The sequence below is a fragment of the Paralimibaculum aggregatum genome (assembly GCF_030270585.1).
Lineage (GTDB): Bacteria > Pseudomonadota > Alphaproteobacteria > Rhodobacterales > Rhodobacteraceae > Thermohalobaculum > Thermohalobaculum aggregatum.
Genome location: NZ_BSYI01000042.1, coordinates 1 through 49,587, shown reverse-complemented (window position 1 = coordinate 49,587; position 49,587 = coordinate 1). Strand labels below are relative to the sequence as shown.

Annotated in this window: 49 protein-coding genes; 17 read left to right on the top strand and 32 right to left on the bottom strand. The window is 72.9% G+C overall.

From position 1 onward, the window contains the following. From QSJ97_RS19875 to rnr, 6 genes are all read left to right on the top strand, one after another. Nucleotides 1–696: hypothetical protein (locus QSJ97_RS19875; protein ID WP_285673889.1), on the top strand; the 696-nt coding region annotated here is incomplete at its 5' end. Next, nucleotides 693–1,979: a dihydroorotase gene (gene pyrC / locus QSJ97_RS19870; RefSeq protein ID WP_285673887.1), complete on the top strand. Its 1,287-nt coding sequence runs from the start codon at nucleotides 693–695 to the stop codon at nucleotides 1,977–1,979. The genes QSJ97_RS19875 and pyrC, both read left to right, overlap by 4 nt. A 12-nt stretch (nucleotides 1,980–1,991) precedes the next feature. Beyond that, the gene (gene plsY / locus QSJ97_RS19865; RefSeq protein WP_352231125.1) at nucleotides 1,992–2,612 is read left to right on the top strand and encodes a glycerol-3-phosphate 1-O-acyltransferase PlsY; all 621 of its coding nucleotides are present in this window, start codon (nucleotides 1,992–1,994) and stop codon (nucleotides 2,610–2,612) included. 52 nt (nucleotides 2,613–2,664) lie between these two features. After that, entirely contained in the window at nucleotides 2,665–3,873 is a 1,209-nt protein-coding gene (gene dprA / locus QSJ97_RS19860; protein WP_285673885.1) for a DNA-processing protein DprA, read from the top strand. Between the two features lie 87 nt (nucleotides 3,874–3,960). Beyond that, nucleotides 3,961–6,693 (top strand): type I DNA topoisomerase, encoded by a 2,733-nt coding sequence (gene topA / locus QSJ97_RS19855; protein ID WP_285673881.1) that lies wholly within the window; start codon nucleotides 3,961–3,963, stop codon nucleotides 6,691–6,693. 339 nt (nucleotides 6,694–7,032) lie between these two features. After that, nucleotides 7,033–9,279 (top strand): ribonuclease R, encoded by a 2,247-nt coding sequence (rnr, locus tag QSJ97_RS19850; RefSeq protein ID WP_285673879.1) that lies wholly within the window; start codon nucleotides 7,033–7,035, stop codon nucleotides 9,277–9,279. An 88-nt stretch (nucleotides 9,280–9,367) separates the two neighbouring features. Here rnr and QSJ97_RS19845 read toward each other — a convergent pair whose 3' ends face one another. Beyond that, entirely contained in the window at nucleotides 9,368–10,198 is an 831-nt protein-coding gene (locus QSJ97_RS19845) for a hypothetical protein (RefSeq protein WP_285673878.1), read from the bottom strand. 195 nt (nucleotides 10,199–10,393) lie between these two features. Further along, on the bottom strand, nucleotides 10,394–10,738 hold the full coding sequence (locus tag QSJ97_RS19840) for a DUF2794 domain-containing protein (protein WP_285673877.1): 345 nt from the start codon (nucleotides 10,736–10,738) through the stop codon (nucleotides 10,394–10,396). 118 nt (nucleotides 10,739–10,856) lie between these two features. On the opposite strand from QSJ97_RS19840, the gene QSJ97_RS19835 reads away from it, so the two are divergent. Then, nucleotides 10,857–12,437 (top strand): gamma-glutamyltransferase family protein, encoded by a 1,581-nt coding sequence (locus tag QSJ97_RS19835; RefSeq protein WP_285673874.1) that lies wholly within the window; start codon nucleotides 10,857–10,859, stop codon nucleotides 12,435–12,437. A gap of 51 nt (nucleotides 12,438–12,488) precedes the next feature. Here the strand turns inward: QSJ97_RS19835 and hspQ are convergent, their stop codons facing one another. Further along, the gene (gene hspQ, locus QSJ97_RS19830; protein ID WP_285673873.1) at nucleotides 12,489–12,818 is read right to left on the bottom strand and encodes a heat shock protein HspQ; all 330 of its coding nucleotides are present in this window, start codon (nucleotides 12,816–12,818) and stop codon (nucleotides 12,489–12,491) included. Between the two features lie 206 nt (nucleotides 12,819–13,024). Here hspQ and QSJ97_RS19825 point away from each other — a divergent pair, with 206 nt between their 5' ends. Next, nucleotides 13,025–13,621: a transglycosylase SLT domain-containing protein gene (locus tag QSJ97_RS19825; protein WP_285673872.1), complete on the top strand. Its 597-nt coding sequence runs from the start codon at nucleotides 13,025–13,027 to the stop codon at nucleotides 13,619–13,621. A gap of 22 nt (nucleotides 13,622–13,643) precedes the next feature. Here QSJ97_RS19825 and QSJ97_RS19820 read toward each other — a convergent pair whose 3' ends face one another. The 10 genes from QSJ97_RS19820 to QSJ97_RS19775 all read right to left on the bottom strand — a co-directional run bounded on the left by QSJ97_RS19820 (nucleotide 13,644) and on the right by QSJ97_RS19775 (nucleotide 23,347). Further along, nucleotides 13,644–14,216, bottom strand: coding sequence for an LCCL domain-containing protein (locus tag QSJ97_RS19820; RefSeq protein ID WP_285673871.1), 573 nt, complete (start codon nucleotides 14,214–14,216; stop codon nucleotides 13,644–13,646). 117 nt (nucleotides 14,217–14,333) lie between these two features. Further along, nucleotides 14,334–14,945, bottom strand: coding sequence for a DUF1523 family protein (locus QSJ97_RS19815; RefSeq protein ID WP_285673870.1), 612 nt, complete (start codon nucleotides 14,943–14,945; stop codon nucleotides 14,334–14,336). Nucleotides 14,946–14,995: 50 nt separating this feature from the next. Further along, on the bottom strand, nucleotides 14,996–15,265 hold the full coding sequence (locus QSJ97_RS19810; protein WP_285673869.1) for a hypothetical protein: 270 nt from the start codon (nucleotides 15,263–15,265) through the stop codon (nucleotides 14,996–14,998). A 60-nt stretch (nucleotides 15,266–15,325) separates the two neighbouring features. Further along, entirely contained in the window at nucleotides 15,326–16,093 is a 768-nt protein-coding gene (locus QSJ97_RS19805) for a hypothetical protein (protein WP_285673868.1), read from the bottom strand. Then, a complete protein-coding gene (locus QSJ97_RS19800) occupies nucleotides 16,090–16,959 on the bottom strand; it encodes an ABC transporter permease (protein WP_285673866.1) in 870 nt (289 codons plus the stop codon). Before QSJ97_RS19800 ends, QSJ97_RS19805 begins: the two co-directional genes overlap by 4 nt. A 4-nt stretch (nucleotides 16,960–16,963) precedes the next feature. Next, on the bottom strand, nucleotides 16,964–18,589 hold the full coding sequence (locus QSJ97_RS19795; RefSeq protein ID WP_285673865.1) for an ABC transporter permease: 1,626 nt from the start codon (nucleotides 18,587–18,589) through the stop codon (nucleotides 16,964–16,966). Nucleotides 18,590–18,654: 65 nt separating this feature from the next. Then, a complete protein-coding gene (locus QSJ97_RS19790; RefSeq protein ID WP_285673864.1) occupies nucleotides 18,655–19,779 on the bottom strand; it encodes an extracellular solute-binding protein in 1,125 nt (374 codons plus the stop codon). A 77-nt stretch (nucleotides 19,780–19,856) separates the two neighbouring features. Continuing rightward, complete coding sequence (locus tag QSJ97_RS19785; RefSeq protein ID WP_285673863.1) at nucleotides 19,857–20,951, bottom strand: ABC transporter ATP-binding protein; 1,095 nt, start codon at nucleotides 20,949–20,951, stop codon at nucleotides 19,857–19,859. Between the two features lie 208 nt (nucleotides 20,952–21,159). Continuing rightward, on the bottom strand, nucleotides 21,160–21,765 hold the full coding sequence (locus QSJ97_RS19780; RefSeq protein WP_285673862.1) for a hypothetical protein: 606 nt from the start codon (nucleotides 21,763–21,765) through the stop codon (nucleotides 21,160–21,162). 337 nt (nucleotides 21,766–22,102) lie between these two features. Continuing rightward, nucleotides 22,103–23,347, bottom strand: a complete 1,245-nt coding sequence (locus tag QSJ97_RS19775) for a sarcosine oxidase subunit beta family protein (protein ID WP_285673861.1) — start codon at nucleotides 23,345–23,347, stop codon at nucleotides 22,103–22,105. A 197-nt stretch (nucleotides 23,348–23,544) separates the two neighbouring features. Between QSJ97_RS19775 and ccmI the strand changes: the two genes are divergently transcribed. The 4 genes from ccmI to QSJ97_RS19755 all read left to right on the top strand — a co-directional run bounded on the left by ccmI (nucleotide 23,545) and on the right by QSJ97_RS19755 (nucleotide 26,561). Beyond that, nucleotides 23,545–24,786, top strand: a complete 1,242-nt coding sequence (gene ccmI, locus QSJ97_RS19770) for a c-type cytochrome biogenesis protein CcmI (RefSeq protein WP_285673859.1) — start codon at nucleotides 23,545–23,547, stop codon at nucleotides 24,784–24,786. Beyond that, a complete protein-coding gene (gene ruvX, locus QSJ97_RS19765; protein WP_285673858.1) occupies nucleotides 24,783–25,277 on the top strand; it encodes a Holliday junction resolvase RuvX in 495 nt (164 codons plus the stop codon). Before ccmI ends, ruvX begins: the two co-directional genes overlap by 4 nt. Continuing rightward, complete coding sequence (locus QSJ97_RS19760; protein ID WP_352231123.1) at nucleotides 25,274–25,594, top strand: DUF1289 domain-containing protein; 321 nt, start codon at nucleotides 25,274–25,276, stop codon at nucleotides 25,592–25,594. Before ruvX ends, QSJ97_RS19760 begins: the two co-directional genes overlap by 4 nt. Nucleotides 25,595–25,778: 184 nt before the next feature. Beyond that, nucleotides 25,779–26,561 carry a retropepsin-like aspartic protease family protein gene (locus QSJ97_RS19755; protein WP_285673857.1) on the top strand — a complete coding sequence of 261 codons (783 nt, stop codon included), beginning with the start codon at nucleotides 25,779–25,781 and terminating at the stop codon, nucleotides 26,559–26,561. Here the strand turns inward: QSJ97_RS19755 and QSJ97_RS19750 are convergent. Then, nucleotides 26,537–27,373 (bottom strand): hypothetical protein, encoded by an 837-nt coding sequence (locus tag QSJ97_RS19750; protein ID WP_285673856.1) that lies wholly within the window; start codon nucleotides 27,371–27,373, stop codon nucleotides 26,537–26,539. The two genes, QSJ97_RS19755 and QSJ97_RS19750, sit on opposite strands and share 25 nt — an antisense overlap. A 114-nt stretch (nucleotides 27,374–27,487) precedes the next feature. Here QSJ97_RS19750 and QSJ97_RS19745 point away from each other — a divergent pair, with 114 nt between their 5' ends. Next, nucleotides 27,488–28,192, top strand: a complete 705-nt coding sequence (locus QSJ97_RS19745) for a 2OG-Fe(II) oxygenase (RefSeq protein WP_285673855.1) — start codon at nucleotides 27,488–27,490, stop codon at nucleotides 28,190–28,192. A 5-nt stretch (nucleotides 28,193–28,197) separates the two neighbouring features. Here the strand turns inward: QSJ97_RS19745 and dusA are convergent, their stop codons facing one another. The 4 genes from dusA to QSJ97_RS19725 all read right to left on the bottom strand — a co-directional run bounded on the left by dusA (nucleotide 28,198) and on the right by QSJ97_RS19725 (nucleotide 32,775). Beyond that, nucleotides 28,198–29,271, bottom strand: a complete 1,074-nt coding sequence (dusA, locus tag QSJ97_RS19740; RefSeq protein WP_434220941.1) for a tRNA dihydrouridine(20/20a) synthase DusA — start codon at nucleotides 29,269–29,271, stop codon at nucleotides 28,198–28,200. A 46-nt stretch (nucleotides 29,272–29,317) separates the two neighbouring features. Continuing rightward, complete coding sequence (locus QSJ97_RS19735) at nucleotides 29,318–30,064, bottom strand: hypothetical protein (RefSeq protein WP_285673853.1); 747 nt, start codon at nucleotides 30,062–30,064, stop codon at nucleotides 29,318–29,320. 198 nt (nucleotides 30,065–30,262) lie between these two features. Continuing rightward, nucleotides 30,263–30,727: a cytochrome c-type biogenesis protein gene (locus QSJ97_RS19730; RefSeq protein WP_285673891.1), complete on the bottom strand. Its 465-nt coding sequence runs from the start codon at nucleotides 30,725–30,727 to the stop codon at nucleotides 30,263–30,265. Then, nucleotides 30,727–32,775 carry a heme lyase CcmF/NrfE family subunit gene (locus QSJ97_RS19725; RefSeq protein WP_285673852.1) on the bottom strand — a complete coding sequence of 683 codons (2,049 nt, stop codon included), beginning with the start codon at nucleotides 32,773–32,775 and terminating at the stop codon, nucleotides 30,727–30,729. The genes QSJ97_RS19730 and QSJ97_RS19725 overlap by 1 nt, the downstream gene beginning before the upstream one ends. A gap of 173 nt (nucleotides 32,776–32,948) precedes the next feature. Between QSJ97_RS19725 and QSJ97_RS19720 the strand changes: the two genes are divergently transcribed. Beyond that, a complete protein-coding gene (locus tag QSJ97_RS19720) occupies nucleotides 32,949–33,419 on the top strand; it encodes a hypothetical protein (protein WP_285673850.1) in 471 nt (156 codons plus the stop codon). Nucleotides 33,420–33,445: 26 nt separating this feature from the next. Here QSJ97_RS19720 and QSJ97_RS19715 read toward each other — a convergent pair whose 3' ends face one another. Genes QSJ97_RS19715 through argC form a run of 4 tightly spaced genes read right to left on the bottom strand, consistent with a single transcriptional unit; the run spans nucleotide 33,446 to nucleotide 36,743 of the window. After that, the gene (locus QSJ97_RS19715; RefSeq protein ID WP_285673848.1) at nucleotides 33,446–34,333 is read right to left on the bottom strand and encodes a PhzF family phenazine biosynthesis protein; all 888 of its coding nucleotides are present in this window, start codon (nucleotides 34,331–34,333) and stop codon (nucleotides 33,446–33,448) included. Next, complete coding sequence (gene ccmE / locus QSJ97_RS19710; RefSeq protein ID WP_285673847.1) at nucleotides 34,330–34,788, bottom strand: cytochrome c maturation protein CcmE; 459 nt, start codon at nucleotides 34,786–34,788, stop codon at nucleotides 34,330–34,332. The genes QSJ97_RS19715 and ccmE overlap by 4 nt, the downstream gene beginning before the upstream one ends. A gap of 12 nt (nucleotides 34,789–34,800) precedes the next feature. Next, the gene (locus tag QSJ97_RS19705) at nucleotides 34,801–35,724 is read right to left on the bottom strand and encodes a YihY/virulence factor BrkB family protein (RefSeq protein ID WP_285673846.1); all 924 of its coding nucleotides are present in this window, start codon (nucleotides 35,722–35,724) and stop codon (nucleotides 34,801–34,803) included. Further along, on the bottom strand, nucleotides 35,721–36,743 hold the full coding sequence (gene argC / locus QSJ97_RS19700) for an N-acetyl-gamma-glutamyl-phosphate reductase (RefSeq protein ID WP_285673844.1): 1,023 nt from the start codon (nucleotides 36,741–36,743) through the stop codon (nucleotides 35,721–35,723). Before argC ends, QSJ97_RS19705 begins: the two co-directional genes overlap by 4 nt. 124 nt (nucleotides 36,744–36,867) lie before the next feature. Between argC and QSJ97_RS19695 the strand changes: the two genes are divergently transcribed. Beyond that, nucleotides 36,868–37,671, top strand: a complete 804-nt coding sequence (locus tag QSJ97_RS19695) for a hypothetical protein (RefSeq protein ID WP_285673843.1) — start codon at nucleotides 36,868–36,870, stop codon at nucleotides 37,669–37,671. A gap of 2 nt (nucleotides 37,672–37,673) precedes the next feature. On the opposite strand, the gene QSJ97_RS19690 is transcribed toward QSJ97_RS19695, so the two are convergent. Together QSJ97_RS19690 and QSJ97_RS19685 are read right to left on the bottom strand one after the other, a co-directional pair. Next, nucleotides 37,674–38,495 carry a glutamate racemase gene (locus QSJ97_RS19690; protein WP_285673842.1) on the bottom strand — a complete coding sequence of 274 codons (822 nt, stop codon included), beginning with the start codon at nucleotides 38,493–38,495 and terminating at the stop codon, nucleotides 37,674–37,676. Between the two features lie 4 nt (nucleotides 38,496–38,499). Continuing rightward, nucleotides 38,500–39,375 (bottom strand): lysophospholipid acyltransferase family protein, encoded by an 876-nt coding sequence (locus QSJ97_RS19685; RefSeq protein WP_285673841.1) that lies wholly within the window; start codon nucleotides 39,373–39,375, stop codon nucleotides 38,500–38,502. Between the two features lie 291 nt (nucleotides 39,376–39,666). Between QSJ97_RS19685 and QSJ97_RS19680 the strand changes: the two genes are divergently transcribed. Further along, nucleotides 39,667–40,131, top strand: a complete 465-nt coding sequence (locus QSJ97_RS19680; RefSeq protein WP_285673840.1) for a ricin-type beta-trefoil lectin domain protein — start codon at nucleotides 39,667–39,669, stop codon at nucleotides 40,129–40,131. A 44-nt stretch (nucleotides 40,132–40,175) separates the two neighbouring features. Here the strand turns inward: QSJ97_RS19680 and rpsI are convergent, their stop codons facing one another. The 5 genes from rpsI to QSJ97_RS19655 all read right to left on the bottom strand — a co-directional run bounded on the left by rpsI (nucleotide 40,176) and on the right by QSJ97_RS19655 (nucleotide 45,846). Further along, nucleotides 40,176–40,682, bottom strand: coding sequence for a 30S ribosomal protein S9 (gene rpsI, locus QSJ97_RS19675; RefSeq protein ID WP_285673839.1), 507 nt, complete (start codon nucleotides 40,680–40,682; stop codon nucleotides 40,176–40,178). Beyond that, nucleotides 40,682–41,152 (bottom strand): 50S ribosomal protein L13, encoded by a 471-nt coding sequence (rplM, locus tag QSJ97_RS19670; RefSeq protein ID WP_285673838.1) that lies wholly within the window; start codon nucleotides 41,150–41,152, stop codon nucleotides 40,682–40,684. Before rplM ends, rpsI begins: the two co-directional genes overlap by 1 nt. 175 nt (nucleotides 41,153–41,327) lie before the next feature. Then, the gene (locus QSJ97_RS19665) at nucleotides 41,328–42,038 is read right to left on the bottom strand and encodes a DUF2459 domain-containing protein (RefSeq protein ID WP_285673837.1); all 711 of its coding nucleotides are present in this window, start codon (nucleotides 42,036–42,038) and stop codon (nucleotides 41,328–41,330) included. A 2,717-nt stretch (nucleotides 42,039–44,755) separates the two neighbouring features. Continuing rightward, entirely contained in the window at nucleotides 44,756–45,193 is a 438-nt protein-coding gene (locus QSJ97_RS19660; protein ID WP_285673836.1) for a PaaI family thioesterase, read from the bottom strand. Then, nucleotides 45,190–45,846: a histidine phosphatase family protein gene (locus QSJ97_RS19655; RefSeq protein ID WP_285673835.1), complete on the bottom strand. Its 657-nt coding sequence runs from the start codon at nucleotides 45,844–45,846 to the stop codon at nucleotides 45,190–45,192. Before QSJ97_RS19655 ends, QSJ97_RS19660 begins: the two co-directional genes overlap by 4 nt. 149 nt (nucleotides 45,847–45,995) lie before the next feature. On the opposite strand from QSJ97_RS19655, the gene QSJ97_RS19650 reads away from it, so the two are divergent. Then, nucleotides 45,996–46,787, top strand: a complete 792-nt coding sequence (locus QSJ97_RS19650; RefSeq protein WP_285673833.1) for an enoyl-CoA hydratase — start codon at nucleotides 45,996–45,998, stop codon at nucleotides 46,785–46,787. 234 nt (nucleotides 46,788–47,021) lie between these two features. Here the strand turns inward: QSJ97_RS19650 and QSJ97_RS19645 are convergent, their stop codons facing one another. From QSJ97_RS19645 to QSJ97_RS19635, 3 genes are all read right to left on the bottom strand, one after another. After that, nucleotides 47,022–48,155 carry a COX15/CtaA family protein gene (locus tag QSJ97_RS19645; protein ID WP_285673831.1) on the bottom strand — a complete coding sequence of 378 codons (1,134 nt, stop codon included), beginning with the start codon at nucleotides 48,153–48,155 and terminating at the stop codon, nucleotides 47,022–47,024. Between the two features lie 239 nt (nucleotides 48,156–48,394). Further along, nucleotides 48,395–49,105 carry an RNA methyltransferase gene (locus QSJ97_RS19640; protein ID WP_434220942.1) on the bottom strand — a complete coding sequence of 237 codons (711 nt, stop codon included), beginning with the start codon at nucleotides 49,103–49,105 and terminating at the stop codon, nucleotides 48,395–48,397. A gap of 94 nt (nucleotides 49,106–49,199) precedes the next feature. Next, a complete protein-coding gene (locus QSJ97_RS19635) occupies nucleotides 49,200–49,490 on the bottom strand; it encodes an accessory factor UbiK family protein (RefSeq protein ID WP_285673829.1) in 291 nt (96 codons plus the stop codon). Nucleotides 49,491–49,587 lie beyond the last annotated feature (97 nt).

Genomic DNA, 49,587 nt, shown 5'->3' with positions numbered 1-49,587 from the left:
GGCCCGCCGGCCGCGGCCGCCATCGCCGCCCTTGCCGTTCCGCGCCGCCTCGCGCATATCCTTGCGCGGCCATGGCTCGAGACCCCGGCAGAGGAGGGCGTGATGACCGAGAGCGCCAGAGGCGACGCGGCCGAGCCGCTCCCCGCGATCCCGGCCGCGGGCTGGGCGCCCTATCTCGAGCCCGGCGAGCGACTGCTCTGGACCGGCGCGCCGCCCGGCGGCCTGCGCTTCGCCCTGTCCGATCTCGGCCCGAGCTTCGTCGGCCTCGTCTTCACCGTCTTCGCGGTCGGCTGGACGGTCACCGCCGCCGGCAGCCCGGGCCCGGCCTTCCTGCCGGTCATGGGGCTGGTGCCGCTGGCGATCGGGCTCTACCTTCTGATAGGTCGGCGGCTCTGGGCGGCCTGGCGCCGCGCCCGCACCGCCTATGCCCTGACCGACCGGCGCGCGATCATCGCCACCCGCCATCTCGGCCGCCGCCTGCGCAGCTTCCCGATCACCCCGGCGCTGCAGATCGACTTCCGCCTCGGCGACGAGAGCACGCTGATCTTCGCCCGCGAGACCGATCTCGGCCAGCGCATCGGCGGCCGGGGCAAGGGCCACCAGCGCCCCAATGTCAACGAGATCGGCTTCGAGCATATCGCCGACGGGCCGCATGTGGCCCGGCTGATCCGCAGGATACAGGCCCGCACCGGATGACCCAGCCGCCCCTCCATCTCGTCAATGCCCGCCTCGTCGACCCCGCCACCGGCGAGGACGGCCCCGGCGCGCTGCGCCTGCGCGCCGGCGTCATCGAGGACGTGCATCGCGGCGCCGCGCCCGCGCCCGGCGAGGGCACCGTGGTGGACTGCGGCGGCCATGTGCTCGCCCCCGGCCTCGTCGATGCGCGGGTCTTCGTCGGCGAGCCCGGCGCGCGGCACCGCGAGAGCCACCGCTCGGCCGGCGAGGCGGCGGCGGCCGGCGGCGTCACCACGCTGATCCAGCAGCCCGACACCGAACCGGTGCTCGACGACCCGGCGCTGGTGCAGTTCACCCTGGCGCGGGCGCGCGAGGCGAGCCTCGTCAACGTGCACGTGATGGCGGCGCTGACCCGCGGCCTCGCCGGCACCGAGCTCACCGAGCAGCAGTTCCTGCTCGATGCCGGGGCGGTGGCGCTGACCGATGCCGATCACGCGGTGGCCGATGCCCGGGTGTTCCTCGCCTGCCTGCGCTATGCCACCTCCACCGGCGCGCTGGTGGTGCATCACCCGCAGGAGCCGAGCCTGGCGCGCGGCACCTGCGCCACCAGCGGCGAGTTCGCCTCGCGCCTCGGGCTGCCCGCGGTGCCGGCGCTGGCCGAGCGGATGATGCTGGCGCGCGACCTCGCGCTGGTCGAGGCCAGCGGCGCGCGCTACCATGCCGACCAGCTCTCCACCGCCGCCGCGCTCGGGCCGCTGCGCCGCGCCAAGGAGGCGGGCAGGGACGTCACCGCCGGGGTCTCGATCCACCACCTCACCCTCAACGAATACGACATCGCCGACTATCGCAGCTTCTTCCGCATGGAGCCGCCGCTGCGCGCCGAGGACGACCGCGCCGCGATGGTCGAGGCGCTGGCCGAGGGGCTGATCGATCTTGTCGTCTCCTCGCACCTGCCCTGGGACGAGGAGGCCAAGCGGCTGCCCTTCGAGGAGGCCGCCACCGGCGCCGTCGGGCTCGAGACCCTGCTGCCGGCGGCGCTGCGGCTGGTGCATGGCGGGCACATATCGCTGGCGGCGCTGTTCGAGCGGCTCTCGCTGGCCCCGGCGCGGCGCTTCGGCCTGCCCGGCGGGCGGCTCGCCGCCGGCGCCCCGGCGGATCTCGTGCTGGTCGACATCGACGCCCCCTTCGTGCTCGACCGCAGCACGCTCCGGGCGAAATCCAAGAACACCCCGTTCGACCGGCAGCGGCTCGAGGGCCGGGTGCTCGGCACCTGGGTCGGCGGGCGGCGCGTCCACACCGCCTGAGGGGAGGCGGCGATGCTGCACGACATCATGGGAATCGAGCGGGCCCTGCCCTGGCTGGCGCTGGCGGCGGCCTGCGGCCTCGCCATCGGCTCGGTGCCGATGGGGGTGCTGCTGGCCCGCCTGTTCGGGCTGCCCGACCCGCGCGCCATCGGCTCGGGCAATATCGGCGCCACCAACATGCTGCGCACCGGCCATCGCGGCGCCGCGGCGGCGACCCTGCTGCTCGACGCGCTCAAGGGCTTCCTGCCGGTCTGGCTGTTCCTCGGCTGGGGCGACCTGGCGGCGCAGGCGGCCGGGCTCGGGGCGCTGCTCGGGCACTGCTTCTCGCCCTGGCTGCGGTTTCGCGGCGGCAAGGGGGTGGCGACGCTGATCGGCATCGGCTTCGGGCTGCACTGGCCGGTCGGCCTCGCGGTGGTGCTGACCTGGCTGGCGGCGGCCGGGCTGAGCCGGATCTCCTCGGTCGGCGGGCTGGCGGCGGCGGCCGGGCTGCCGCTCTGGCTCTGGGGCTTCGGGCGCTGGGAGGCGGTGCTGGCCGGGCTCTGCGCCGCGGCGCTGGTCTGGCTCCGGCACGCCGGCAACATCCGGCGGCTGCTCGCCGGCACCGAGCCGCGCATCGGCGGCGGCCGGCGTTAACCGGGGGTTAACCAGTCCCGCGCTCTCCTGTGACCAGCAGCTAGGAGGGCTCATGTCTGCCACCGAGATGTCCGCGCCCCGCCTCGAGCCGTGGCAGGAGGATGCCTTCGACCTCGAGGAACGGCTCGCCCGCCTGCGTCTGGCGCGCAGCCGCAATGTCGGGCCGCGCACCTATGCCCATCTGATCCGCCGGTTCGAGAGCGCCCGCGCCGCGCTCGAGGCGCTGCCCGAGCTCGCCGCCCGCGGCGGCAACCGCGCCTATACCGCCTGTCCGGAGGGGCAGATCGCCGCGGAGTGGGAGGCCGGCAGCGGCCTCGGCGCCCGGCTCTGCGTGCTCGGCGAGGCGGCCTATCCGCGCCAGCTGGCGCTGATCGGCACGCCGCCGCCGGTGGTCTGGACACTCGGGCAGGGCCGGGTCTTCGCGGCGCCCTCGGCAGCCATCGTCGGCGCCCGCAACGCCTCCGCCCTCGGCCTGCGCACGGCGCGGCAGATCGCCCGCGATCTCGGCGCCGCCGGGCGCGTGGTGGTCTCGGGCCTGGCCCGCGGGATCGACGCCGCCGCCCATGACGGCAGCCTCGAGACCGGCACCGTCGCGGTGCTGCCCGGCGGGCTCGACAAGATCTACCCGCCGGAGAATGCCAGCCTCGCCGAGCGCATCCGCGAGACCGGCGCGCTGATCTCGGAATGCCCGATCGGCACCGAGGCGACGGCGCGGCATTTCCCGCGGCGCAACCGGCTGATCGCCGGGCTCGCCGCCGGCGTGCTGCTGATCGAGGCGGCGAGCCGCTCGGGCTCGCTGATCACCGCGCGCTATGCGCTGGAGGAGGGCCGCGAGGTGATGGCCTGCCCGGGCTCGCCGGAGGATCCGCGCTCGGCCGGCGGCAACGGGCTGATCCGCGACGGCGCGGCGCTGGTGCGCGATGCCCGCGACGTGCTCGATGCGCTGGCGATGCCGCGCCAGCCCGGCCTCGCCGAGCCGGAGACCGAGTTCCTGTTCGATGCCGGGCGCTTCGGCGAGGAGGGCGACGACGACCTCGCGGCGCTGGCGGATTTCGATCTCGAGGGCCGCGCCGAGGATGCCGCGCTGGCCGAGCAGGTGGTGCGCCTGCTGACCCATACCCCGGTGGAGGTGGACGAGATCGCCCGGATCTGCGGCAGCCGCCCGGCGGAGCTCTCGCTGGTGCTGCTGGAGCTCGAGCTGGCCGGCCGCATCGCGATCTCGGCGGGCGGGCGGATCGCGCTGCCGGACGACGCGGAGTGAGCCCGGCGTTGACAGCCCCGGGGCACTGACCCATGTTCTCGCACCGCGCGCCCCGGGCCGATCCGGCGGCGCGGTACAGGAGCGGATATGGCTGTCGTCGTCGTCGAATCTCCCGCCAAGGCCAAGACCATCAGCGGCTATCTCGGCAACAAGCACACCGTGCTGGCCTCCTATGGCCATGTGCGGGACCTGCCCTCGAAGGACGGCTCGGTCGACCCGGACAACGGCTTCGAGATGCTCTGGGAGGCCGACGCCAAGGCGCAGAAGCACATCCGCGCCATCGCCGACGCGATGAAGGAGGATGACGGGCTGATCCTCGCCACCGACCCCGATCGCGAGGGCGAGGCGATCTCCTGGCACCTGCTCGAGGCGCTGCGCAAGCGCCGCGCGATCAAGCGCGACACGCCGGTGCAGCGGGTGGTGTTCAACGCCATCACCAAGACCGCGGTCACCAAGGCGATGGAGCATCCGCGCGAGGTCGACATGCAGCTGGTGGAGGCCTATCTGGCCCGCCGCGCGCTCGACTATCTCGTCGGCTTCACGCTCTCGCCGGTGCTCTGGCGCAAGCTGCCGGGGGCGAAATCGGCCGGCCGCGTGCAGTCGGTGGCGCTGCGCCTGATCGTCGAGCGCGAGATGGAGATCGAGGCCTTCGACGCCCGCGAGTACTGGACCGTGACCGCCGAGCTGACGACGCCGGACGGCGCCGCCTTCCGGGCGCGGCTGGTGGCGCTGGACGGCCGCAAGCTCGACAAGTTCGACCTCGGCGACGAGGCCGCGGCGAAGGCGGCGGCGGCGAAGATCGCCGCGGCGGCGCTCTCGGCGCTCTCGGTCGAGGCCAGGCCGGCGACCCGCAACCCCTATCCGCCGTTCATGACCTCGACGCTGCAGCAGGAGGCCAGCCGCAAGCTCGGCATGGGCGCGCAGGACACCATGCGCACCGCGCAGCGGCTCTACGAGGCCGGCCACATCACCTATATGCGGACCGATGGCGTCGACATGGCGCCGGAGGCGATCGGCGCCGCCCGCGGCACCATCGAGGCGCGCTACGGCAAGGCCTATGTGCCGGGCAAGCCGCGGGTCTACAAGACCAAGGCGAAGAACGCGCAGGAGGCGCATGAGTGCATCCGGCCGACCCGATTCGACGCGGCCCCCGGCGAGCTGCGGCTCGAGCGCGCCGAGGCCCGGCTCTACGAGCTGATCTGGCAGCGCGCGGTGGCCAGCCAGATGGAATCGGCCCGGTTCCGCCGCACCACGGTCGAGATCGGCGACGCGCCGGGCAGCGTCGGCCTGCGCGCCACCGGCCAGGTCGTCACCTTCGACGGCTTCATGAAGGCCTATGACGAGGGCCGCGACGACCGCCGCGAGGACGACGAGGACGACGGCGCCCGGCTGCCGGACATCCCCGAGGGCGCCGCGCTCGGCACCCGCGAGGTGCTGCCGGAGCAGCATTTCACCCAGCCGCCGCCGCGCTACACCGAGGCGACGCTGGTCAAGCGCATGGAGGAGCTCGGCATCGGCCGGCCCTCCACCTATGCCTCGATCATCGGCACGATCCAGGACCGGGAATATGTCCGCAAGGACAAGAACCGCCTGATCCCGGAGGACAAGGGCCGGCTGGTCACCGCCTTCCTGATGAACTTCTTCGCGCGCTACGTGGAATACGACTTCACCGCGGCGCTGGAGGAGCAGCTCGACGACGTCTCCGGCGGGCGGATGGACTGGAAGCTGCTGCTCGAGCGGTTCTGGAAGGCGTTCAAGGCGGCGGTGGACGACACCCAGGAGCTGCGCATCACCGAGGTGCTCGACAAGCTCAACGACTTCCTCGCGCCGCATCTCTTCCCCGACCGGGGCGACGGCAGCGATCCGCGGCTCTGCCCGGCCTGCGCGGCGGGGCGGCTCTCGATGCGCACGGCGCGCTCGGGCGGCGCCTTCATCGGCTGCTCGAACTATCCCGAATGCCGCTACACCCGGCCGCTCGGGGTCTCGGGCGACGACGAGGCGGCCAAGCTCGACGGCAAGGAGCTGGGGGTGGACCCGGCCAGCGGCCTCGCGGTGACGCTGCGCAACGGGCGATTCGGCCCCTATGTGCAGCTCGGCGAGGGCAATGGCGAGGAGAAGCCGCGGCGCACCAGCCTGCCGAAATCGGTGACCCCGGAGACCCTCGATTTCGAGACCGCGCTCAAGCTGCTGGCGCTGCCGCGGGAGATCGGCAGGCACCCGGAGGACGGCGAGGTGGTGGAGGCCGGGCTCTACCGCTATGGCCCGGCGGTGCGCCACGGCAAGACCTATGCCCAGCTCGAGGACTGGACCGAGGCGGTCACCATCGGCATGAACCGCGCGATGGAGGTGCTCGCCGCCAGGAAGGCCAATCCGGGCCGCGGGCGCGGCGCGGCGCAGAAGCCGCTGCGCGAGCTCGGCGCGCATCCCGAGGGCGGCGAGGTGGCGCTGATGGACGGGCGCTACGGGCCCTATGTGAAATGGGAGAAGGTCAACGCGACCCTCCCCAAGGCCGAGGACCCGGCGGCGCTGACGCTGGAACGCGCGGTGGAGATCCTCGCCGAGAAGATCGCCAAGACGCCCGCCAAGGGCAAGGCCAAGGCCAAGACCGCCAAGGCGAAGCCCGCCAAGACCGCCAAGACGGCGGCGAAGACCAGGAAGCCCGCCGCCAAGGCGGCGAAGGCGCCGGCGAAGGCGAAGGCCCCCGCCAGGGGCAAGGCCAAGGCTGCTGCCGAGGCTGCAGCCGGCGAGGGCGGCGAGGGCGAGGGGGACGCGCTGGTGGAGGGGCCGGAGCCCTCCGGGCGGCGCGCCGCCGGTGGCTGAGGCGGCCGGCAGCGCCGCCATCCGCTCGGCCCCCATCCGCTCGGCCCCCATCCGCTCGGCCCCCATCCGCTCGGCACCCGTCCGCTCGGCACCCGTCCGCTCGGCACCCGTCCGCTCAGCACCCGTCCGCTCAGCACCCGTCCGCTCGGCCTTCGTCCGGTCCGCCGCCCTCCGCGCCGCCGCCGCCGCGGAACCGCCCGTGCCGGCCGGGCGAAGCCGGGCCGCCCGCGCCGCGCGGCGCCCCGGCGCGCGCGATGCCTGCCCGGCCCGCATCGCCGCCCGCGACAGCGGCGGCCGGCTGCTCTATCCTGCCCCGACCCCCGGCCACGAGGACACCCCATGAGCTTTCCCAGCAAGGCGGAGATCCTCGCCTGGATCAACGAGAACCCGCATTCCGTGGGCAAGCGCGAGATCGCCCGCGCCTTCAACCTGAAGGGCGCCGACCGGGTGGTGCTCAAGCAGGTGCTGCGCGAGCTCGAGCAGGAGGGCGCGGTGCAGCGCCGCCGCCGCCGCCTCGGCAATGCCGGCCACTTGCCCCCGGTCACCGTGCTGGTCGCCGGCGAGATCGACGCCGGCGGCGACCTCACCGCGCGGCCGAAGGACTGGGACAGCGCCGAGGCGCCGCCGGAGATCCACTACGTGCCGCGCAAGGGCGACGTGGCGCTGGCGCCGGGCGACCGGTTCCTCGCCAAGCTGCGCCCGGTGGAGGAGCCGAACGCGCTGCGCTACGAGGCGCGGCTGATTAAGAAGATCGGCTCGGGGCCGCGGCGCATGCTCGGGATCTACCGCGCCCCCGGAAAGGGCAACCGCGAGGGCGGGCGGCTGGTCTCGGTCGACAAGCGGGCGGACCGCGAATGGATCATCCCGCCCGGCGCCGAGGCCGGCGCGCAGGACGGCGAGCTGGTCGAGGCCGAGGCCACCGAGACCCGGCGCATGGGCCTGCCGCGCGGCCGCGTGGTGGAGCGGATCGGCGATCCCGGCGCGCCGAAGCAGGTCTCGCTGATCGCCATCCACCAGCACGACATCCCGCTCGATTTCCCCGATGCGGTGCTGGCCGAGGCCGAGGCCGCCGCGCTGCCCGGCGCGGCGGGCCGCGAGGATCTGCGCGCGCTGCCGCTGGTCACCATCGACCCGGCCGATGCGCGCGACCATGACGACGCGGTGGCGGCGCTGCCGGACGACGACCCGGCGAATCCCGGCGGCCATGTCGTCTGGGTGGCGATCGCCGATGTCGCGGCGCTGGTGCCGCCGGGCTCGGCGCTCGATGCCGAGGCGCGGCGGCGCGGCAACTCGACCTATTTCCCCGACCGGGTGGCGCCGATGCTGCCGGAGCGGCTCTCCGCCGATCTCTGCTCGCTGATGCCGGGGCAGGACCGGCCCTGCATGGCGCTGCGCATGGTGCTCGACGCCGAGGGCAACAAGCGCGGCCACCGGTTCTGCCGGGGCGTGATGCGCAGCCATGCGGCGCTGTCCTACGAGGCGGCCCAGGCCGCCGCCGACGGCAACCCCGGCCCCGAGGCGGCGCCGCTGGCCGGCCACCTCGGCGCGCTCTGGGCCGCCTGGCGCGCCGCCTGGGCCGCCCGCAGCCGCCGCCAGCCGCTCGATCTCGACCTGCCGGAGCGGCGCATCACGCTGAACGCCGCCGGCGAGGTCACCGGCATCCCGATCCGCGAGCGCTTCGACGCGCACCGGCTGATCGAGGAGTTCATGATCCTCGCCAATGTCGCCGCGGCGGAGACCCTCGAGGCGCATCGCCGGCCGCTGCTCTACCGGGTGCACGAGGAGCCGGACCCGGAGCGCCTCGAGATGCTGCGCGAGACGCTGGAGGCGGTCGGCATCCCGCTCGCCAGGGGCCAGGTGCTGCGCACCCGCGATCTCAACCGGGTGCTGGAGAGCGCCGCCGGGACCGAATCGCAGGAGATGGTGCACATGCAGGTGCTGCGGGCGCAGCAGCAGGCCTATTACAGCCCGGACGCGCTCGGCCATTTCGGGCTCGCGCTGCCGCGCTACGCGCATTTCACCTCGCCGATCCGGCGCTATGCCGATCTCGTGGTGCACCGGGCGCTGATCGCCGCGCTCGGGCTCGGGGCCGACGGACAGACCGCCGAGGAGGCCGCCGCCCTGCGCGAGACCGCCGAGGCGATCTCCCGCACCGAGCGCCGCTCGATGGAGGCCGAGCGCGACACCGTGGACCGCTACGTCGCCGCCTACATGGCCGAGCGCGAGGGCGCCGAGTTCGAGGGCAGGATCTCCGGCGTCGGCCGCTTCGGGGTGTTCGTGAAGCTCGCCGAGACCGGCGCCGACGGGCTGGTGCCGATCTCCACCATCGGCCAGGAATATTTCCGCCACGACCCGGAGGCCGGCACGCTGACCGGCGAGCGCTCGGGCCGGGTGCTGGCGATGGGGATGCATGCCCGCGTGCGGCTGGTGGAGGCGGTGCCGGTCACCGGCGGGCTGCTGTTCGAGCTGCTCGAGGCCACCGGCGTCGCGCCCCGGCGCAAGCACCCCTCGCCCTCCGGCAAGGCCCGCAAGGTCGAGCGCGGCCGCATCGCCCGCGCCAGAAACGCCCGCCGCAAGCGGCGCTGAGGCGCGCGGCGGGCCGGCCCGCCCCGGGCGCCGCGCCCGCGGGCCTCCTGCGGGCCGATGCCGCGCCGGCTCCGCGACGGCCGCCGCGTCACCCGCGGCGGCGGCGGATCAGCCCGAGCAGCGCCAGCCCGGCGGCGAGCAGCGGCGCGCCGGCCGGCAGAGGAACCGCGTGGACATCGACCTCCTCCGGGTCCTCGGTGATCTCCAGCGATCCGCCATCGACGAGCAGGTTCCGCTGCCGCGCGGTTCCGCTGAAATCGACATCCTGGACCGTGTAGTCGAACCGCACCGAGGCGATGTCGGTCAGCACATAGGCGAAGGCATAGCGCTGCTGCTCGGCGGAGAGCGTGGTGATGCCGTCCTGGCCGGCGACGCTGGCCTGGCCCTCGGCATTGACCAGCAGGCCCTCGGGGGTCGCGGTCTGCTGCAGCGCGGTGTCGCCCGAGAACACGGCGGTTCCCGGCGTGTACAGCAGCACCTCGTCGTAATAGTTGAACTCGTTGGCGTCCGGGCCATACCCTCCGAGCGTATTCGAGATGCCATCTACGTCGAAGAACACCAGCGTCCAGGTGAAGCTGTTCGCATTGGAATAGGGGACGCTGTAGCCGGCATCGAGGAAGAGGTCGAGCCGAAGCTGGGCGGTCGAGCCGCGGACCAGGTTGACCCGCAGGTCGCCGCTGACCGAGCCGTTGCTGTTGCCGTTGCTGCTGGTGAAGTCGTTCAGCGCGGTGAGCCGGGCATAGATGTCGTTGACGCCGTCATTCGCGACGATGCCGTAATCCGCCTTGCTGCCCGGGCCGTCGTCGAGCGTCGGCACCTGGGTGTTGCCGAAATCCAGAACGAAGCTGGACGCCGATGCGGCATCGGCCATGGCCGCGATCGCGAGCGCGATGATCCAGCAGTGCAGTCCGTAGCGCATTTCCCGTCCCCGGTCCGATGTCACGCCGTCGCCCGCTGCGGGCAGGCCGACGCCCTGCGCGCCCGCGGGCGATGCGGGCCGGCGCAGAACCCCGCGCCGCTCATCTGACAGATTGGTGGCAAATTTATGACCAATGCCGGGCGTTTCGGGCCGCATTGCCCGGAGGCCGCGCCCGACACCCGGAAGCCGGAGCGCCTAGTCGTCCACCAGGCGAATGAGCTTCTTTTCCAGCACCCGCAGCACCTGGCGCAGCTCGTGGCCGCGCTTGAGGATGCGGCCGTCCATGCCGACCACCGCCCAGACGCCCTGGCGGCGGGCGTCCCTCGGGGTCTTCTCGATGCGGTAGACCGGGCGCTCCGAAGCATGCCGGAAGATCGAGAACACCGCCCGGTCCGCGAGATGGTCGATGGCGTAGTCCCGCCACTCGCCAAGCGCCACCATCCGTCCGTAGACATTGAGGATCTGGCTGAGCTCGGTGCGGTGGAAACTGCAGGCCTCGGGCGGGCGGCTGCGCCCTGTGAACGGGATCTGGACGGTCATGGCCAACTATGAGCAAAGCGCCGTCGGCTTTGCAAGCCTGTAACAATCGCCGCGCGGGGGCTTGGCCGGGGCCGGCGCGGGGCGTTAGGTAGATCATCCGACAGAAAGAGGGTTTGACATGTCGCAGTTCCAGAGCCCGGGCCGGTCCGCCGTCTACGCACAGAACGGCATGGCCGCCACCTCGCATCCGCTCGGCGCCCGGGTCGCCGTCGAGATGCTGGAGGCGGGCGGCAACGCCGTCGATGCCGCGCTCGCGGGCGCGGTGCTGCTGGGGATCTGCGAGCCGCAGATGACCGGGCTCGGCGGCGATCTCTTCGCCATCGTCAAGCCGGCCGGCAGCGAGGATCTCGTCGGGCTCAACGCCTCCGGGCGGGCCCCGGCCGGGCTCGATGCGGCGGCGCTGCGGGCCCGCGGGCTGAGCGCGATGCCGGACGCCACCGGCGACTCGGTGGTGGTGCCGGGGGCGGTGGCGGGCATCGCCCATCTCGCCGAGCGGCACGGGCGCAAGGGGCTCGACGCGGTGCTCGCCCCGGCGATCCGCTATGCCGAGCAGGGCGTGCCGGTGGCGCCGCGGGTGGCGCTCGACTGGGCCGAGGCGGCAGAGCGGCTGCAGGGCGCCGGGCGGCGGCATTTCCTGGCCGGCGAGCGGGCGCTGCCGGTGGGCGCGGTGTTCCGCGCGCCGGGGCAGGCCGAGGTGCTGCGCCGGATCGCCGCCGAGGGCCCGCGCGGCTTCTACGAGGGCGAGGTGGCCGAGGACATGATCGCCGCGCTGCGCGCCGCCGGCGGCAGCCACACGGCGGCGGATTTCGCCGCCTGCCGGGCCGACGAGGTGACCCCGGTCTCGGCCCCCTATCGCGGCGCCGAGGTGGTGGAGCTGCCGCCCAACAGCCACGGCGCGACGGCGCTGCTGATGCTGCGGATGCTCGAGCGCTTCGGCGTCGAGACGCATCCCTTCGGCGCCGAGCGCGCGCATCTCGAGATGGAGATCGCCAAGCTCGGCTATGCCGCGCGCAACCAGATGATCTCCGACCCGGCGACCATGACGATGTCGGTCGAGGAGTTCATCGCCGAGGCCACCGCGGCGGATCTCGCCGGGCGGATCTCGCGCGAGCGCGCCGGGCCGATGCCGGTCGACCCGCTCGGCAGCCCGCATCGCGACACCATCTACATCACCGTGGTGGACCGCGACGGCATGGCGGTCTCGCTGATCTACTCGATCTTCGCGAATTTCGGCTCGGGCATCGCCTCGGAGCGGTTCGGTATTCTCTTCAACAACCGCGCCGCCGGCTTCGCGCTGGCCGAGGGGCACCCGAACGAGGCCGGCGGCGGCAAGCGGCCGCTGCACACCATCATCCCCGGCATGATCCGCGAGGGCGGGCGCGTCACCGTGCCCTTCGGCGTGATGGGCGGGCCCTACCAGGCGGCGGGGCATGTGCGCTTCGTCTCCAACCTGGTCGATTACGGCATGGACCTGCAGGCCGCGATCGACGCGCCGCGGGTGTTCTTCGAGGGCGACGCGCTGAAGCTCGAGGCGGGTTACGGCGCGGATGTCGCGGCGGCGCTCGAGGCCAAGGGGCACGGCATCATCCGGCCGCAGGCGGGCATCGGCGGCGCCCAGGCGATCCGCATCGACCATGCCCGCGGGGTGCTGATCGGCGCCTCCGACCCGCGCAAGGACGGCATCGCGCTCGGCTGCTGATGCTGGGATGGCTGGCGGGGCGGGCTGGCGGGGCGCGCCCCGGCCGGCCCGTCAGTGGCACTGTTCGGTGCTGATCCGGTACTGCCCGTCCTCGAGCTCCTCGAAATAGTCGAAGACCTCCGGATGCTCGACCGGCTCGCCGGAGAAATCCGGCAGCAGGTTCTGCTCCGAGACATAGGCGATGTAGTAGCTGGTCTCGTTCTCGGCAAAGAGGTGATAGAAGGGCTGGTCCTTCCGCGGGCGCACCTCCTCGGGGATCGACAGCCACCATTCCTCGGTGTTGGCGAACTCCGGGTCGACATCGAAGATCACGCCGCGGAACGGATGGATCTTGTGCTTGACGACCTGCCCGATCTTGTAACGTGCGTCGCGCCGCAACATGACTTCGGCTCCTTGACTCTCAGCCCTGACCCGACCCCTCTAGCGCAGCCTGCCGGCACGTGTCCACCGGCCCCACCGGGGCCTTGCTGCGCCGCACCCGGGCCGGCCGGCCCGCAGGGGGTGCCACGGCTTACAAAGATATAGTGTTTTTCACTTTACGTGGTAATCTCGATCCAAGCAAAAAAGATCGAGCAGGCTCCGGACTGATGTATCTGACACGGCTTGCGGCCCTGCTGCTGGCAGCGGCGGTCGGCTCCTGCGGCAGCAGCAGCGATCCCGGCGGCGCACCGCGCGCGCAGGACGATGCCTGCGCGATCTTCGCCGAGCGCCCCGGCTGGCAGGAGGCGACCCGGGCGGCGGCGCTGCGCTGGGGCGTGCCGGTCGAGCTGCAGCTCGCGATCATCTGGCGCGAATCGAGCTTCCGCGCCGCGGTGCGCCCGCCCAACACCTATGCGATGGGGGTGATTCCCACCGGCCGGCCCTCCACCGCCTTCGGCTATGCCCAGGCGATCGACGGCACCTGGGAATGGTATGTCCGCGAGACCGGCAACCGCGATGCCGACCGGACCGATTTTGCCGATGCCGCGGATTTCGTCGGCTGGTATGCGAGCCGCACCATGAAGGTGAACGAGATCGGCCCGTTCGACGCCTACAACCACTACCTCGCCTATCACGAGGGGCATACCGGCTTCCGCAAGGGCACCTGGCGCGACAAGGCCTGGCTGCAGGATGCCGCCCGCGCGGTGGCGGCGCAGGCGGCGCGGTATCGCGGGCAGATCACCGCCTGCCCGGAGCTGACCTGAGCCGGCGCCGAGGCCGGCCGGCTCAGTTGACGAAGACCGTCGAGCGCACCCCCGAGAAGCCGTCCTTCGAGGTGATGCCGTTGCGCGTCGAGCCCTGCAGCTTGACGTTGCCGTCGAGCATCTTCAGCGTGACGTTGCCGCCGCCGAGGTCGATCTTCCCGGCATGCACCGCGGCGCGGCAGATCCAGACATCGAAGCGGTAGACATCGGTGCCGTAGACCCGCCGCGGGGTCAGCCGCGACGGCGCCGGCGGGCAGTAGAAGCGGAACTCGTGGCCGACCAGCTTGCGGTCGGCGAGGCCGGTGCGGGTGAACTTGGTGTCCCAGTCGATGTGGTGCGCGTCCGGGTGCGGCTGCCGGACCGTGCCGGAGCGCGCCGGCCCGGGCAGCGCCGCATCGGCCAGGGTGCCGGAGACCGGGCGGGCGCCGGCGCCGGCGAGGCCCTGGAGCTGCGCCATCGCCTGGCCGGCCTGGCCGAGCGCCGCGCCGAGATCGCCGGCGCTGCCGCCGCCCTGCATGCAGGCGCCGAGCCCGGCCACGAGGAGGGGCAAGAGGAGGAGCCGGCCGCGCCGGCGGAGCGAGGGGAAACGGGTCATGGGGTCTGGTCTCTCATCTGGGTGAACGGGGGCCGCCCATCGGCCTTCCCCCCAGATAGACCCGCGCTGTATCGGCCCGACGTTGCGGGCCGTTTCAATTGCTTCAGCGGCCCGGCCTCAGCGCCCGAGCAGCTTGCGGAACCAGCCGCTGACCCCCTGATAGCGGGTGGAGACGGTCTCGGTGGTGTCGTCCCACTGCTTGTCGATGGCGTCGACCAGCGGATCGACATGGCGCCCGTAGAGCACGATCACGAAGCGCCGGACGATCAGGAAGCCGATCACCAGCACCGCGACGACGATGCCGTTGAACCAGGGATAGAGCGGCTCGTCCGGCCCCTCGGCCGGGCGGATCGAGACGATGTTGGGGAAGCTCGAGCTCATCTGGAAGCGCCAGCCGTAATAGGTGATGACCACCCATTTCGGGTTGTCGGCGGTGGAGATGTTGTTGGCGGCCTTCGAGGCGACGTTCTGGGTGTCGAACTTGAAATAGGGCGGCCAGCCGAAATCGGTGTCCTCGTTGCGGTATTCCGCCTCCTCGCCCTCGGTGTCGACGACGAAGATGAAGTTGACGTCGCGGGTGGCGGCGGCACCGGTCTCGGTGCTGCTGTCCTGGCGCTTCACCTCCTGGCCGGTGATGCGGACGATGTCGCGCTTCGGCAGGCTGTAATGCAGCAGCCCCGCCACCGCGGCGAGCAGGATGGCGTAGAGGATCCACTTCACTTTCGACATGGGGGCGGTCTCCGCGTGCGGGTCGGTCGGATGGCTCGGGCGGGGCCGGCTCAGGCGAACCAGGCGATGGTGCCGACGATCATACCCACCACCAGAGGGAGCAGGAAGACGCCGTAGAGCGCGCGTTTTTCCCAGGAGCGCTCATAGGCGGCGAGGCCCTTGGAGACGAAATCCTCGCGGCTGAGCCCGGGGGCGGCGCCGGAATCATGCGCCTCCTCGAGGCTGCGCCGCTTGTCCCACCGCATGTAGGCGGCGAGGGCGATATAGATCGCGGTCAGCAGGCCGACGACGAGCACGGCCCGGAAGAGCAGCGGAAACATCGGCGGTCCTCGTTCTGCCTTCGGGTTTCCCCGAGGATATAGCGGCGGGGTGGGGCGGCGCTAGCCGCCGGGGCGCCGCGCCACCACCAGGAAGTTGGAGAAGCGGGCGGTGTCGGCGCGGTCGACGAGGCCGCAGCGCGTGGCCGCCCCGCCGTCGAGGCGCCAGCAGTAGTCGTAGGACCCCATGTCGAGATTGAGCGCCATCTCCGGCGCATGGGCCGCGGCCAGCGCCTCGGTGGCCTCGGCCAGCGTCATCGGCAGCGGGCTCTGCCAGACGCCGAAGCCGCCGCCGCTGGTGAAGAGGATGCGGCGCACGAAGCGGGGCGCGTCCTGCCGCGGCTTCACGTCGACCGCGCCGTCGACGATCAGCAGGTGGCTCTGCGCCACGCTGAGGCCGGCCTGCGCCGCCGCGCGGGCGAAGCGCAGCCGGGCGCCGAGATCGGTCAGGTCGATCCGCGCCCCGGCGAACGCCACCCGGCGGCGGTGATGCAGGCCGAGCCGGCCATCGGGGCCGATCAGCAGGATGCCGTCCATCCGCCCGAGATTGGGGTTGATGATGCGCCCGCCATGGACGAAGAGCCCGACCGGCATCGGCCCGCCATCGGCCCGCCGGTCCTCGCCGGTATAGGCGCCGGTCATCACCCAGGTCTCGGTGGCCGGCTCGGCGGGGGGCGCCTCGTCCGGCAGCAGCAGCAGCCGCGCCGCCAGCGCATCGCCGCCGCTGCAGGAGCGGAGCAGGAGCTGCGGCCCGGCATCGGGGCAGGCCGCGGCCGGCAGCGCGAGCAGGGTGCCGGCAAGGGCGAGCGCCGCCGCCAGCCGGTGCCTCATCCCGGCGACATCCCGCGCAGCCGCTCGGACCGGCGCCGCAGCAGCTCGACGGTGAGCAGCAGCAGGACCGAGACGGTGACCAGGATCGTCGCCACCGCGAGGATGGTCGGCGAGATCTGCTCGCGCAGCCCGGTGAACATCTGCCAGGGCAGGGTCTTCTGCTGCGCCGAGCCGAGGAACAGCACCACCACCACCTCGTCGAAGCTGGTGATGAAGGCGAATAGCCCGCCGGAGATCACGCCGGGCACGATCAGCGGCATCTGCACCCGGAAGAAGGTGGTGACCGGATCGGCGCCCATGTTCGCCGCGGCCCGGGTCAGCGACTTGTCGAAGCCGACCAGCGTCGCGGTGACGGTGATGATCACGAAGGGCGTGCCGAGCACGGCATGGGCCAGCACGATGGCCCAGTAGGTGCCCTGGATCGAGAGATCCGAGAAGCCGAAGGGCTGGCTGTAGAAGAAGAACATGCCGGTCGCCGAGATGATCAGCGGCACGATCATCGGCGAGATCAGGATCGCCATGATGGCGCCGCGGAACGGCACATGCGACTGGCTGAGCCCGATCGCCGCCAGCGTGCCGAGCGAGACCGAGAGGAAGGTCGCCATCGGCGCGATCTTCAGCGAGTTGGACAGCGCCAGCTGCCAGTCCTCGTTGTTGAAGAAGTCGTCATAGTGCTTGAAGCTGTAGGCATCGCTCTCGAACGCCAGCATCCCCGGCGTGAACGTGAAGAAGTCCTCCGCGTTGAAGCTCAGCGGGATGATGGTGATGATCGGGAAGATCAGGAAGAAGAAGATCGCGGCGCAGATCACGCGGAAGGCGTAATACCAGATCTTCTGGCCGGTGGTGGCGTAGACGGGCAGGGCCATGGTCTTATCCCAGCTTCACGTTGTCGATGCCGACGATGCGGTCGTAGACCCAGTAGAGCGCCAGGACCACGATCAGCAGCAGCGAGGCGAGCGCCGCCGCGAGGCCCCAGTTGAGGCTCGAGGAGATGTGGTAGGCGATCCGGTTCGAGATGAAGACACCCTCGGTGCCGCCGACCAGCTCCGGCGTGATGTAGTAGCCGATCGAGAGGATGAAGACGAGGATCGCCCCGGCGCCGATCCCCGGCACGGTGTTCGGGAAGTAGACCCGCCAGAACGCGGTCCAGTCGGTGGCGCCCAGCGATTTCGCCGCGCGCAGGTAGTTCGGCTTGATGGTCTTCATCACCGAGTAGAGCGGCAGGATCATGAACGGCAGCAGGATATGCGTCATCGCGATGATCGTGCCGGTCTGGTTGAACATCATCTGCAGCCGCCCGGAATCGGAGAGGATGCCGACCGAGACGAGGAGGTCGTTGATCACGCCCTCCTGCTGCAGCAGCACGATCCAGGCCGAGGTGCGCACCAGCAGCGAGGTCCAGAACGGCAGCAGCACCAGGATCAGCAGCAGGTTGGAGATCCGCAGCGGCAGGTTGGAGAGCAGCCAGGCGATCGGATAGCCGAGCAGCAGGCAGGAGAAGGTGATGGTCAGCGAGAGGAACAGCGTGCGCTCGAACAGGAAGATGTAGATCGATTCCTCTTCCGGCTTGTCGACGATCTCGCCGTCGGTGTTGCGCTCGAGATCGGCGGCGGCGAGGAAGTAGCTCGAGGTGTAGCGCCCCGAAAGCTGGTGGATGATCGCCCAGTTGTCCGGGTCGCCCCAGTCCTTGTCGCTCTTGATGAAGGCGTCGGTATAGCTCGGCGGGTCATACTCGCCGATCTTCGCCAGCGTCTCGGCGATCAGCTCGGCCTGCGGGCCGCTGTAGCCGGTCAGCGCCGGGCCGCCGGCGCGCAGATCCTCCACGAGGGCGGCATAGACGAGATCCCAGGGCTCCTCCTTCGCCGGGTCCTCGCCCTGCTCGCGCATCTCCTCGGCCCAGGCCGCATAGGCCGCGGCGGTCTTCGGCAGCGCCTGCGCCGCCGGCCCCTCGCCCTCGCCGAACAGCGCGGTGAAGACCTCGGGCTCGTCCCAGTCGCGGCTGACCTTCTTCTCGAACCAGTCGAGGTGGAAATCCGCCACCAGCCGGCCCGACTTGCGCAGCATCGAGGAATAGCCGCCGGCGGCATAGTTGAGCCGCGAGCCGAGGCGGGTATGGGTCTTGCGCTCGGTCGCCACCACGAGATCGGTATAGAGCGCGGCGAAGGCCGGCTCGCCGGGCAGCACGTCGCTGGCCGGGTCCCAGTCCTCCAGCGCGGCGATGGTGCGGGGCAGGGTGTCCGGCACGATGTCGTTCTGCACCGAGCGCAGCAGCATGCCGCCGATCGGGAAGATGAAGCTCACCAGCACGAAGAACAGCAGCGGCGCGACCAGCGCCAGCGCCCGCAGCTTCTGGCGCCGCAGCGCCCGGGCGAGGCTGAGCTTGAGCGGCGTGCCGTCGGCCGCCAGCAGCCGTCCGCGCGCATCGGTCTCCGATGCGGCCTCCTGGGCCTCGGGGCTCGGCGCGTCCGAGCTGAGGGTTTCGGCGGTGGTGGACATCGGCGCCTCCGGCTGGATGGGGAGCGGGGCCGAACGGCCCCGCCCGGTCTTGCGTCAGCGCGCGATCACTTCGCGATCCAGGCCTGGAACTTGGCGTCCAGATCGTCGCGATAGTCCGCCCACCACTCGTAGTTGTAGAGGAAGGTGTTCTTGGCGTTGGCCGGATCGGTCGGCATGTGCGGCGCCATGTCGATGCCGAGATCGGCATGCTTGCCGACCAGCGGGGCCGAGGAGGCGCGCGCCGGGCCATAGGAGATGAACTTCGCCTGGTCGGCGAGGCGCTGCGTGTCGGTGGCGAACATGATGTAGTGCAGCGCGCGGTTCAGCCGGTCCTCCGGCAGGCCGGCGGGAATGATCCAGCCGTCGAGGTCGAAGACCTGCGCGTCCCAGAGCATCTTGACCGGCTGGCCCTGCTCCTCGATCAGCGAGAACAGGCGGCCGTTGTAGGTCGAGCCCATCACCGCCTCGCCATCGGCCAGCCGCTGCGGCGTCTCGGCGCCGGCGGACCACCAGATCACGCTGTCCTTGATGGTGTCGAGCTTGGCAAAGGCGCGGTCCTGGCCCTCCTCGGTCTCGAGCACGTCGTAGACGTCCTCCTTGGCCACGCCGTCACAGAGCAGCGCCCATTCCATGTTGTTGATCGGGCGCTTCTCGAGGCTGCGCTTGCCGGGGAAGTTCTCGAGGTCGAACACGTCGCAGATGTCGTCGGGCTCGCGGCCGTTCCACTCCGCCACGTCGGTGCGGTAGCCGAAGGTCGTCGAGTAGACGATCTGCGGGATGAAGCAGTCGGAGACCAGCAGATCGCCGAAATCCTCCTCGGCGCTGGTGCCGTCGGGCGCCGCTGCCAGCTCCTCGTTGAAATCCATCTCGCGGGCCAGGCCCTCGTCGCAGAGGCGGATCGCGTCGGAGGCGACCACGTCGACCACGTCCCAGGAGACATTGCCGGCCTCGGCCATGGCGCGCAGCTTGGCGACCGCCTCGTTCGAGCTCTCGTCGTTGACGATGCTGACCCCGGTCAGCTTCGAATAGGGCTCGTGATAGGCCTTGAGCTGCGAGCTCGAATAGGCACCGCCCCACGACACGATGGTCATGGTGTCGGCGCAATTGTCGCAAGGCGGCAGGTCTTCCGCGAGCGTGGCCAGCGGCACGAGCGCTATGGCCGTTGCGCCGAGCAGATGGGTGATCTTCATATCCAACTCCCTGATGTCTGTACCCGAGTGGTGATGTGCCCAGGCCGGCCTCGGGCGGGCCGGCCCGGTATGCCGCCTCACGCCGCGTCGAGCGCGCGGCAGTCGTCGGTCTGCCAGCCGATCGGCGTGGTCTCGCCGACCGTGAGCGCCGCATGGGCATGGCTGTTGGGGATCTTCACGATGAAGTCGTCATGGCCCGCGACCTCCATCCGGCAGCGGATGTGGTCGCCCAGATAGATCAGCTCGACGACCTTGCCGGAGAGCGCGTTGGGCGCGCCGGTATCGCCGAGGATCACCCGCTCGGGCCGGATCGAGAGCAGCGTCCGCTCCCCGGCCCCGCCGCAGGCGATCGCCGAGGCGCGCACCGAGGCCTGGCCGTCGATCTCGACCACCGCCTCCTCGCCCTCGATGGCGGTGACGCGGCCCTCGAGGCGGTTGTTCTCGCCGATGAAGCCGGCCACGAAGGCGTTGTCCGGCTTCTCGTAGAGCACCTCGGGCGGTGCCAGCTGCTGCACCACGCCGTCGTTGAACACCGCGATGCGGTCCGACATGGTCAGCGCCTCGGACTGGTCGTGCGTGACATAGACCACGGTCACGCCGAGCCGGTCGTGCAGGTGCTTGATCTCGTACTGCATGTGCTCGCGCAGCTGCTTGTCGAGCGCGCCGAGCGGCTCGTCCATCAGCACCAGCTCGGGCTCGAAGACCAGCGCCCGGGCCAGCGCGATGCGCTGCTGCTGGCCGCCGGAGAGCTGCGCCGGGCGGCGCCCGCCGAAGGCCGACATCTGCACCATGTCGAGCGCGCGCTCGACCTTGGCCTTGCGCTCCGCCTTCGGCATCTTGCGCACCTCGAGCGGGAAGGAGAGGTTCTCCGCCACCGTCATGTGCGGGAACAGCGCATAGTTCTGGAACACCATGCCGATGCCGCGCTTGTGCGGCGGGATGTTGTTGATGCCCTTGCCGCCGAGGCGGATCTCGCCATGCGTCGCGGTCTCGAAACCGGCGAGCATCATCAGGCAGGTGGTCTTGCCCGAGCCCGAGGGGCCGAGCATCGTCAGGAACTCGCCCTTGGGCATTGCGAGGTTGAGATCCTTCACGACGAGGGTCTCGCCGTCATAGGATTTCTGCACACGCTCGAAGGCGACGAAGGCGCCGTCGCTTTGCGTCTCGGTCATGATCACCCCTTTCCCACGGTCTTCCGCCGCAGAGTTCGCCCGAGCTAAACACAGCCGATCAGGGGCCACAAGCCCGCCTGCGCCGGTGACCGCCCGCAGAATGAACAAATTGCGGGCAGTCGCGCCGCCGGGCACGCTGCACTGCACAACCGTTGGGCGAGTGAGGAGAAAAGCGGCGGACCGGGGCAAACCGGTCCGCCGAAAGGCATCAGGGCATCGCCGCAGCCGGGGCAACCCCGGGCTGCAGCAGGAAAGGGAACCAGGGCGTCAGCTCGGCCCTGATCCGGCCGCGGCAGCGATGCGAGACCTGCAGGCGGAACCTGGCCTGCCCCACCCCCATGCGCGCATGGGGTTTCACCCCGAGGCCGAGGGCCCCGCCGCCGGTCTCCGGCAGATCCGGGCGGATCCGCGCCGGGAGCGCATGCCGGCGGCCCGCCGCATCGACGAGCTCGCCCGACAGCCGTTCGGGCGCGCAGTGCGGATCGGCGGCGAGCGCCGAGCGCCAGGCCAGCGCCGTCCAGCGCCCGGCCTGCCCGGCCCCCGGGCCCGAAAGCCCGCCCCCGCCCATCGGCGGCAGCCCGCCCGGCGCGGCGAGACCGAGCGCGAGCTCGATCCCGGTCACCCGCGTGCCGAGCGCCGCCACCGCCGCGCCCTGCCGGGAGACTTCCTCCGGCAGGCGGGCATGGAGCACCACCAGATCCCGCGCCCAGAACAGCGCGCTCACCAGCGCCGCGATCAGCACCCAGTGCTCCCGCAGCTTCTTCAGGGCCTGCAGCGTGGCCCCGATCCCCTTTCCCTGACAGTCGATCGTCATGACCGTTCCCCTTGCAGCAGCCGACCGACGCTGCGCGGACACGGCCGCGTCCGGCCGCACCGGCCGGTGAGGTTCTCGCCCTTGCGGCGCGGATCGCCGCGCGGGCCATTGTTGGGGAGCGCCACGGGGCCGGGAGCCGCGCGACGCTCCCGGGATGCGGCCGGCGCCCCCGAGGCTCGGGCAGCGCAGACCGGCCACGAAGCTAGGCCGAAAGCCTGAATTTTCGGTGAACCGCGCAGCGCGCACCGTCCGGACACGCGCGGCGCGCTGCTGGCCTGCGGGGATCAGCAGTCCCGGCGCATCGCCTTGGCAGGCGGCAGGGCGCGGCGCGCCTGCCTCAGTGCGCCACCGCCGCGGCCACGCTTTCGTCGATCATCCGGCCCACGGCGAAGCGGTCGAGGCTGAAGGGGCCGGCCACGTCGTCGGCGCCGTTGGCGATCAGCGAGGCCGTCGCCCAGCCCGAGCCGGGGATCGCCTTGAACCCGCCGGTGCCCCAGCCGCAGTTGACGAAGAGGTTCTCCACCGGGGTGCGCGAGATGATCGGCGAGCGGTCGCCGGTCATGTCGACGATGCCGCCCCATTGCCGCAGCATCTTCAGCCGCGAGATGATCGGGAAGGTCTCGACCAGCGCCCGCACCGTCTCCTCGACATGCTGGAAGCTGCCGCGCTGGGTGTAGTTGTTGAAGCCGTCGGCGCCGCCGCCGATCACCATCTCGCCCTTGTCGGACTGGCTCATGTAGCCATGCACGGTGTTGGCCATCACGACGATGTCGAGGCAGGGCTTGATCGGCTCGGAGACCAGCGCCTGCAGCGCCACCGATTCGATCGGCAGCCGGAACCCCGCCATCTCCGCCAGCACGCCGGAATGCCCGGCCACCACGATGCAGAGCCGGTTGCAGGTGATGGTGCCGCGGGTGGTGCGCACGCCGGCGACGCGGCCCTCCCTGCGGTCGATCGCGGTGACCTCGCATTTCTGCACGATGTCGACGCCGAGATCCGCCGCGGCGCGGGCATAGCCCCAGGCCACCGCGTCGTGCCGGGCGCTGCCGCCGCGGGCCTGCCAGAGGCCGCCGAGCACCGGATAGCGCGGCCCCTCGATGTTGATGATCGGGCAGAGCTCGCGGATCCGCTCCGGCCCGACCAGCTCCGACTCGATGCCGGCCAGCCGGTTGGCATGGGCGGTGCGCATCCAGGCGCGGTGCTCGTGCTCGGTCTGCGCCAGCATCAGCACGCCGCGCGGGCTGAACATGATGTTGAAGTTGAGCTGCTGGCTGAGCTCCTCGTAGAGCCCGCGCGAGAGCTCGTAGATCGCGGCGGAGGGCGGCTGCAGGTAGTTCGAGCGGATGATCGTGGTGTTGCGCCCGGTGTTGCCGCCGCCGAGCCAGCCCTTCTCCAGCACGCCGACATCGGTGATGCCGTGGTTCTTCGCGAGGTAGTAGGCGGTGGCGAGGCCGTGGCCGCCGCCGCCGATGATCAGCGTGTCGTAATGCGTCCGCGGCACCGGGTTGCCCCAGGCGCGCTCCCAGCCCCGGTGATAGCGCAGCGCCTCGCGGGCGACGGCAAAGGCGGAGTACTGTCTCATCGGGCGGGTCCCTCGCTCGGAGTGGCGGCGTCTCGGTCAGCTTGCGCAATAGCCCGTGGCAGGGCAAGGCGCGGGCGGAAATGCGCCGCTCCGCCCGCCGCCTGCGACATCGGCGGCGCCTGCGACAGCCCGGACCGGCGGCGCCCGTTGCCGTGGCCGCCGCGGCAGACTACCTCTGGCCGAGGAGGTCCGGGGCCATGAGCGAATTCCTGATCGGCGCGATCCTGCTCGGCGCGATGGCGGTGCTCGCCCTGGCGCTGCCGCTGCTGCGTGCGCGCGGGGCCGAGACCAGCCGGGCGGCGCGCGATGCGGCGGTCTATCGCGACCAGCTCGCCGAGCTCGAGCGCGACATCGCCCGCGGGCTGATCGGCGAGGCCGAGGCCGTCGGCACCCGTGCCGAGATCTCCCGCCGGCTGATCGCCGCGACCCGGGCCGCCGAGAGCGCCGGGCAGTTCGCCCCGGCGCCGCGGCGCTTCTCCTCGATTGCCGCCGGGGCGGCGCTGTTCGGGGTGCCGGCGCTGGCGCTGCTGATCTATCTCCTGGCCGGCCGCCCGGGGCTCGAGGACGCGCCCTTCGCCGGGCGCAGCGCCCTCGAACAGCGCGCCGCGGTGGCGATGATCCCGGGCCAGGGGCTGAGCCAGGACGAGGCGGTCGGCCTCGCCTTCGAGCGCGGCCTGCGCCAGCCCCCCGCCGAGCCGCCCGCCGAGATCGCCGGCCAGCTCGAGGAGCTGAAGGCGCATCTCGCCGCCAACCCGCAGGAGATCGAGGGCCGGCGCATCCTCGCCGGGGTCAATCTCCGCCTCGGGCGCTTCGAGGAGGCGGCCGCGCTGTTTGCCGAGATCCAGCGCATCGACGGCCCGCGCCCCCGCATCGAGCCGCTGCTGGCCCGGGCCGAGGCGCTGGTGCTGGCCGCCGGCGGGCATGTCTCGAAGGAGGCCGAGGCGATGGTGGCGGAGGCCCTCGAGATCGACGGCAGCGACCCGGTCGCGCGCTATTTCGCCGGGCTCGTGCACGCCCAGCGCGGCGAGCTCGAACGGGCCGCCGGCATCTGGCGCGCGCTGCGCGACGAGGCCGCGCCCGACGCGCCCTGGCTGCCGATGGTCGAGGGCATGCTGGCCCGCATCGGCGTGCCGCCGGCCCGCCGCGCGGCGCCCGCCGGCCCGGCCGGGGTCGATCCGGAGATGGCCGCCGCGGTGGCGGCGATGTCGCCCGAGGAGCGCGCCGCCTTCATGGCCGACCGGCTCGGCGCGCTCGAGGCGCGGCTCACCGGCGAGGGCGGCCCGCCGGAGGACTGGGTGATGCTGATGCGCGCCTTCCAGGTGTCGGGCCGCGGCGAGGATGCCGCCCGCATCTACCGCCTCGCCCAGGCCGCGCTCGAGGGCGGCGAGGCCGGCTTCGTGCGCGAGCAGGCGCTGCTGCTCGGGGTGATCGCGGAATGAGCCAGTCTCCCGGCAACGCCCCGATCCATGACGACGTGACCGCGCTGGCCGAGGGCCGCGGCCCGCTGATCGGGCTCGATCTCGGCACCAAGACCATCGGCGTCGCCGCCTCGGACGGGCTGCGCATGACGGCGAGCCCGCTCGAGACGATCAGGCGCGGCAAGCTGATGGCCGACATCGCCCGGCTCGGCGAGCTGGCGGCCGCCCGCGGCGCCGCCGGCTACGTGCTCGGCCTGCCGCGCAACATGGACGGCAGCGACGGCCCGCGGGTGCAGGCCACCCGCGCCTTCGCGCGCAATCTCGCGGCGCATCAGCGCCTGCCCATCGCGTTCTGGGACGAGCGGCTCTCCACGGTCGCGGTCGAGCGCATGCTGATCGAGGCGGATTCGTCGCGAAAGCGTCGCTCCGAGGTCGTCGACAAGCTGGCGGCAGCGTACATTCTCCAGGGAGCCCTCGACCGGCTCGCCTGCCTCGGAGGACCGCGCCTTTGACCGACGACACCGGCCGCGACACTGGCAGTAACACCGGCAGCAACGCTGGCAGCGACACTGGCAGCAACGCCGCGGGCGACACCGTCTGGCGGCGCCAGGAGATCGACTCGCCCTGCGTGAAGGTCTGCGTGCTGCACCCGGAGACCCGGCTCTGCATCGGCTGCGCCCGCAGCGGCGAGGAGATCGCCCGCTGGTCCTCGATGGGGGCCGAGGCGCGCGCCCGCATCACCGCCGAGCTGCCCGGCCGCGAGCCGGCGCCGGGGGGCCGCCGGGGCGGGGCCGCGCGCCGCCGCGGCGAGCGGACGCGCCCGGCCTGAGCCGCCCGCCCGGCGCCCGGACGACGCTACGTCAGGCAAAGCCGGAGCTATCCCTGCTGGGTGAGCCGTGCTAGACTGTTCATGTCGCGTGCAATTTTTGTCATCGGGTTCGACTGGCTTGCGCTCTTCCGCATCGGGTAATCTCAGTCCACAGGCAGCTAACTGACGCAACGGGAAACGGCGGATGCTCTTCTGGCCCTTCGTCATCATCGGCACCGTCGTGCTGAGCTTGCTGGTCGCGAGCAATCCCGACGTCCTGGTCCTGCGCACCGAGGACGACCTCCTGCGCATCGCCATCATGCTCGCCCTGCTGGGGCTGCTGCTCGGCACCCTGATCGGGCGCGTGCTGATGCGCGGCGGGCGGCGGCTGCTGGTCAACGGGCTGGCCTGCACCGGCATCCTGGCGGCGGGCGCCGGCGCCTGGGCCTATCGCGGCGAGGCCGACCAGCTCTGGAACCGGCTGCGCGGCGAGTTCCTGCCGAGCCTGGCGATCGCCCATGCCCCCGGCGAGGTCGAGCTGCGCCGCAACTGGGACGGCCATTTCCGCGCCGATGCCCGGATCAACGGCCGCCCGCTCAACATGATGGTCGATACCGGCGCCTCGATGGTGCTGATCCCCTTCGAGCGCGCCGCCAGCCTCGGCATCGACCCCGAACTGCTGAGCTTCTCGATGCGGGTCTCCACCGCCAACGGCGAGTCCCGCGTCGCGCCGGTGCGGCTGACCACGGTGCAGGTCGGGCCGATCGTGCTGCGCGACATCGAGGCGGCGGTCACCCGGCGCGGCCGGCTGGAGACGCCGCTGCTCGGCATGAGCTTCATCGAGGGGCTGACCGAGACCACCTTCCGCGGCGACCGGCTGATCCTGCGCCACGGCGTGGTCGAGGAGCGCGCCTGGGTGCTGACCGGCGAGGACCCGGTCACGCCGCGCGCGCGGATGGCGCCTCAGGGCTTCTCCAGCCACCAGTGAGGCCCGGCGCCCGGGAACGGGTCGGGCCGGAAATAGGCGATGGCGCGGGGCGGGCCCTCCGGCGCCGTCCAGGGCGCGACGCCGTGCAGCGCCAGCCGGTGGGTCAGCACCGCCTGGCCGGGGCGGGCATGGATCTCCACCCGCCGGCAGCGCTCGAACACCGCGCGCCTGGCCGCGACATAGGCATCCGTTATGTCCTCCGCCGCCCAGCGCCCGGGCGCGATGCCGGCGAACCGCGCGCGGAACGCCTGGCGCATCAGCGCGTGCGAGCCCTCCCAGACGGTGAAGGGCGCGGCCTGCGGATGGCTCTCGCCGAGCGGCAGGCCGAGGATGAAGCCATGGGTCTCGCCGAGGGTGCGGCGCCGCGCCGCGTCGCGCAGCAGCCCGTCGACATGGGCGGCATCGCGCCGCAAGCGATAGCCGAAGGCGGCCTCGCTCTCGCCCTCCCAGGGCTGCGGATAGCCCGGATGGCAGACCGAGATCTGCGCCCTGTCCCAGGCGAAGCCGGCAAGCCCCAGCACCTCGGCGACGAAGCGCAGCGGCGCGCCGGAGAGCGGCGGCACGCCCTCGCCCGGCACCGCGCCATCCGGCCCGTTGGGGAAGATGTTGACCCCGGCGAACCAGGTGCCGCCGCAGCGCAGCCAGGCGGCGCGGGCCGCCGGGTCGGCGGCGATGCGGGCGGCGGGCCCTGCCGCGGCGGCGACCCAGGCGGCGATCTCCGGGTCCGGCTCGAACACGGTCCAGCCGCGGGTGAAGAACGCGCGGGCATGGGCCCCGAAGGGCGCGGAGGGGAGCGTGTCGGCCTGGCTCATGGGCGGGACTATGAGGCGCCGCCCCCGGCGCGGCAAGGCCGCCGCCGCAGGATCCGGGTCGCCGCGCCGGGCGCCCGGCGCTAACCCTCGGGAGAGCATCCGAGGAGGCCCGTGATGGACGACCAGACCGCCCCGCTCGCCGCGATCGACTGGGATCGCGCCCGCAGCGATCTCGACGAGACCGGCGCCGCGGAGATCGGCCCGGTGCTCGCGCCGGAGAACTGCGCCGCCCTCGCCGCTGTGTTCGACGACGAGCGCCATTTCCGCGCCCGCATCGACATGGCCCGCCACGGCTTCGGCCGCGGGGTCTACAAGTATTTCGCCGAGCCGCTGCCGGAGCCGGTCGCGGCCCTGCGCCAGGCGCTCTACCCGCCGCTCGCGCGCATCGCCGCCGACTGGGCCGCCCGCCTCGGCGATGCGCCGCCGCCGCCGAGCCTCGAGGCGCTGACCCGCGCCTGCCGCGCCGCCGGGCAGGACCGGCCGACGCCGCTGCTGCTGCGCTATGGCCCGGGGGACTACAACTGCCTGCACCGCGACCTCTATGGCGCCGTCGCCTTCCCGCTGCAGGCGGTGGTGATGCTGTCGCGGCCGGAGGATTTCGCGGGCGGCGCCTTCGCGGTGGTGGAGAACCGGCCGCGGCTGCAGTCCCGCGTCACGGTGCGCCAGCCGGCCCGGGGCCATGCCGTGGTCTTCGCCACCGCCCGCAAGCCGCGGCGTACCGCGCGGGGCTGGAGCGCAAGCACGCTCCGCCACGGGGTCAGCGAGGTGACGGCAGGGCAGCGGACAACGCTCGGCATCATCTTCCACGATGCCGCCTGAGCGGGCTACTCCGCCGCCGCCTGCGTCGCAGCCTGCACGGGAGCCTGCACCGGGGCGAGATGGGCGAGCGCCGCCTCCACCACCTCCGGCCCGGCACCGGGGCGCGTCGCCTGCTCGGAGAGGTGCCGCCGCCAGGCCCGCGCCCCCGGCCGCCCGGCAAAGGCGCCGAGCATGTGCCGGGCGATCTGGTTGAGCCGGGCGCCGCGGGCCAGCTCCGCCTCGATATGGGGCAGCATGCCGCGCACCGCGTCCTCCGGCGCGACCGGGGCGATCGTGCGGCCCGTGATCAGCGCATCCGCCCCGGCGAGGATGCCCGCCGGGTCGTGATAGGCGGCGCGGCCGACCATCGCCCCGTCGAACCGCGCGCAATGCGCCTCTGCCTCGGCAAGGCTGGCGATGCCGCCGTTGAGCAGCACGGTGAGCTCCGGCCGCGACGCCTTCAGCCGCGCCACCAGCGCGTAGTCGAGCGGCGGCACGCTGCGGTTCTCCTTCGGGCTCAGCCCCTTCAGCCAGGCCTTGCGGGCATGCACGGCAAAGACCCGCACCCCGGCCGCCGCCACGGTGTCGACGAAATCCGGCAGCACCTGCGCGGGGTCCTGCTCGTCCACCCCGATGCGGCATTTCACGGTGATCTCGGGGCCGGCCGCGCCGGCCGCGGCGATCATCGCGCGCGCGCAGTCCGCCACCAGCGCCGGCTCGCGCATCAGGCAGGCCCCGAAGGCGCCGGACTGCACCCGGTCGGACGGGCAGCCGACATTGAGGTTGATCTCGGCAAAGCCGAAGGGCAGCGCCATCTCCACCGCGCGGGCGAGCATCTCCGGCTCCGAGCCGCCGAGCTGCAGCGCCAGCGGATGCTCCCGCGGATCATGCGCCAGCAGCCAGTCGGCGCCGCCGAGCACGAGGCCCGAGGCGGTGACCATCTCGGTATAGAGCAGCGCATGGGCCGAGAACTGCCGGTGGAACATGCGGCAGTGCCGGTCGGTCCACTCCATCATCGGGGCGACGGAGAGACGGCGCGCGCGGGCCAGCGGCACGGGCCGGCCGGCGGGAATGGGTGCGGGTGCGGACATGGGCGTCATCTAGAAAGCCCGGACGCCCCCGTCCACCCCCCGCGGGCACCCGGTGTCAGGGGAATTCCTTCGCCGTGACTTCCGGGTCGATCCGGCCATGGGTGTCGTAGCATTCCTGCACCTTGCGGTGGCAGGTGACGCCCTCGGCCGCGGCATAGCCCTCGCCGATGCCGACGCGGTAGCGCTTGGGCTGGGCCAGCCCGAGGCCGCCATCGCCCTCGCCGGCCCCGTCGGTCTCGCCCTCCGCGCCGGCCTGCGGCGCCGGGCCGGCCCCGTCGGCGGCGCCCTCGGCGCTCTCCCCGGCGCTATCCTCTGTGCTCTCCTCTGTGGTCGCGCCCTCGGCCTCGGCCGAACCCTCCTCCGGCGGGCGGTTGACCTCCGGCAGCGGCGCGCCCTGCGGATCGGGCTCGGGCTCGGGCAGCGCCTCGGCGCTCTCCGGCGGGTCCTCCCCGGCGGCGGGATCGATCTCGGCCTGCTGCGCGCCGCCGGTCTCGGCCGCCTCGGGCGGCGTCTCCGGCTCGGGCTTCGGCACCTCGGCGGCGGGCACCCAGTCACCGCCGTCATAGCTCTTGACCCCGCGCAGCGAGCCATAGCGGATCTGGCAGCGGAAATAGACCTTGCGGCCATCCGCCGTGGTGGCGTGCTGGCGCACCCAGTTGTTGCCGCGGCGGCGCCGGTCGAGCGCCTCGCCGAACTCGACGGCGCCATACTGCTCGGCCAGCGCCTCCTGGCAGATGCGCAGATGGTCCTCGCGGGTGCCGCTGCTGCCGGGCCCGGCCATCGCGGGCAGCGCGACGACCAAGCAGACCGCCGCGACAAGGACGCTCGCGAGCACGGGAAGGCGGACAGGAAGGCGGACGGGCAAACGCGGGCGGGGGGAACGCACGGGGCGCAGGAACATCGGCATCTCCGTGGCTTGGGCCGGAATCTGTCGGCGCGAGCTTAGCACGGGCGCCGGCCGCCCGCAGCCCCCTCGCGCAGCCTGCGCCGGCGCGCCGGCTCAGCCCTGCCGGTCCTCGCCGAGGATCTCGCGAAGCGCCGCCTCCTCCTCGGCCGAGAGCGGCGCCTCGGCCGGCGCGGCGGCGCGGCGCCGGCGGCGCAGGAACAGCACCGCCGCCAGCCCGCCGCCGAGGAACAGCGCCGGCCCGGCCAGCCAGAGCACCGCGTTGCCGGCCGAGAGCCGCGGCTTCAGCAGCACGAACTCGCCATAGCGGTCGACGAGGAACTGCAGCACCTCGGCATCGCTGTCGCCGGCGGCGACGCGCTCGCGCACGAGGATGCGCAGGTCGCGCGCCAGGTCGGCATTGCTGTCGTCGATCGATTCGTTGCGGCAGACGAGGCAGCGGATCTCCTTCGAGAGCTCCCGCGCCCGCGCCTCGAGCGCCGGATCGGCGAGGATCTCGTCGGGCTGCACCGCGGCGGCGGGGCCGGCCAGGGCGAGCAGGAGAAGCAGGGCGACGCGCATCATTCCGCCGCCACCGCCTTGCCGCGCGGCCGCCCGGCGACGGTGCCCACGCGAAAGCGCCGGTCGGAGAGGCTCATCAGCCCGCCGGCGCCCATCACCAGGCAGCCGAGCCAGATCCAGGCCGCCAGCGGCTTGTGATAGGAGCGCACCGCCCAGCTCTCGCCATCGGTCTGCCGGTCGCCCAGCACGACATAGACGTCGCGCGCCAGGGTCGAATCGATCGCCGCCTCGGTGGTGGGCATGCGCTGCACCGGATAGTCGCGCTTCTCCGGGCACATCAGCGCCACCTGGGTGTCGCCGTCCATCAGCCGGAAGCGGCCCATCTCGGTGCGGAAATTGCGCGCCTCCGTGCCCTTGAAGGCCCGCTCACCCTCGTTGCCGCACTGCCCGATGGCGAAGGGCGCGCCGAGCGGCAGGCTCTCCACGCCCGCGAATTCCAGCACGTAGGGGCCGATGGGGATGCGGTCGCCCGGCTTGGCGAGGCGGATGTCCTCGGTCTCCCAGGCGGTGAGCGCGGCGATGCCCATGGCCGAGAGCGCGAGCCCGGCATGGGCGATCCACTTGCCCCAGTCGGCCCGCGGCAGCCCGGCGAGGCGCCGCAGCCCGCCGCCGAACCCGGTGCGGGCGAAACCGCCGCGCTCCCAGAGCTCGGTCAGCGCGCCGAGGATCAGCCAGGCCGCCAGCGCGATGCCCACCGGCGCGAGCAGCGCGCCGCCCTCCTGCAGCGCCCAGACCGCGCCGCCGATGGCCAGCGCCGCCGCGCCGGCCCACCAGAGCCGCGCCAGCACCGCGCCGAGCGAGGCCCGCTTCCAGGCCAGCATCGCCCCCACCGGCAGCGCCAGCAGCAGGATCACCATGAAGGGCGTGAAGGCCAGCTCGTAGAACGGCGCGCCGACGGAGATCTTCTCGCCGTCGATGAACTCGCGGAACAGCGGCCCCAGAGTGCCGACGAAGACCACCGCGCAGGCGACCGCGAGCACGAGGTTGTTGAACACCAGCGCGGCCTCGCGCGAGACCGGCTGGAACACCCCCTCCGAGCGCATCGCCGGCGCGCGGATCGCGAACAGCGTCAGCGAACCGATGATCGCCACCCCGAGGATGCCGAGGATGAAGACGCCCCGGTCCGGGTCGTTGGCGAAGGCATGCACCGAGGTGATGACGCCGGAGCGCACCAGGAAGGTGCCGATCAGCGAGAGCGAGAAGGCGAGGATCGCGAGCAGGATGGTCCAGACCTTGAGCGAGGACCGCTTCTCCACCACGATCGCCGAATGCAGCAGCGCGGTGGCCAGCAGCCAGGGCATGAAGGAGGCGTTCTCCACCGGGTCCCAGAACCACCAGCCGCCCCAGCCGAGCTCGTAATAGGCCCAGTAGCTGCCGAGCGCGATGCCGAAGGTCAGCGCCACCCAGGCGGCCAGCGTCCAGGGCCGCACCCAGCGCGCCCAGGTCGCGTCCACCCGCCCCTCGATCAGCGCCGCCACGGCGAAGGAGAAGGCCATCGAGAGCCCGACATAGCCGAGATAGAGGAACGGCGGATGGATCGCGAGGCCGATATCCTGCAGGAGCGGGTTGAGGTCGCGCCCGTTCAGCGGGATCTGCGGCAGCCGCTCGAAGGGGTTGGAGGTGAAGATCGTGAAGGCCAGGAAGGCCACCGCGATCATCGCCTGCACGCTCAGCGTCCGCGCCTTGAGCCCCAGCGGCAGGCGCCGCCCGAAGGCCGCCACCAGCCCGCCGAACAGCGCCAGGATCAGCACCCAGAGCAGCATCGAGCCCTCGTGGTTGCCCCAGGTCCCGGTGAACTTGTAGAGCGCCGGCTTCAGCGAATGGGAGTTCTCGTAGACGATGCGCAGCGAGAAGTCCGAGGTGACGAAGGCATGGGTCAGCGCCGCGAAGGCGATGCCGACCAGCAGGAACTGCACCAGCGCCGCCGGCGCCGCGGCGCGCATCCAGTCGACCCAGCCGCGGCCCGCGCCATAGAGCGGGACCGCCGCCTGGAACAGCGCCACGGCGAGCGCGAGGGTGAGGGCGAAATGCCCGAGCTCGACGATCATGCGGCCCTCCGCGTCAGCAGTTTCGGGGCGCCCGGCATGGCCCGGGGCCGGCACCGGGCGCCGGCCGGCCCGGCGGCATCGCCCGCGCAGATTCCCCGCCACAGGGCGGCGCGGGTCATGCTAATCATCTCGCGCGCGCTGCAGGGTGCCATTGGTCCGGGACATCTCATTTCATGCCGATCGCCTATTGGATCTCGACGGAACTCGATCTCGTCTATGCACGGCACAGCGGCAGGCTGGCATTGCAGGACTATCTCGCGACCTTCCGGCACTACCGCGCCGACCGCAACTACCGCCCGGGCCGGGCCGAGCTGATCGACCAGTCCACCATGACCGCGATCGACACCAGCCTCGACGACCTGCGCAACCTTCTCGACGAGGTCAACCGGCAGTTCCCCGGCGCCGGGGCCGGCACGCCGACGGTGCTCTGGGCACCGGGGGATCTCGCCTATGCCATGTCGTGCAGGTACCGGGCCCTGGCCAGCACGGTGCCGGGCATCGAGGTGGTGGTGGAGCGCGAGGAGCACCGCGCGCTCGCCGCCCTCGGCCTGCCGGACCGGCGCCTGGTCGATCTGCTGTCGCGTGCCGCCTTCATGCCGGCCGACCCGCTGCCGCCGGGCCGCACGACCCGCCCGGCCGGCTGACGCCCGGATCGCCCGCCGGCCCGCGCTCACAGCGCCACCTCGCCGCGCATCAGCACCACGCCGGTGCCGCCGAGCCGGACGCCGCCGATCGCCTCGGGCGGGCCCAGCACCTCGACCGCCGCCTGCCCGGGCCGGCCCATCCAGTGGCCCTGCTCGGCGGTGAAGCGCGGCGCCTCGATCAGCCCGTGGTGCCAGAGCCAGGCCGCCATGCAGCCGGTGGCCGAGCCGGTGAAGGGGTCCTCCGGCGGCATCGGCGGCGGCAGCAGCAGGCGCGCGAAGGTGTCTCCCGCCGATGTCGCGCCCGTGCGGGTGACGAGGAAGGGCTCCATCTTCCAGGCTTCCGGGTGATCGACCCCGGCCATGAACCCCGCCAGCCGCGCCGGGTCGAGCGCCGCGCGGCGGAGCGCGTCATGCCCGGTGAGCAGCGTCACCACGAAGGCGGTGCCGGTCGAGACGATCTGCGGCCGGCCGACGATATCCGCCGCCTCGAGCCCGTAGATCGCCGCCACCGCGCCCGGCGCGAAGCTCTCGCCGAATACCGGCGCCGCCTGGGTCATGGTGAAGACCGGGCGGGCGCCGGCGCGGTCGATCTCGATCGGGATCACGCCGGAGCCGACCTCGAGGGTGAAGCGCGCCCGCCCCGCCAGCAGCCCGGCATCCTCGAGCACCGTGCAGGTGGCAATGGTCGGATGCCCGGCAAACCGTATCTCGTCCTTGGCGGTGTAGTAGCGCACGCCGAAATCCGCCACCGCGCTGGCCTGCAGATAGGCGCATTCGGAGAGCCCGGTCTCCCGCACCAGGGCGATCCGGGTCTCCCTGCTCACCGCATCGGCGTCGAACACCACAGCGCAGGGATTGCCGGCCATCGCCCGGTCGGCGAAGGCATCGGCCCAGGCGAAGCGGTGCGCGCTCACGAGCCGCCCCCGGTGCCCGCGTCTTCCTGCCAGTGGCCCTGCTCCTTCAGCGCATCGGCGACCTCGCGGGGGATGTAGTTCTCGTCGTGCTTGGCGAGCACCTCCTGCGCCGCGAAGGTGCCGCCCTGCATCCGGCCCTCGGCGATCACGCCCTGGCCCTCGCGGAAGAGATCCGGCAGCACGCCGGTGAAGCTCACCCGCACGGTGGCGGCGCCGTCGGTCACGTCGAAGGACACCGTCTCGCCCTCGCCGCGCACCAGCGAGCCCTCGGCCACCAGCCCGCCGATGCGCAGGAGCTGCTCCGGCGGCGGCGGCGCGGCGACGATCTCGGAGGGCGACTTGAAGAAGGCGATGGTGTCGTCGAAGGTCAGCGCCACCAGCACCACCGCGCCGACCAGCGCGACGAAGCCGAAGGCCAGCATGCGGATCCGCTGTATCTTCTTCCGGCTGGCCATGATGCGCTCCTCTCAGCCCTCGCGATCCCTGCGGTCGCTCTTCCCACGGATGTGGGACAATTTCGGCGCCCGGACACCGGGTGCGGTTGTCGCAGCGCGGCTGCCGAGCCGCCCGGCATTCACCACCGCGTTGACCTGGGCGCCGAGGATAGTCGCAGCCCCGGCAAGATAGAAGAACAACAGCGTGAGGATCACCCCGGCCAGCGTGCCGTAGGTGAGCGTGTAGGAGGGCGCGAAGGCGAGATAGACCGAGAGCCCGGTCGCCATCAGCACCATCAGCACCACGCTGGTCAGGATCCCCGGCCAGAGCACGATGTCCTGCATCGGCCGCGAGGGCAGGGTGCGGTGCAGCACCCAGAGCGTCAGCCAGAGGATCGCCAGCCCGATGCCGAAGCGGACCAGGTCGGCCGAGGCCGGGATGTCGATGCCGACGAAGGCCTCGAAGATGCGGAAGATCAGCGGCGCCAGCACCAGCAGCAGGCCGAGCACCACGAAGACGACATAGCCGAGGATCACCAGCACGATGGCATAGAGCCGGTTGATCGCGATGTGCCGGGCGCGGCTGACGTCATAGGCATGGTCGAGCCCGACGCGCAGCGCCTCGATGCCGTTCGAGGCCATCCAGACCGAGCCCAGCGCCGAGGCCGTCAGCACCCCGCTGCGGCGGTGGCTCAGCACGTCGAGCACCACCGGCTCCAGCGTCTGCTTCACGTGCTCCGGGGCGCCGACGAAGATCATGTCAAGCGCCTGCGAGCTGTTCTCCGGCCCCACCACGAAGCCGGCCAGCGCCGTGGCGAAGACCAGGAAGGGCAGCAGCGAGAGCATCGCGGCATAGGCGATGTAGCCCGCCAGCACCGAGCCCTGGTCGTCGTTATAGCGCCAGAACACGGCCTTGACGAAGGGCCAGAACCGGCCCCTCGCCCAGCCCCCGATCAAGGGAAGACCGGCGCCAGCATCAGCCCCGCCGTCTCATCGAGCCCGAGCATGAGGTTGGCGTTCTGCACCCCCATGCCGGAAGCGCCCTTCACGAGGTTGTCGAGCACCGCGACCACCGTCGCCCGCCCCGGCTGGCGCTCGTCCGACACCCCGAGATGCACGAAGTTCGAGCCGCGGACGTGCCGGGTATGCGGCGTCTGGCCGAACGGCAGCACCTGCAGGAAGGGCTCCGCGGCATAGCGCTCGGCCAGCGCGGCATGGATCGCCTGCGGATCGCCCTTGACGTAGCAGGTCGCCAGGATGCCCCGGTTCTGCGGCAGCAGATGCGCGGTGAAGCGCACCGAGACCGGCCGGCCGGCGGCCTTGGCGAACTCCTGGTCGAACTCCGCCAGATGCCGGTGCCGCCCGATGTTGTAGGCGTGGAAGCCCTCGGAGACCTCGGCATGCAGCATCGCCTCCTTGGCGCTGCGCCCGGCGCCGGAGACCCCGGTCTTGAGGTCGATGACGATCTCGTCCGGATCGACCACGCCGGCCTCGATCAGCGGGCGCATGGCGAAGATCCCGGTCGCCGCGTTGCACCCGGTCGAGGCGACGATGCGCGCGGTGCGGATGCGCTCGCGGTAGAACTCGGGCAGGCCGTAGACCGCCTCGGCCTGCAGCGCCGGCGCCTGGTGCGGGCGGCCGTACCAGTGCGCATAGACCTCGGGATCCTCGAGCCGGAAATCCGCCGAGAGGTCGCAGACCCGCATCCCGGCCGGCAGCGCCGCCACCACCTCCTGCGTGGTCGCATGGGGCAGGGCGCAGAACACCAGGTCGATCTCGCCGAGGTCGATCTCCTCGATCCGGGCGAGCCGGGGCAGCGCGAGATGGCGCAGATGCGGGAACACCTCGGCCATCTCGGAGCCGGCACGTCGGTCGGCCGCGAGCGCCGCGATCTCGAGCTCGGGATGGGTGGCGATCAGCCGCACGAGCTCGGCGCCCGTGTAGCCGCTCGCCCCGAAGATGGCGACCTTGTGCATCGGCATGCCTTTCCGCTGGGGGTTGCCCGCCTCCCATAGCGCGCCGGCGGGGCCTGCCGCAATCGCCGCGCGGGCCGGCGGCGGTCCATGCTATGTTGCGCGGGGTGCAACGGAGGGCGCGGCGATGGCGGGATCGTTCGGCGGATCGGGGCCGGAAAGCGCGGCGATGCCGGGGGTGACCCGGGCCGTGCTGTCCAGCGGCTTCGGCATTCTCGGGCTGGTGCTGGCGCTGTTCGGCGCCTTCGGCGCGGTTACGGCGATCGGGCTCGGCGCGCTCGGCTCGGGCGAGAGCGCGCGGTTCGAGGCCGGGGGCAGCGCGGTCTCCGGCGAGGTGCTGGGGCTGGAACGCCGCGGCGAGGCGGCCGGGGAGGCCTGGGTCGTCTACCAGTTCCACGCCGCCGACGGCGTGCCGCGCGAGGGCCGCTCCGAGATCCCGGAGGCGCTCTTCGCCGAGCTCTCCATCGGCGGCCCGGTGGCGGTGGAGTATCTGCGCGCCGACCCCGACACCCACCGGGCCTGGCGCGCGGTTGAGCCGGAGGGCGCCGGCTGGCTGCTGGCCGCGGCGCTCGCGCTCGGCGGCGCCGGGCTCTGGCTGCTCTGGCGCACCCGGGCGCGGCTGCTGCGGCTGCGCCGGCTGCTGGCCGAGGGGCAGCCGGTGACCGGCCAGGTGCGCGGCCTGCGCAGCCTCGGCCTCGTGGTCAACGGGGTGTCGCTCTATGCCATCGACTATGCCTGGACGGGGCCGGACGGCACCCCGCGCGCGGGCAGCAGCCGCGGCCATCCGCTCGGCCGGCTCTCGGCCCATGCCCCCGGCGGGCCGGTGGCGCTGCGCATCCATCCCGGCAATCCCGCGGTCAGCGCCTGGGAGGGGGACCGGCTGGCCGGGAGCATCCGCGACAACCGCCCCTGGCCGCCGCCGGCGGGCTGAGCTCAGGCGGTGCGGAACTCCGCCGGCTGGCCGAGCGGCAGCAGCGCGCCGGTCGCCACCGCGCCGGGATCGCCCGAGGTCAGCATCCGGATCTCGCCGCTGCCGGGGCCGAAGCGGGGATGGCGGCGCAGGTAGTCGGCGAGGCTCTCGGCCACGATCCGCGGCTGCGAGAGGATCTCGGTCCCGGCCGGCAGCATCGCCCGGAAGGCGTGCTCGACGATGGGGTAATGCGTGCAGCCGAGCAGCGCGGCCTGCGGGTTCGGCATCCGCTGCAGCAGCGCCGCCGCATGGGCCCGCGCGATCGCCTCGGCGCCCTTGAGATCGGCCCGCTCCAGCGCGTCCACGAGGCCGGGGCAGGCCTCCTGCTCGACCTCGAGCCCGGTGGCGCGGAAGGCCAGCTCGCGGCGGAAGGCGCCGGACGCCACCGTGGCCCGCGTCGCGAACAGCGCCACCCGCCCCAGCAGCGCCGGCAGCGGCGGCCCGGTATAGCCCCAGGGCCGCCCGGTGACCGCCTCGATCACCGGCACGAAGACGCCGAGCACCCGCCGCTCCGGCGCGTGCTGCGGCAGCCATTCGTCCTGCAGCCGGCGCAGCGCGATGGCGGAGGCGGTGTTGCAGGCCAGGATCACCAGCCCGCAGCCCTCGGCAAAGAGCCGCGCCACCGCGTCGCGGGTCAGCGCATAGATCTCCTCGGGCTCGCGCGGGCCATAGGGCGCGCGCAGGTTGTCGCCGTAGAACACGTAGTCGTACCACGGCAGCCGCGCCCGGATGGTCCGGAGCACGGTGAGCCCGCCGAGCCCCGAATCGAATACCCCGATGGCCATGCCGTCAGCCGAGATAGAGCCCGTAGGGCACGTCGCGGATCGGTTTCGGGCTGAGCCGGTAGGTGCGCTCGCGCAGATAGTCCATCAGCGCCCGTGCATCGCTGGCCCGCGCCTTGATCTCGGCCCGCGGCAGCGGCTTGCCGATGCGCACCCGGATCGGCCCGCCGACGCGCATCTCGAACTCGCTGATCAGCAGCGCCATGCGCAGCGTGTAGTGCAGATGGCTGGCGACCTGGAACAGCCGGCTGTTCGAGCCCTCGAAATAGACCGGCACCACCGTGGCCTGGCTCTTGGCGATCATCCGCGCGGTGAAGGGCTTCCAGGGCGGGTCCATCGCCCGGGCGAAGGGGCGCGCGGCGGTGGAGACCGTGCCGCCGGGGAAGATCGCCACCGCGCCGCCATCGGCGAGATAGGACAGCGCCTCCTTGCGGGTGGCGATGTTCAGGCGCTGCGCCTCCTTGGTCTCGGCGAAGTCGATCGGCAGGATCGACCTGTCGAGCTCCTTCGACTTCTTGAACACCGTGTTGGCGATTATCTTGAAGTCGCCGCGGGTGATCTGCAGGATCCGGCCGATGGCGAGCCCGTCGAGGATGCCGTAGGGGTGGTTCGCCACCACCACCAGCGGGCCCTCGCGGGGGATGTTCTCCAGCCCGCCATTCACGAAGTCGAGGCTGATGCCGTAGCGCTCCTGCATCACCTCCCAGAAGTTGCGGCCCGCCTCGACCTCGCGTTCGTAGCCATCGGCCATGCGCAGCAGGCGCGGCCGGCCGGTCACGTTCTCGATCGAGCGGATGAAGGTGCGGCCCGCACGGGACCGTGCCGAGAAGGAATAGCTGATTTCCTTCGGCCCCGCCTTGCTCGCGGCTATGGACTGCTGCATGCGTCCCGTCCTGTTGGTGCCCCGTCTCTCTTGATACGACCGTTCGGTGACAGGCGCAATCGGCGGGTCGGGGCGGCCGGCCTGTCCGCGGCCAATATGGTGTCGCAGCGGGCGCGCGCCAAGCCGCCCGCGATGCAGGATTGCCGCAGCCACGCGGCCGGAATGCCGCAGTCGGCCGGCGCCGCCGGGCAGCGCCGACGCGGCGACACCATCACTCGACCGGACCCTTCATGCGTGCCATTGTCAGACGGTTCGATCCGTTCGTTTCGCAATGCATGAGAGAGGTTCGCCATGCGTGTCGCCGTTGTCGCCGCCATCCTGGTACTCGCCGCGGGCCCCGCGTCCGCCTTCACCATCTTCTCCGCCGATGGCGCCGGCTGTCTCGCCGTCGACATGGCCGAGGGCGCCGGCGAGGGCGGCGAGGGGCGCAACGTCGTCACCAGCAACGGCTGCGACGCCTCGGATCTCTGGAGCCATGACGGCGCGGTCATCTCGGTGAGCTTCGCCGAGGTCACGGCCTGCCTCGATGTCGATTTCGCCGAGCGCAGCGGCGCCGGCTACAACGTCATGCTCTGGCCGGACTGCCATGGCGGGGCAAACCAGTCCTGGTCCTGGGACGACGACGAGATCTCGGTCCATGTGAACGACCGGTCCTGGTGCCTGACACCGGACCGGGGCGAGCGCATCGGCGACGGGGTGAACGTGATCGCCGCGCCCTGCGCCGGCACCGCAGACCAGGTCTGGAGCACCGACTGAAACGGGCGCCGGGGGCGGGCAGCCCCTCCCCCGGCAGATCGGTATCAGCGCTTCGAGAACTGGAAGCTGCGGCGAGCCTTGCGCTTGCCGTATTTCTTCCGCTCGACGACGCGGGCGTCGCGGGTCAGGAAGCCGGCGGCCTTCAGCGCCGGGCGGAGCATCGGGTCGTAGTTGCTCAGCGCCTTGGAGATGCCGTGCTTGACCGCGCCGGCCTGGCCCGAGAGGCCGCCGCCCTTGACGGTGGCCATCACGTCGAACTGGCCGGACACGTTGGCGACCTGGAAGGCCTGCCCGATCACCATCTGCAGCACCGGGCGGGCGAAATACTGCGCCATGTCCTTGCCGTTGACGATGACGCGGCCCGAGCCCGGCTTGACCCAGACGCGGGCGACCGCGTCCTTCCGCTTGCCGGTGGCATAGGCGCGGCCGAGGGCGTCGCGGATCGGCTCGCGCGGCACCACGGTCTCGGTCTCCGGCGTCTCGCCCTCGGGTGCGGGGGCGGCGGCGACGGCATCCTTCAGCTGGTCGAGGGACCTGATCTCTTCGGCCATCAGCGGGCAGCTCCTCTAGCGTTCTTGGCGTTCATGCCCGCCACGTCGAGCGTCTCGGGGTTCTGCGCGCCATGCGGGTGCTCGGCGCCGGCATAGACCCGGAGATTGGTGAGCTGGCGGCGCGACAGCGGGCCGCCCGGCATCATGCGCTGCACCGCCTTGGTGACGACGCGCTCGGGGAAGCGGCCCTCGAGCAGCTGGCCGGCGGTGCGGCTCTTGATGCCGCCCGGATAGCCGGTGTGCCAGTAATAGGTCTTGTCGCGGTGCTTGTTGCCGGTGAGGCGCACCTTGTCCGCATTGATGACGATGACGTTGTCGCCCATGTCCATATGCGGGGTGAAGGTGGCCTTGTGCTTGCCGCGCAGGCGGTTGGCGACGATCGAGGCGAGCCGGCCGAGCACGACGCCTTCGGCGTCGATGACCAGCCATTTCTTCTCGATATCCGCCGGTTTTGCGGAATAGGTTTTCATGCGGTGCATCCGTTTGGCTTGCGAATCCTTCGGCGACGCCGCAAGGGCAGCCGCGCAGATTGGCGCGGTGTTTGCCCGAGCGCCCGCGCCATGTCAAGCCGCAGCCGGCGAAATTTCGCCTGTTTTCAGGGGGAGTTGTGCGTGTGGTAAACTGTTACCCCAACCACCCGGGGCGCTACAGCCGCCAGCGCAGCTCCGCCATCAGCCCGGCGCTCGTGGCGCTGAATGCCCATGAGCTCGGCACCCCGCCGGCGCGCAGCAGGCCGGAGACCCAGTGATTGCAGGTGCGCAGCCCGTGATAGGACGGCACCGCCGCGAGGAAGGCGCCCTGGCCGTAGAGGCTCGGGCCGAGCGGGCGGAGGCCGCCATCGGGGCCCGTCGCCAGCGTTTCGGCGAGGCGGGCGGCGAGCCGCGCGAAGCCGGCTTCCGAGAGCCGGAGCGTGATCCCCGGCGTCCGCGGAAAGGCAGCCTCCGCCGGCAGCCGGACCGGCACCGCCTGCAGCACCGAGGGCGTGGGCCAGAGCGCGGCGCGGAGCGCGAGCCCGGGCTGCAGGTCGCCGAGCGCCGGTGTCGCGCGGTAGAAGGCGGCATCCCCCCAGCCGATCTCCAGCGCCTGCGCCCGGGGCCAGGCGCCGGCGAGACGGCGCAGCCGGTCCGCCAGGTCCGGCCGGGCGCGGGCGAGGCGGACGGCGGCGGCGCGCAGATCCGCCGTCGCCATCACCAGCCCGGCATGCCAGCCATGGTCGAGCACCCGCACGGCCACCGGTCCGCCCGCGGCCGGGAAGCCCGCCGGGTCGCGCGGGGCGAGCGAGCCCCAGGCCGCGGCCGCCACAAGCACGAGCAGCGCCGCGCCGCGCCTCAGCCATCTCCGCCCTGCTGCCGCCATGGCCCCTCCGCCAGGGCAGTGGCCGCCGCGCGGCGCCGCCTGTCAAGCGGAAGCGGCGGCCGGGCGCGGCGGCAGCGCGGCCGGTCTCCGGGCGGAGGCCCGGAAGCCGTGCCCGCCGCTGCGCGTCACCGCATGGCTGGCGGTCGCGTCCCGGCGCAGCGCCCGGCACGGCCGCCAACCGCCGCGCCGTGCCGGAGGGCAATGACGATGCACGCGCCCGGCCGGGCGCCAACGAGCGCGAGCGGGTGAGGGGCGAGGCTCCCGGCATCCTTCGCCCCCCCGCAGATCGCCGATCCGCAGGCGAACGCATTGGCCAGGAGACGCACCAGCAGCGGCCCGCGAAGCGCCCGGCAAAGCGCCGCCGCATCCGGAGCGCGCCGGCGGCCCCCGCCGGACGGTCTCGTGCCGCCGGCCGGCCACCACGCGAATCGGCTGGTCTCAAGCCGCGTGGCCCGGCCCTTCTCGATCTCCGCGAGGCCGCCGGGATCGAGAGGGACCGCACTGGCGACCACCCGCCCAGCATCGCGCCGCCACCCGCCCGCGAAGCGCCCCTTCGATCCGGGCGCCGCCACGCCGGGCGCGGTCGGCACGCCGGACCAGCTGCCCACGGCACGCGAGGCCACGGGTCGGCGTGCCGCCCCGCCGCGGCGGCAGCGCCCAGCGCCGCAGCTCCGCCGCAGACCGCTTCGCCCGGGCGGGCGAGCGCGCCAGCGGAGATGGCGTCCGCCTTGCACCTCGCCGCCCCGACCGGACGAACCAAGGCGCGCCAACCGGCACAGCCAAGCACCCGGCCGCAGGTGCCGGCCGCGCGCATCGCGGAACGGTCCATCGGGTCAAACCGGGCATCCTCCGGGATGGCCGCAGCGACGCGCACACCATCCGCCGCGTCAAGCGGCAAGGCGGTTCCGAAGGCCAATGCCGCGATCGCCCGCCGGCCCGACGGCCAGCGCCGCGCATTCGATCCCGGCGCACGGCCGGTCGATCGCATGGCGCCGCTCGCGCCCGCATTCGAACAGCGCCGCAAGGGCGTGGTGGTGAAGCCCCCCGTTTCGGCCCCTCGGGCGTACCGGGAGCGGCGAGGGAGCGGTCGAGCCGGCAGGGGTCAGCACGGGCGCAGCGCCGCCAGCATGCCGCGTGATCGATGCGGCCTCCCCTTGGGCCCGTGCCGCCGCTTTTCGTCGCGGGGGCATCACGGCCAGTGACGCCCCGCCAGCGCGCGGCGGCGCCAGCGCGGGAGACAGGGGCATGTGCGACCCGGCCGGCGGCCTGGTTATCCGCCCACGGCACCCACCAACCCGCGTCCAGGGAAGGCGCGCCGCAGGAGGCCAGCCCGAGCCTGTGTTGATCTGCGCCTCATGGGTGTGGTGGTGGGGGCCGCCCGCCTTCGTCCCCTCGGGCCTGCCGGGAACGGCGAGCGAGCGGGCAAGCCCGCAGGGGTCAGCACGGGCGCGGCGCTGCCGGCACGCCCCTAGATCGGCGCGGCCACCCCGTGTGCCTGTGCCGCTACCAGCGCCGCGGGATGCATTGCGGCCCACGGGGTGGTGCCAGCGGACGCCGCCGGCGGCGCGGGTGACAGGGGACCCGGCCGCCAAGCTACCCGTCCACGTCTCATGCGAGCCAGCGTCCAGGGAAGGCATGCCGCTAGAGGCCATCTTGAGCCTGCCTTCGAGCAATGCCGCAAGGGCGCCGCGACGGAGGCCGCCCGCCTTCGGCCCCTCGGACGTGCCGGGATCGGCGAGGGAGCGGGCAAGCCGGCAGGGGTCAGCACGGGCGCGGCGCTGCCGGCATGCCGCGTGATCGGCGCGGCCTCCCCTTGGGCCCCTGCCGCCGCTTTGCGCCGCGAGGGGCATCGCGGCCAGTGACCCCTCGCGAGCGGGCGCCGCCGCCAGCGCGGGGAACAGGGGTGTGTGTTGCCCGGCCGGCGGCTTGGTTGTCCGCCCGCGGCACCCACGAGCCCGCGTCCAGGGAAGGCGCGCCGCTGGAGGCCAGCTCGAGCCCCCGCCGTTCTGGGCGGCAAGGGCTTGGTGGTGGAGGCCGACCGCCTTCGGCCCTAAGGGCGTGCCAGGAGCGGCGAGGGAGCGGGCAAGCCGGCAGGGGTCAGCACGGGCGCGGCGCCGCCGGCATGCCGCTTGATCGGCGCGGTCTCCCCGTGGGCCTGTGCAGCCGGCTGCACCTCGGGGACATCGCGGCCAACGGCGCCCTGCGATCAGGCGCCGCCGTCAGCGCCGGGGACAGGGGCGGGTGCCACCCGGCCGGCGGCCTGGCTACCCGCCCCACGGCTCCTGCGGGCCAGCGTACGAGGAAGGCGCGCCGCTGGAGGCCTGCTCGAGCCTGCGCCGATCCGGGTGGCAAGGGCCTGGTGGTGGTGGTCGCATGGCTTCAGCTCCTCGGGCGCGCCGGGAGCGGTGGGGGAGCGGTGGCGCCGGCAGAGGTCTGCACGGGCGCGGCGCTGGGGGCATGCCGCGTGTTCGGCATGGCTTCCCCTTGGGCCTTTGTTGCCGTTTGCGCTGCGGGGGCATTGCGGCCAGCGGTGCGGCGCCAGCGGGGGCTGCCGCCGGGACGGGGACGGGGACGGAGACGGGGACGGGGACGGGGACGGGGACGGGGACGGGGCGTGTGCCAGCCGGCCGGCGGTCTGGCAACAGGGCCGCGCCCCGACCCGGGGGAGGCGCGCCGCACGGCCCGCGGGGGGCTGCGGGGGGCGGCCGGCCGCCGGCTCAGCCCGTGCGCGGCCCCGGCGGGATCGCGTAGGTGCAGCTCGCATGCGCCACCGGGCGGGGGTCCTCGACCGAGGTCAGCGTCACGTCGCCGACCGCGAGGCTGCGGCCGAGCTTGAGGATGCGGGCCTCGCCGATCAGGTCGGCCAGCGGCGGCTTGCGCAGGAAGTTGATCGAGAGATTGGTGGTCACCGTCAGCGGCTCGCGGCCGATCATCGCCAGCACCGCGACATAGAAGGCGAGATCCGCCAGCATGAACATCGTCGGGCCGGAGACGGTGCCGCCCGGGCGCAGGTGACGGTCGGCGACCGCGAGGCGCAGCCGCGCGGTGCAGGGGCCCACCGCCTCGATCACCGCCTCGCCGCGCACCTGCGGGAAGACCTCCGCGAGGAAGGCGGTGAGCGCCGCGACATCGAGCACCGGCTGCCGCGGGCTCATGCGCCGCGCTCCGCCGCCGGGCCGAAATCCTGCGTGGTGGCCTCCGCCGCGCTGCCCAGCCGCTCGACCTGCCAGGCCGCGCCCTCGGGCCGCACCCGCAGCGGCAGGCAGTTGGGCATGCTGGCGATGTCCGGCACCATGCGCACCAGCGAGCGCGCCGCATACCAGAGCCCGCCATGCACCACGATCAGCGTGCCGGGCGCGGCGGCGGCCCGCGCCATCGCCGGCCAGACCCGGTCGCGGAAGGCCGCGAAGCTCTCGCCGCCCTCGGGCGCGAAGCGGCCCTGCCAGTAGTCCGGCATCCAGGGCGGATAGGCCTCGCCCTCGTGGATGCCGAGATGGCACTCCATCAGCGCAGCGTCGGTCTCCACGCCGAGCCTGTGCCGCGCCGCCACCGTCTCGGCGGTGATTCGCGCGCGTTGCAGCGGGCTCGCGACGATGCGCCGGATCGGCGCGCCGGCGAGCGTCTCGGCCGCCGCCTCGGCCTGGCGCCGGCCGAGCGGGCTCAGCGCGGTGTCGCGCTGGCCCTGCAGGCGCCGGTCGCGGTTGTAGACGGTCTCGCCGTGCCGCAGGAACCAGAACGGATGCGCAAAGCGCACCGCCCGGAGCGCCGGGGGACAAGCCTCGGGGATCTCGGGACGGCTGGCATCCATGGCGGCTCCGGCGGCGACGAGGGAATTGCAACGCCCGCCGTCTTGCCGCAGGAGAGGGAGGCGCGATCGCGCCGTCGGTGATGGACCGGCGGCGGCCCGATTGCAAGCGCAGGGGCCCGGAGGCCGGGCCGTGGCGAGAGGAGGCCGGCATGGGCGGGACACTGGTGCTGCGGGAGGATATCGGCCGCGTCGCGCGGCTCACCCTCAACCGGCCGGAGGCGCTGAACGCGCTCTCCGACGCGATGCTGGCGGCGCTCGGGGCGGAGCTCGACCGGCTGGCGGCCAGCCCGGAGATCCGCGCCGTGGTGATCCGCGGCGCCGGCCGCGCCTTCTGCGCCGGGCACGACCTGCGCGAGATGGAGGCGGCCCGCGCCGCCGCGGATGGCGGGCGGGCGGCCTATCTGGCGCTGTTCGAGACCTGCTCGGGGGTGATGCGCCGGATCCGCATGCTGCCGCAGCCGGTGATCGCCGAGGTCCACGGCATCGCCGCCGCGGCCGGCTGCCAGCTGGTCGCGACCTGCGACATGGCGGTGGCGGCCGAGACCGCCCGCTTCGGCGTCAACGGCGTGAACATCGGGCTCTTCTGCTCGACGCCGATGGTCGCGCTCAGCCGCAATCTCGGGCGCAAGAAGGCCTTCGAGCTGCTGGTCACCGGGGATTTCCTCGACGCGGCGCAGGCCGTCGAGCAGGGGCTGGCGAACCGCGCGGTGCCGGACGACCGGCTCGGCGAGGAGGCGATGGCGCTGGCCGGCCGGGTGGCGGCGAAGCTCGCCGTCGCGGTGCGCATCGGCAAGCGCGCCTTCCACGAGCAGATCGAGATGACCACCGACGAGGCCTATGCGCTCACCGGCCGGGCGATCGCCGAGAACATGCTCGAGCCGGAGACCGCGGAGGGGGTCCGCGCCTTCCTCGAGAAGCGCGCGCCGGACTGGCAGGCCTGACCCCGCCGCGAAGCGCGCCCCTTGGGCCCGCCATGGCGGTTCGGCCGCAACCGCCGCCGCCGTGCGAACCGATGTTCGCGGGAACCTGCCGGCCGGACCTGCCCACCGAACCTACCCGACGAACCCGGCAGCCGGACCTGCCGACCGGATCTCCTGACCGAACCTGCCGACCGGATCTCCCCATCGAACCTCCGCCCGAACCTGCCGCCGGAACCGCCGCAGGGCGCGGCGCCCTCAGGCGGTGAGCCGCTGCGCCGCCGGGTAGAGCGCCGCGAAGCGCGCCCGCATCAGCAGGAACACCGCGACCAGCGCCCCGGCCTGGTGGAAGATCGCGATCTCCAGCGGCGAGGCATGCATCACCGTGACGATGCCGATCACCACCTGCGCCGCCATCGCCGCGGCGAGCCACTGCGCCCGCGCCTTCAGCGCCACCAGCCCGGCCCTGCCGAGCCGCCAGGCCACCGCCAGCGTCAGCGCCAGCACCGCATAGCCCAGCATCCGGTGCACGAACTGCACCAGCCCCGGGCTCTCGAAGAGGTTGCGCCACCAGGGCTCCAGCGCCAGCGCGCCCTCGGGGAAGAACCGCCCCTGCATCAGCGGCCAATCGACGAAGCCGCGCCCGGCATCGATCCCGGCGACCAGCGCGCCGACGAGGATCTGCAGCAGCAGCGCCGCCGCCAGCAGGCCGGTCCAGCCGCCGAGGCCCGCCGGCCGCGCCCGCCGCGCCTGCAGCAGCGCCACCGGCGCCAGCCGGACCCGCTGCGCATACCAGATGAGCAGCATGAAGATCACGAAGGCGAGGCCGAGATGCGTCGCCAGCCGGTAGGAGGCGACATCCAGCCGGTCGAGCCCCGAGGCCACCATCCACCAGCCGACCGCGCCCTGCAGCCCGCCCAGCGCCCCCGGCAGCAGCAGCCGCCCGGTCCAGCCCTTCGGGATCGCCCGCCGCGCCAGGAACCAGAGGAAGCCGGCGGCCCAGACCAGCCCGATCACCCGGCCGAGCTGGCGATGCCCCCATTCCCACCAGTAGATCGGCCTGAACTGCTCCAGCGTCATCCAGTGGTTCTGCTGCTGGAACTCGGCGGTCTCCCGGTAGGCGCCAAAGGCCGCCTCCCAGTCCGCGGCGGAGAGCGGCGGCACCGCCCCCATCACCGGGTCCCATTCGGTGATCGAGAGGCCGCTGTCGGTCAGCCGCGTCAGCCCGCCGACCAGCACCATCACCGCCACCAGCGCTGCCAGCGCCCAGAGCCAGAGCGCGATGGCCCCGCGCGCCTCCGGCGCCTGCCGGGGCGGCGTGCGGCCGCCGGCCGGGGCGGACTCGCCATCGGGTTGGCCTGCGGTCTCCTCGAAGATCGCGCGCTTGCTCATCGGGGCTGGCTCCTCACCGTTTCGCGCCGGAGGTAGCCCCTGCACGCCGCGGCGGCAAGGGCGGCGGGACGCCGCGCCGGGGCGCTGCCAGGGATCGCGCTCGCCTTGGCCGGGCTACGGCCGGGCCTCGGGCGCACCGCCGGCAAGGGGCGCAGCCCCGCCGCCTCCCGTGGGTGGGCCGCGCTGCCCGTGCAGCCGCCGCGCCGTAGCAGGGGTGGGGGAGGCGGCGGCCCTGCCGCTCAGCCCTCGGGACGACTGCGCTCCCGCGGCCCCTCGGCCAGCGCCCGGATCACCCCGCGCAGCGTGCGCACGTCCTGGTCGGTCAGCGGCGCCCGGCGGAACAGGTTCTCGAGATTGGCAACCATCGAGGGCCGCTTGTGCTCCGGCCAGAAGAAGCCGGCCCGGTCGAGCTCGCCGGTGAGATGCGCCACCATCCGCGCCACATCCTCGGCCGCCGCCACCTCCGAGCGCCCGGTGGCGAGCAGCTCCGGCGGCGTCGCGTCATGGGTGCGGCGCCACTCATAGGCCATCAGCAGCACGCATTGCGCGAGGTTGAGCGAGCCGAAACCGGGGTTCACCGGCACCGTGACGATCGCCGAGGCGCGCACCACGTCCTCGTTCTCGAGCCCGGTCCGCTCGCGGCCATAGAGCACGCCGACCCGCTCGCCGCCGGCGATCCGGGCGGCGGCCTCGCGCATCGCCGCCTCCGGCGTCAGCACCCGCTTGGTCAGCTCGCGCGGGCGCACCGTGGTGGCATAGACGGTGGTCAGATCCGCGATCGCCGCCTCGGTGTCGTCGAACACGCGGGCATCGTCGAGCACCCGCCCGGCGCCCGAGGCCATCGCCACCGCGGCCGGGTTGGGCCAGCCGTCGCGCGGCGCCACCAGGCGCAGCCGCGACAGCCCGAAATTCCACATCGCCCGCGCCGCGGCGCCGATGTTCTCGCCCATCTGCGGCGCCACCAGCACCGTCACCGGCCCGGGGCGCAGCGCCTCGGCCTCGGCGGCCGCGCGGGCCGCGGCATCCGTCCCGGCCACTGCCGGCTCAGTCCTTCGCCTGCCGCGGCGCCTTCGCCGGCTTCGCCGCCGCACCGGCCAGCTTCGCCTCCAGCTCGGCGAGGCGCGCCGCGAGGCGCTCGTTCTCCTCGCGCGCCTTCACCGCCATCTCGCGCACCGCGTCGAACTCGTCGCGGCTGACGAGGTTGGCCTCGCCGATCCAGCGCTCGAGCTGGGCACGGATCGCGGTCTCGGCCTCGGCCCGCATCCCCTGCGCCACGCCGGCGGCATTGGTCATCAGCTTGCTGAGATCGTCGAACATCCCGCCTCGGGTCTGCATGGGCTCCTCCCTGGCTACTCCCCGGGGATACCGCCCGGCCCCGCCGCAGGCAAGCCGGGCCGCCGCTTTCGCCCCGCCAGGCCGGTCGCGCCGCCAC

Coding starts and splice junctions, on each gene's coding strand:
- pyrC (WP_285673887.1), top strand. CDS start 693: ATGACCCAGCCGCCCCTCCATCTCGTCAATGCCCGCCTCGTCGACCCC.
- plsY (WP_352231125.1), top strand. CDS start 1,992: ATGCTGCACGACATCATGGGAATCGAGCGGGCCCTGCCCTGGCTGGCG.
- dprA (WP_285673885.1), top strand. CDS start 2,665: ATGTCTGCCACCGAGATGTCCGCGCCCCGCCTCGAGCCGTGGCAGGAG.
- topA (WP_285673881.1), top strand. CDS start 3,961: ATGGCTGTCGTCGTCGTCGAATCTCCCGCCAAGGCCAAGACCATCAGC.
- rnr (WP_285673879.1), top strand. CDS start 7,033: ATGAGCTTTCCCAGCAAGGCGGAGATCCTCGCCTGGATCAACGAGAAC.
- QSJ97_RS19845 (WP_285673878.1), bottom strand. CDS start 10,198: ATGCGCTACGGACTGCACTGCTGGATCATCGCGCTCGCGATCGCGGCC.
- QSJ97_RS19840 (WP_285673877.1), bottom strand. CDS start 10,738: ATGACCGTCCAGATCCCGTTCACAGGGCGCAGCCGCCCGCCCGAGGCC.
- QSJ97_RS19835 (WP_285673874.1), top strand. CDS start 10,857: ATGTCGCAGTTCCAGAGCCCGGGCCGGTCCGCCGTCTACGCACAGAAC.
- hspQ (WP_285673873.1), bottom strand. CDS start 12,818: ATGTTGCGGCGCGACGCACGTTACAAGATCGGGCAGGTCGTCAAGCAC.
- QSJ97_RS19825 (WP_285673872.1), top strand. CDS start 13,025: ATGTATCTGACACGGCTTGCGGCCCTGCTGCTGGCAGCGGCGGTCGGC.
- QSJ97_RS19820 (WP_285673871.1), bottom strand. CDS start 14,216: ATGACCCGTTTCCCCTCGCTCCGCCGGCGCGGCCGGCTCCTCCTCTTG.
- QSJ97_RS19815 (WP_285673870.1), bottom strand. CDS start 14,945: ATGTCGAAAGTGAAGTGGATCCTCTACGCCATCCTGCTCGCCGCGGTG.
- QSJ97_RS19810 (WP_285673869.1), bottom strand. CDS start 15,265: ATGTTTCCGCTGCTCTTCCGGGCCGTGCTCGTCGTCGGCCTGCTGACC.
- QSJ97_RS19805 (WP_285673868.1), bottom strand. CDS start 16,093: ATGAGGCACCGGCTGGCGGCGGCGCTCGCCCTTGCCGGCACCCTGCTC.
- QSJ97_RS19800 (WP_285673866.1), bottom strand. CDS start 16,959: ATGGCCCTGCCCGTCTACGCCACCACCGGCCAGAAGATCTGGTATTAC.
- QSJ97_RS19795 (WP_285673865.1), bottom strand. CDS start 18,589: ATGTCCACCACCGCCGAAACCCTCAGCTCGGACGCGCCGAGCCCCGAG.
- QSJ97_RS19790 (WP_285673864.1), bottom strand. CDS start 19,779: ATGAAGATCACCCATCTGCTCGGCGCAACGGCCATAGCGCTCGTGCCG.
- QSJ97_RS19785 (WP_285673863.1), bottom strand. CDS start 20,951: ATGACCGAGACGCAAAGCGACGGCGCCTTCGTCGCCTTCGAGCGTGTG.
- QSJ97_RS19780 (WP_285673862.1), bottom strand. CDS start 21,765: ATGACGATCGACTGTCAGGGAAAGGGGATCGGGGCCACGCTGCAGGCC.
- QSJ97_RS19775 (WP_285673861.1), bottom strand. CDS start 23,347: ATGAGACAGTACTCCGCCTTTGCCGTCGCCCGCGAGGCGCTGCGCTAT.
- ccmI (WP_285673859.1), top strand. CDS start 23,545: ATGAGCGAATTCCTGATCGGCGCGATCCTGCTCGGCGCGATGGCGGTG.
- ruvX (WP_285673858.1), top strand. CDS start 24,783: ATGAGCCAGTCTCCCGGCAACGCCCCGATCCATGACGACGTGACCGCG.
- QSJ97_RS19755 (WP_285673857.1), top strand. CDS start 25,779: ATGCTCTTCTGGCCCTTCGTCATCATCGGCACCGTCGTGCTGAGCTTG.
- QSJ97_RS19750 (WP_285673856.1), bottom strand. CDS start 27,373: ATGAGCCAGGCCGACACGCTCCCCTCCGCGCCCTTCGGGGCCCATGCC.
- QSJ97_RS19745 (WP_285673855.1), top strand. CDS start 27,488: ATGGACGACCAGACCGCCCCGCTCGCCGCGATCGACTGGGATCGCGCC.
- dusA (WP_434220941.1), bottom strand. CDS start 29,271: ATGACGCCCATGTCCGCACCCGCACCCATTCCCGCCGGCCGGCCCGTG.
- QSJ97_RS19730 (WP_285673891.1), bottom strand. CDS start 30,727: ATGCGCGTCGCCCTGCTTCTCCTGCTCGCCCTGGCCGGCCCCGCCGCC.
- QSJ97_RS19725 (WP_285673852.1), bottom strand. CDS start 32,775: ATGATCGTCGAGCTCGGGCATTTCGCCCTCACCCTCGCGCTCGCCGTG.
- QSJ97_RS19720 (WP_285673850.1), top strand. CDS start 32,949: ATGCCGATCGCCTATTGGATCTCGACGGAACTCGATCTCGTCTATGCA.
- ccmE (WP_285673847.1), bottom strand. CDS start 34,788: ATGGCCAGCCGGAAGAAGATACAGCGGATCCGCATGCTGGCCTTCGGC.
- argC (WP_285673844.1), bottom strand. CDS start 36,743: ATGCACAAGGTCGCCATCTTCGGGGCGAGCGGCTACACGGGCGCCGAG.
- QSJ97_RS19695 (WP_285673843.1), top strand. CDS start 36,868: ATGGCGGGATCGTTCGGCGGATCGGGGCCGGAAAGCGCGGCGATGCCG.
- QSJ97_RS19690 (WP_285673842.1), bottom strand. CDS start 38,495: ATGGCCATCGGGGTATTCGATTCGGGGCTCGGCGGGCTCACCGTGCTC.
- QSJ97_RS19685 (WP_285673841.1), bottom strand. CDS start 39,375: ATGCAGCAGTCCATAGCCGCGAGCAAGGCGGGGCCGAAGGAAATCAGC.
- QSJ97_RS19680 (WP_285673840.1), top strand. CDS start 39,667: ATGCGTGTCGCCGTTGTCGCCGCCATCCTGGTACTCGCCGCGGGCCCC.
- rpsI (WP_285673839.1), bottom strand. CDS start 40,682: ATGGCCGAAGAGATCAGGTCCCTCGACCAGCTGAAGGATGCCGTCGCC.
- rplM (WP_285673838.1), bottom strand. CDS start 41,152: ATGAAAACCTATTCCGCAAAACCGGCGGATATCGAGAAGAAATGGCTG.
- QSJ97_RS19665 (WP_285673837.1), bottom strand. CDS start 42,038: ATGGCGGCAGCAGGGCGGAGATGGCTGAGGCGCGGCGCGGCGCTGCTC.
- QSJ97_RS19660 (WP_285673836.1), bottom strand. CDS start 45,193: ATGAGCCCGCGGCAGCCGGTGCTCGATGTCGCGGCGCTCACCGCCTTC.
- QSJ97_RS19655 (WP_285673835.1), bottom strand. CDS start 45,846: ATGGATGCCAGCCGTCCCGAGATCCCCGAGGCTTGTCCCCCGGCGCTC.
- QSJ97_RS19650 (WP_285673833.1), top strand. CDS start 45,996: ATGGGCGGGACACTGGTGCTGCGGGAGGATATCGGCCGCGTCGCGCGG.
- QSJ97_RS19645 (WP_285673831.1), bottom strand. CDS start 48,155: ATGAGCAAGCGCGCGATCTTCGAGGAGACCGCAGGCCAACCCGATGGC.
- QSJ97_RS19640 (WP_434220942.1), bottom strand. CDS start 49,105: ATGGGCGAGAACATCGGCGCCGCGGCGCGGGCGATGTGGAATTTCGGG.
- QSJ97_RS19635 (WP_285673829.1), bottom strand. CDS start 49,490: ATGCAGACCCGAGGCGGGATGTTCGACGATCTCAGCAAGCTGATGACC.